General features: G+C 70.6%; 49 protein-coding genes and 12 pseudogenes (1 of these 61 only partly in view). 24 read left to right on the forward strand and 37 right to left on the reverse strand.

The features are described 5' to 3' along the window. Positions 1-82: 82 nt before the first annotated feature. From hypE to ACTWQR_RS40755, 16 genes and pseudogenes are all read right to left on the reverse strand, one after another. Positions 83-1,117, reverse strand: a complete 1,035-nt coding sequence (hypE, locus tag ACTWQR_RS40680; protein WP_443232353.1) for a hydrogenase expression/formation protein HypE — start codon at positions 1,115-1,117, stop codon at positions 83-85. A 5-nt stretch (positions 1,118-1,122) separates the two neighbouring features. Next, a complete protein-coding gene (hypD, locus tag ACTWQR_RS40685) occupies positions 1,123-2,226 on the reverse strand; it encodes a hydrogenase formation protein HypD (RefSeq protein ID WP_443232294.1) in 1,104 nt (367 codons plus the stop codon). Further along, positions 2,223-2,740, reverse strand: a pseudogene (locus ACTWQR_RS40690) (CBS domain-containing protein). Before ACTWQR_RS40690 ends, hypD begins: the two are co-directional and overlap by 4 nt. A gap of 18 nt (positions 2,741-2,758) precedes the next feature. Then, positions 2,759-4,091 (reverse strand): annotated as a pseudogene (locus ACTWQR_RS40695) (Ni/Fe hydrogenase subunit alpha). Next, a pseudogene (locus tag ACTWQR_RS40700) lies at positions 4,088-4,820 on the reverse strand (oxidoreductase). Before ACTWQR_RS40700 ends, ACTWQR_RS40695 begins: the two co-directional pseudogenes overlap by 4 nt. Before the next feature lies 1 nt (position 4,821). Then, positions 4,822-5,640: an FAD/NAD(P)-binding protein gene (locus ACTWQR_RS40705; protein ID WP_443232295.1), complete on the reverse strand. Its 819-nt coding sequence runs from the start codon at positions 5,638-5,640 to the stop codon at positions 4,822-4,824. Beyond that, on the reverse strand, positions 5,637-6,095 hold the full coding sequence (locus ACTWQR_RS40710) for a Crp/Fnr family transcriptional regulator (RefSeq protein WP_443232296.1): 459 nt from the start codon (positions 6,093-6,095) through the stop codon (positions 5,637-5,639). The genes ACTWQR_RS40705 and ACTWQR_RS40710 overlap by 4 nt, the downstream gene beginning before the upstream one ends. Next, on the reverse strand, positions 6,092-7,273 hold the full coding sequence (locus ACTWQR_RS40715; protein WP_443232297.1) for a 4Fe-4S dicluster domain-containing protein: 1,182 nt from the start codon (positions 7,271-7,273) through the stop codon (positions 6,092-6,094). The genes ACTWQR_RS40710 and ACTWQR_RS40715 overlap by 4 nt, the downstream gene beginning before the upstream one ends. Positions 7,274-7,736: 463 nt before the next feature. Next, positions 7,737-8,348, reverse strand: coding sequence for a V-type ATP synthase subunit D (locus ACTWQR_RS40720; RefSeq protein WP_443232298.1), 612 nt, complete (start codon positions 8,346-8,348; stop codon positions 7,737-7,739). Beyond that, positions 8,345-9,766, reverse strand: a complete 1,422-nt coding sequence (locus ACTWQR_RS40725) for a V-type ATP synthase subunit B (RefSeq protein WP_443232299.1) — start codon at positions 9,764-9,766, stop codon at positions 8,345-8,347. Before ACTWQR_RS40725 ends, ACTWQR_RS40720 begins: the two co-directional genes overlap by 4 nt. Further along, a complete protein-coding gene (locus tag ACTWQR_RS40730; protein WP_443232300.1) occupies positions 9,763-11,526 on the reverse strand; it encodes a V-type ATP synthase subunit A in 1,764 nt (587 codons plus the stop codon). Before ACTWQR_RS40730 ends, ACTWQR_RS40725 begins: the two co-directional genes overlap by 4 nt. Further along, positions 11,523-12,050, reverse strand: a complete 528-nt coding sequence (locus ACTWQR_RS40735) for a hypothetical protein (RefSeq protein WP_443232301.1) — start codon at positions 12,048-12,050, stop codon at positions 11,523-11,525. Before ACTWQR_RS40735 ends, ACTWQR_RS40730 begins: the two co-directional genes overlap by 4 nt. After that, positions 12,047-12,274, reverse strand: a complete 228-nt coding sequence (locus ACTWQR_RS40740; protein WP_443232302.1) for a hypothetical protein — start codon at positions 12,272-12,274, stop codon at positions 12,047-12,049. The genes ACTWQR_RS40735 and ACTWQR_RS40740 overlap by 4 nt, the downstream gene beginning before the upstream one ends. 3 nt (positions 12,275-12,277) lie before the next feature. After that, entirely contained in the window at positions 12,278-12,694 is a 417-nt protein-coding gene (locus ACTWQR_RS40745) for an ATP synthase subunit C (protein WP_124443558.1), read from the reverse strand. 2 nt (positions 12,695-12,696) lie between these two features. Next, positions 12,697-14,190, reverse strand: coding sequence for a V-type ATPase 116kDa subunit family protein (locus ACTWQR_RS40750; RefSeq protein WP_443232303.1), 1,494 nt, complete (start codon positions 14,188-14,190; stop codon positions 12,697-12,699). After that, a complete protein-coding gene (locus tag ACTWQR_RS40755) occupies positions 14,177-15,160 on the reverse strand; it encodes a V-type ATPase subunit (protein WP_443232304.1) in 984 nt (327 codons plus the stop codon). The genes ACTWQR_RS40750 and ACTWQR_RS40755 overlap by 14 nt, the downstream gene beginning before the upstream one ends. On the opposite strand from ACTWQR_RS40755, the gene ACTWQR_RS40760 reads away from it, so the two are divergent. Continuing rightward, on the forward strand, positions 15,087-15,962 hold the full coding sequence (locus ACTWQR_RS40760; RefSeq protein ID WP_443232305.1) for a CBS domain-containing protein: 876 nt from the start codon (positions 15,087-15,089) through the stop codon (positions 15,960-15,962). The genes ACTWQR_RS40755 and ACTWQR_RS40760 overlap by 74 nt on opposite strands. A gap of 360 nt (positions 15,963-16,322) precedes the next feature. Here the strand turns inward: ACTWQR_RS40760 and ACTWQR_RS40765 are convergent, their stop codons facing one another. From ACTWQR_RS40765 to ACTWQR_RS40810, 10 genes and pseudogenes are all read right to left on the reverse strand, one after another. Continuing rightward, a complete protein-coding gene (locus tag ACTWQR_RS40765; RefSeq protein ID WP_443232306.1) occupies positions 16,323-16,568 on the reverse strand; it encodes an acyl carrier protein in 246 nt (81 codons plus the stop codon). 2 nt (positions 16,569-16,570) lie between these two features. Then, positions 16,571-18,055 carry a 2-oxo acid dehydrogenase subunit E2 gene (locus ACTWQR_RS40770; protein ID WP_443232307.1) on the reverse strand — a complete coding sequence of 495 codons (1,485 nt, stop codon included), beginning with the start codon at positions 18,053-18,055 and terminating at the stop codon, positions 16,571-16,573. A gap of 2 nt (positions 18,056-18,057) precedes the next feature. Next, positions 18,058-18,596 (reverse strand): annotated as a pseudogene (locus ACTWQR_RS40775) (transketolase C-terminal domain-containing protein). 2 nt (positions 18,597-18,598) lie between these two features. Next, positions 18,599-19,684 carry a pyruvate dehydrogenase (acetyl-transferring) E1 component subunit alpha gene (pdhA, locus tag ACTWQR_RS40780; protein ID WP_443232308.1) on the reverse strand — a complete coding sequence of 362 codons (1,086 nt, stop codon included), beginning with the start codon at positions 19,682-19,684 and terminating at the stop codon, positions 18,599-18,601. Beyond that, on the reverse strand, positions 19,681-21,471 hold the full coding sequence (acsA, locus tag ACTWQR_RS40785; protein ID WP_443232309.1) for an acetate--CoA ligase: 1,791 nt from the start codon (positions 21,469-21,471) through the stop codon (positions 19,681-19,683). The genes pdhA and acsA overlap by 4 nt, the downstream gene beginning before the upstream one ends. A 304-nt stretch (positions 21,472-21,775) precedes the next feature. Next, positions 21,776-22,804 carry an alcohol dehydrogenase catalytic domain-containing protein gene (locus ACTWQR_RS40790; protein WP_443232310.1) on the reverse strand — a complete coding sequence of 343 codons (1,029 nt, stop codon included), beginning with the start codon at positions 22,802-22,804 and terminating at the stop codon, positions 21,776-21,778. Positions 22,805-22,948: 144 nt separating this feature from the next. Further along, the gene (locus ACTWQR_RS40795; protein WP_443232311.1) at positions 22,949-24,559 is read right to left on the reverse strand and encodes an FAD-dependent monooxygenase; all 1,611 of its coding nucleotides are present in this window, start codon (positions 24,557-24,559) and stop codon (positions 22,949-22,951) included. Next, positions 24,532-25,098, reverse strand: coding sequence for a hypothetical protein (locus ACTWQR_RS40800; RefSeq protein ID WP_443232312.1), 567 nt, complete (start codon positions 25,096-25,098; stop codon positions 24,532-24,534). The genes ACTWQR_RS40795 and ACTWQR_RS40800 overlap by 28 nt, the downstream gene beginning before the upstream one ends. A 180-nt stretch (positions 25,099-25,278) precedes the next feature. Then, the gene (locus ACTWQR_RS40805; protein WP_443232354.1) at positions 25,279-26,811 is read right to left on the reverse strand and encodes a bifunctional aminoglycoside phosphotransferase/ATP-binding protein; all 1,533 of its coding nucleotides are present in this window, start codon (positions 26,809-26,811) and stop codon (positions 25,279-25,281) included. A 19-nt stretch (positions 26,812-26,830) separates the two neighbouring features. Continuing rightward, the gene (locus ACTWQR_RS40810; RefSeq protein WP_443232313.1) at positions 26,831-27,706 is read right to left on the reverse strand and encodes a universal stress protein; all 876 of its coding nucleotides are present in this window, start codon (positions 27,704-27,706) and stop codon (positions 26,831-26,833) included. A 255-nt stretch (positions 27,707-27,961) separates the two neighbouring features. Here ACTWQR_RS40810 and ACTWQR_RS40815 point away from each other — a divergent pair, with 255 nt between their 5' ends. From ACTWQR_RS40815 to ACTWQR_RS40835, 5 genes and pseudogenes are all read left to right on the forward strand, one after another. Then, positions 27,962-28,780 carry a universal stress protein gene (locus ACTWQR_RS40815; protein WP_443232314.1) on the forward strand — a complete coding sequence of 273 codons (819 nt, stop codon included), beginning with the start codon at positions 27,962-27,964 and terminating at the stop codon, positions 28,778-28,780. Between the two features lie 138 nt (positions 28,781-28,918). Then, positions 28,919-29,536, forward strand: a complete 618-nt coding sequence (locus tag ACTWQR_RS40820; RefSeq protein WP_443232315.1) for an Rv1733c family protein — start codon at positions 28,919-28,921, stop codon at positions 29,534-29,536. A gap of 39 nt (positions 29,537-29,575) precedes the next feature. Beyond that, positions 29,576-30,967 (forward strand): nicotinate phosphoribosyltransferase, encoded by a 1,392-nt coding sequence (locus ACTWQR_RS40825; protein ID WP_443232316.1) that lies wholly within the window; start codon positions 29,576-29,578, stop codon positions 30,965-30,967. Positions 30,968-30,978: 11 nt separating this feature from the next. Further along, a pseudogene (locus ACTWQR_RS40830) lies at positions 30,979-31,286 on the forward strand (DUF1876 domain-containing protein). A 3-nt stretch (positions 31,287-31,289) separates the two neighbouring features. Then, the gene (locus ACTWQR_RS40835) at positions 31,290-31,754 is read left to right on the forward strand and encodes an Hsp20/alpha crystallin family protein (RefSeq protein WP_443232317.1); all 465 of its coding nucleotides are present in this window, start codon (positions 31,290-31,292) and stop codon (positions 31,752-31,754) included. Positions 31,755-31,805: 51 nt separating this feature from the next. On the opposite strand, the gene ACTWQR_RS40840 is transcribed toward ACTWQR_RS40835, so the two are convergent. Then, positions 31,806-32,480, reverse strand: a complete 675-nt coding sequence (locus ACTWQR_RS40840) for a CBS domain-containing protein (RefSeq protein ID WP_443232318.1) — start codon at positions 32,478-32,480, stop codon at positions 31,806-31,808. Positions 32,481-32,643: 163 nt separating this feature from the next. On the opposite strand from ACTWQR_RS40840, the gene ACTWQR_RS40845 reads away from it, so the two are divergent. Then, positions 32,644-33,573, forward strand: coding sequence for a pyridoxamine 5'-phosphate oxidase family protein (locus ACTWQR_RS40845; protein WP_443232355.1), 930 nt, complete (start codon positions 32,644-32,646; stop codon positions 33,571-33,573). Positions 33,574-33,629: 56 nt separating this feature from the next. Here the strand turns inward: ACTWQR_RS40845 and ACTWQR_RS40850 are convergent, their stop codons facing one another. Next, complete coding sequence (locus ACTWQR_RS40850; RefSeq protein WP_443232319.1) at positions 33,630-34,307, reverse strand: CBS domain-containing protein; 678 nt, start codon at positions 34,305-34,307, stop codon at positions 33,630-33,632. A 24-nt stretch (positions 34,308-34,331) separates the two neighbouring features. After that, complete coding sequence (locus tag ACTWQR_RS40855) at positions 34,332-34,733, reverse strand: cyclic nucleotide-binding domain-containing protein (protein WP_443232320.1); 402 nt, start codon at positions 34,731-34,733, stop codon at positions 34,332-34,334. Between the two features lie 400 nt (positions 34,734-35,133). Between ACTWQR_RS40855 and ACTWQR_RS40860 the strand changes: the two genes are divergently transcribed. From ACTWQR_RS40860 to ACTWQR_RS40870, 3 genes and pseudogenes are all read left to right on the forward strand, one after another. After that, positions 35,134-36,009 (forward strand): universal stress protein, encoded by an 876-nt coding sequence (locus ACTWQR_RS40860; protein WP_443232321.1) that lies wholly within the window; start codon positions 35,134-35,136, stop codon positions 36,007-36,009. Positions 36,010-36,069: 60 nt separating this feature from the next. Beyond that, positions 36,070-38,472, forward strand: coding sequence for a glycoside hydrolase family 65 protein (locus ACTWQR_RS40865; protein WP_443232322.1), 2,403 nt, complete (start codon positions 36,070-36,072; stop codon positions 38,470-38,472). 186 nt (positions 38,473-38,658) lie between these two features. Continuing rightward, positions 38,659-39,332: pseudogene (locus tag ACTWQR_RS40870) on the forward strand (IS982 family transposase); the annotation flags it as partial. A 212-nt stretch (positions 39,333-39,544) separates the two neighbouring features. Here ACTWQR_RS40870 and ACTWQR_RS40875 read toward each other — a convergent pair. Next, positions 39,545-39,685, reverse strand: a pseudogene (locus ACTWQR_RS40875) (IS982 family transposase); the annotation flags it as partial. Between the two features lie 118 nt (positions 39,686-39,803). Between ACTWQR_RS40875 and ACTWQR_RS40880 the strand changes: the two are divergent. The 6 genes and pseudogenes from ACTWQR_RS40880 to ACTWQR_RS40905 all read left to right on the forward strand — a co-directional run bounded on the left by ACTWQR_RS40880 (position 39,804) and on the right by ACTWQR_RS40905 (position 43,882). After that, positions 39,804-40,676, forward strand: coding sequence for a potassium channel family protein (locus ACTWQR_RS40880; RefSeq protein WP_443232323.1), 873 nt, complete (start codon positions 39,804-39,806; stop codon positions 40,674-40,676). Positions 40,677-40,722: 46 nt separating this feature from the next. Next, a pseudogene (locus ACTWQR_RS40885) lies at positions 40,723-41,220 on the forward strand (cation transporting ATPase C-terminal domain-containing protein); the annotation flags it as partial. A 233-nt stretch (positions 41,221-41,453) separates the two neighbouring features. After that, on the forward strand, positions 41,454-41,618 hold the full coding sequence (locus ACTWQR_RS40890) for a CBS domain-containing protein (protein WP_443232324.1): 165 nt from the start codon (positions 41,454-41,456) through the stop codon (positions 41,616-41,618). Positions 41,619-41,741: 123 nt separating this feature from the next. Continuing rightward, on the forward strand, positions 41,742-42,491 hold the full coding sequence (locus ACTWQR_RS40895) for a glucose 1-dehydrogenase (protein WP_443232356.1): 750 nt from the start codon (positions 41,742-41,744) through the stop codon (positions 42,489-42,491). Between the two features lie 28 nt (positions 42,492-42,519). After that, positions 42,520-43,185, forward strand: a complete 666-nt coding sequence (locus ACTWQR_RS40900) for a hypothetical protein (protein WP_443232325.1) — start codon at positions 42,520-42,522, stop codon at positions 43,183-43,185. A 22-nt stretch (positions 43,186-43,207) separates the two neighbouring features. Continuing rightward, on the forward strand, positions 43,208-43,882 hold the full coding sequence (locus tag ACTWQR_RS40905; protein ID WP_443232326.1) for a hypothetical protein: 675 nt from the start codon (positions 43,208-43,210) through the stop codon (positions 43,880-43,882). A gap of 95 nt (positions 43,883-43,977) precedes the next feature. On the opposite strand, the gene ACTWQR_RS40910 is transcribed toward ACTWQR_RS40905, so the two are convergent. The 3 genes from ACTWQR_RS40910 to ACTWQR_RS40920 form a co-directional block, all read right to left on the reverse strand. Continuing rightward, positions 43,978-45,405: a wax ester/triacylglycerol synthase family O-acyltransferase gene (locus ACTWQR_RS40910; protein ID WP_443232327.1), complete on the reverse strand. Its 1,428-nt coding sequence runs from the start codon at positions 45,403-45,405 to the stop codon at positions 43,978-43,980. A 597-nt stretch (positions 45,406-46,002) separates the two neighbouring features. Continuing rightward, entirely contained in the window at positions 46,003-46,308 is a 306-nt protein-coding gene (locus ACTWQR_RS40915; protein WP_443232328.1) for a hypothetical protein, read from the reverse strand. Between the two features lie 96 nt (positions 46,309-46,404). Then, complete coding sequence (locus ACTWQR_RS40920; protein ID WP_443232329.1) at positions 46,405-46,956, reverse strand: hypothetical protein; 552 nt, start codon at positions 46,954-46,956, stop codon at positions 46,405-46,407. A 254-nt stretch (positions 46,957-47,210) separates the two neighbouring features. Between ACTWQR_RS40920 and ACTWQR_RS40925 the strand changes: the two genes are divergently transcribed. The 7 genes and pseudogenes from ACTWQR_RS40925 (at position 47,211) to ACTWQR_RS40955 (ending at position 51,492) form a co-directional block, all read left to right on the forward strand. After that, a complete protein-coding gene (locus ACTWQR_RS40925) occupies positions 47,211-48,200 on the forward strand; it encodes an Acg family FMN-binding oxidoreductase (protein WP_443232330.1) in 990 nt (329 codons plus the stop codon). A 251-nt stretch (positions 48,201-48,451) separates the two neighbouring features. After that, positions 48,452-49,229 (forward strand): annotated as a pseudogene (locus tag ACTWQR_RS40930) (PspA/IM30 family protein). Further along, on the forward strand, positions 49,226-49,504 hold the full coding sequence (gene pspAA / locus ACTWQR_RS40935) for a PspA-associated protein PspAA (RefSeq protein WP_443232331.1): 279 nt from the start codon (positions 49,226-49,228) through the stop codon (positions 49,502-49,504). The pseudogene ACTWQR_RS40930 and the gene pspAA overlap by 4 nt, the downstream one beginning before the upstream one ends. Before the next feature lie 5 nt (positions 49,505-49,509). Next, positions 49,510-50,411, forward strand: a pseudogene (htpX, locus tag ACTWQR_RS40940) (zinc metalloprotease HtpX). Positions 50,412-50,491: 80 nt separating this feature from the next. Next, positions 50,492-50,761 (forward strand): annotated as a pseudogene (gene pspAB, locus ACTWQR_RS40945) (PspA-associated protein PspAB); the annotation flags it as partial. A 202-nt stretch (positions 50,762-50,963) separates the two neighbouring features. Then, positions 50,964-51,233, forward strand: coding sequence for an SHOCT domain-containing protein (locus ACTWQR_RS40950; RefSeq protein WP_443232332.1), 270 nt, complete (start codon positions 50,964-50,966; stop codon positions 51,231-51,233). Between the two features lie 46 nt (positions 51,234-51,279). Beyond that, positions 51,280-51,492 (forward strand): DUF2933 domain-containing protein, encoded by a 213-nt coding sequence (locus tag ACTWQR_RS40955; protein ID WP_443232333.1) that lies wholly within the window; start codon positions 51,280-51,282, stop codon positions 51,490-51,492. Between the two features lie 218 nt (positions 51,493-51,710). Here ACTWQR_RS40955 and ACTWQR_RS40960 read toward each other — a convergent pair whose 3' ends face one another. Further along, positions 51,711-52,367 carry a potassium channel family protein gene (locus ACTWQR_RS40960; protein ID WP_443232334.1) on the reverse strand — a complete coding sequence of 219 codons (657 nt, stop codon included), beginning with the start codon at positions 52,365-52,367 and terminating at the stop codon, positions 51,711-51,713. After that, positions 52,364-52,627 (reverse strand): annotated as a pseudogene (locus ACTWQR_RS40965) (TrkA family potassium uptake protein); the annotation flags it as partial. The pseudogene ACTWQR_RS40965 and the gene ACTWQR_RS40960, both read right to left, overlap by 4 nt. Positions 52,628-52,665: 38 nt before the next feature. Between ACTWQR_RS40965 and ACTWQR_RS40970 the strand changes: the two are divergent. Continuing rightward, positions 52,666-52,974 (forward strand): hypothetical protein, encoded by a 309-nt coding sequence (locus tag ACTWQR_RS40970; protein ID WP_443232335.1) that lies wholly within the window; start codon positions 52,666-52,668, stop codon positions 52,972-52,974. Between the two features lie 236 nt (positions 52,975-53,210). On the opposite strand, the gene ACTWQR_RS40975 is transcribed toward ACTWQR_RS40970, so the two are convergent. Together ACTWQR_RS40975 and ACTWQR_RS40980 are read right to left on the reverse strand one after the other, a co-directional pair. Continuing rightward, complete coding sequence (locus ACTWQR_RS40975; RefSeq protein WP_443232336.1) at positions 53,211-54,095, reverse strand: cytochrome c biogenesis CcdA family protein; 885 nt, start codon at positions 54,093-54,095, stop codon at positions 53,211-53,213. A 6-nt stretch (positions 54,096-54,101) separates the two neighbouring features. Further along, positions 54,102-54,297, reverse strand: the end of a protein-coding gene (locus ACTWQR_RS40980; RefSeq protein ID WP_443232337.1) for a redoxin domain-containing protein. 377 nt of this gene lie beyond the right edge of the window; 196 of the gene's 573 nt are visible here — the last part of the coding sequence; the start codon falls outside the window, past its right edge; its stop codon occupies positions 54,102-54,104.

Below are 54,297 nucleotides of genomic sequence, written 5' to 3' on the forward strand. Positions count from 1 at the left end.
ACCGGTACGTTCTTCCGGTCGCGCACGCCTCTCGCTTCTTGCGCTCGGCTCCCTCGTTGTGCCCGACGGGCGGGGTCAACACTCAGCAGATGCGCGGGAGTTGCTCGCCCAGTGGCATCTCCACCACCCGCCGGGCGCCGACCAGCGTACGCAGGGTCACCTGGCCGCTCACCCCATGGCGCAGAACCTCACCGATGCGTACGGCGCCCGTGCCCTCGGGGAGCGAGCGCATGACCGCGAGTGCCTCGTCCGTTGCGGAGGGGGCGAGGAAGGCGACCAGGCAGCCCTCGTTGGCGACGATGAGGGGGTCGAGGCCGAGCAGGTCGCACGCGGAGGCCACGGCTTCCGGCACCGGGACGGCGCTTTCGTCGATCTCGACGTGGACGGAGGAGTCACGGGCGATCTCGTTGAGCGCCGCGGCGAGTCCGCCGCGGGTCGGGTCGCGCAGGGTGTGGACGTGGCAGTCGAGCGGTGCCAGGGCGCGTACCAGGCGGTGCAGGGGCTGACTGTCCGAGGCGATGTCGCTTTCGAAACCGAGTCCTTCGCGAGTGGAGAGCACGGTCGTGCCGTGCAGCCCGATCGGGCCGGAGAGCAGGACCGAGTCGCCCGGACGGGCGTGCGCGGCGGACGGGCGCAGCGCCCGGTGCCGCTGCCCGATGCCGGTGGTGTTGATGAAGATCTTGTCCACCGCGCCGCGGCCCACGACCTTGGTGTCGCCGGTGATGACGGGGACGTCGGCCGCGCGAGCGGCCTTGCCCAACGACTGGAGCACAGAGCGGAGTTCGGACAGCGGCAGACCCTCCTCGACGATGAGAGCGACTGACAGGGCGAGCGGCCAGGCGCCGCGCATCGCGAGGTCGTTGACCGTGCCGTGCACGGCGAGAGAACCGATGTCGCCGCCGGGGAAGAACAGCGGGCTGACGACGAAGCTGTCGGTGCTGACCACCAGGTCGGGGTGGCCGGGCAGCAGCGCGGCGTCCTCCAGCGGTCCGCTCTGGCCGTCGAGGGCCGGTAGCACGAGGGTGTCCAGGAGCTCGCCGGTCAGACGCCCTCCGGCGCCGTGACCGAGCAGCACGAGCTCGTCCTCGTGACGGGGAGCGGGACACTCGATGTTCATGGGGTTCATGGCCTCGACACTTCCTTCGTGCGGCCGGCGGCGTGGAAGGCGGCGCAGGTGCCCTCGGTGGAGACCATGGGCGCGCCGAGCGGGTGACGTGGGGTGCAGCGGGTGCCGTAGGCCGTGCAGTCGGTGGGCAGCCGGGCGCCGGTGAGGATGGCGCCGGCGATGCACTCGGGATCCTCGGCCGGTCGCAGGCCGCCGACATCGAAGCGGTCGGCGGCGTCGAACCGCTGATACGCGTCGGCCAGTTCGAGGCCGCTGTCGGGCAGGGTGCCGATGCCGCGCCAGGCCCGGTCGGTGACGCGGAAGACCCGGGCGATCGCGTCCTGCGCCTCGGTGTTGCCGGAGCGGCGCACCGCCCGCAGGTACTGGTTCTCGACCTCGCAGCGTCCATGCTCCAGCTGGGCCGTCGCCATGAGGATGCCCTCCAGGAGGTCGAGCGGTTCGAAGCCCGTGACCACGATCGGCACCCGGTGGTCGGCGGCGATTGGTTCGTACTCGCGCCAGCCCATCACCGCGCAGACATGCCCGGCCGCCAGGAAGGCCTGTACCTCGCAGTCGGGGTCGTTGAGCAGGGCGGTCATCGCGGGCGGTACGAGGACGTGGCTGACGAGCAGCGAGAAGTTCGGCAGGCCCAGGCGGGCGGCGTGCAGCACGGCCATGGCGTTGGCGGGCGCGGTGGTCTCGAACCCGACGGCGAGGAAAACCACCTCACGGTCCGGCCGGTCCCGGGCGATGCGGACCGCGTCCATCGGCGTGTAGATGACCCGTACGTCCGCGCCGTGCGCCCGAAGTGACAGCAGGTCGGTGTCGGAGCCGGGCACTCGCAGCATGTCGCCGAAGCTGGTGAAGATGACGCCGGGGCGCGCGGCGATGGCCATCGCCCGGTCCAGGGTCTCCAGCGGGGTGACACACACCGGGCAGCCGGGTCCGTGGATCATGCGGATGCCTGCGGGCAGCAGTTCGTCGATGCCCTGCCGGACCAGCGTGTGGGTCTGGCCGCCGCAGACCTCCATGATCCGCCAGGGCTCGGTCGCGGTGCGGCGCAGCTCGGCGAGGAGCTGCCGGGCCAGCGCCGGATCGCGGTACTCGTCGAGGTACTTCATTGTGGATGCCCCTGTGGTTGTCCCTCGGGCTTCCCCCGAAGCGGGGAGTCGGGGGAAGCCGGGCTGCCGGAGAGGTGGCACTGCACGTCGACGACACCCTCGACGGCACGCACCGAGCGGGCGGCCACCGGCACCAGCGCGATGTCGCCGATCCTGCCGGCGAGAGTGGCGTCACCGTGGATGGTGACGGTCGGCGAGGTCATCAGCTCCACGGTGGTCACCGCCCCCGCCTTCGCCAGGTCGGAGAGCTTGCGCAGCTGGGTGATGGGGGTCCCCCGGGCGAGCGGAGCCGGGACTGGGGGAGGTCGGGGTCGCTGTCGCGGAACTCCTCCTTCGGCAGCAGATCGGCCTCGGAGACGATGCCGATCACCCGGCCCTCGCCCACCAGCACCGGAACGGTGCAGACCTTCCACTTATCCATGGTCCTGACGATCTCCTTGAACGCGGCGTCGCGACTGACGGCCACGACGGTGCGCGTCATCACATCGCTCATGCTGTGCGGGCTGCCGTGCATGGTCTCCTCCTCGGGTGGTCATGTGCGGTCGACGGTGAGGTCGAGGAAGTGGGTGGCGCAGGAAATGCACGGGTCGTGGTTGCGGATGGCCCGCTCGCACAGGTGTGTCAACTCCTCGTCGGTCGCGTCGTGTTCGCTGATCGCCGCCCGGGCGATGCGGAGCAGGTCGTCCTCGATCGCGCCCTGGTTCTGTGCGGTGGGCGGTACGAGGCGGGCGTCCGTGACGGTGCCTTCGGCATCCAGCCGATAGCGGTGGTAGAGCAGGCCGCGCGGTGCCTCGGTCGCGCCGTGGCCCGTGCCCGCGGCGGGCGGTACCTCGATGTACGGACGAGACGGGGGCTCGTACGCGTCGATGATCCGCAGCGCCTCGTCCACCGCGTACACCGTCTCCACGGCCCGGACGAGGATCGAGCGGTAAGGGTTGCGGCAGACGGCCCCGTTACGGGGGTCGCCGAGCCCTGCCTCGCGGGCCGCCGCCAGCGCAGTGACCGAGAGCCGCCTCCCGCTGATCGCGAACCGGGCCAGGGAGCCGGTGAGATGACGGCGTCCGTCGAGGCGGGAGTGCAGGGCGGTGGAGTGGGGCAGATGTTCCTCGCGGACGTGGGCCAGGAACTCACCGAGGGGGAAGGCAGCGGTGGTGCCGTCGGTGCGCAGCACCGTCGGGGTCCCGGTCTCGATGGCGTACGTGCCCGGGGCAGCCAGTGCGAAGAGGTCTGCGTCGACCTCCGCGTCGGGGAAGTCGAAAGCCCGCGACCCAGTGCACGGTCTGCCAGGCGTCGTCGGCGGCACGGCGCAACTGTTCGGCCAGCGGGCGCAGTTCGGCGGGCGTGGGTGCCCGGTGGAAGCCGCCGACGCGGACGTTGACGGGGTGGATCGCGCGACCGCCGAGGAGTTCGAGGATCGCGTTGCCCGCCTGCTTGAGTCGCAGGCCCCGCTCCACATGGGAGCGGTGGGTGCGGGCGAGGTCGATCGCGCTGTCGCAGCCGAGGAAGTCGGGGGCGTGCAGGAGGTAGATGTGCAGCGCCTGGCTCTCGATCCACTCGCCGCAGTACAGCAGCCTGCGCAGGTCGCGGATGCCCTGGCCGACGGAGACACCGCAGGCGTCCTCGATCGCCGCGCACGCGCTCAGCTGGTAGGCCACCGGGCAGATCCCGCAGACGCGGGCGGTGATGTCGGGCGGTTCGGTGTGCGCCCGGCCGCGCAGGAACGCCTCGAAGAACCGTGGCGGTTCGTAGATCCGCAGCCGGGCCTCCTCGACTCTGCCGCCGTCGACGCGCAGATGCAGGGCGCCCTCGCCCTCGACACGGGCGAGTGAGCCGACGTGCAGGACGCGGGAGCCTCGGTGGGTCACGTCTCCTCCTCGGTCTGTGCGAAGGCCGCGACGTTGAAGGTGCGCAGGAAGCGTTCCGTGTCGCGGTCGTCCATGCCGTCGCGGTGCAGCAGCGGGATGAGTGCGGGCAGGTTGACCGAGCCGGACGGCCCGAAGCAGCCGTAGCAGCCGCGTCCGTACGCCGGGCAGAGCGCCCCGCACCCGGCGTGCGTCACCGGGCCGAGGCAGGGCGTGCCGTGTGCGACGGTGACGCAGACCGTGCCGCGGCGTTTGCACTCGAAGCAGACGCTGTGGTTCGGGACGTCGGGTTTGCGGGCAGCCGCGCAGTTCGAAGTCCACGTCGATGTGGGCCGCGACAGGGGTTGAGGTGGCGAGGGTGTCGATGTAGTCGGGGCGGGCGTAGACGGTGCGGCGGAACTCCTCCACGTCTGCGAAGTTCCGCAGGGCCTGGATGCCCCCGGCGGTGGCGCACGCGCCGATGGTCACCAGGAAGCGGGACTGCGCGCGGATCTCCCGTATCCGCTGCGCGTCGGCGGACGTGGTGATCGACCCTTCGACGAGTGTGAGGTCGTACGGGCCCGGCCGCACGTCACTCGACGCCTCCAGGAAGTGGGCGATGTCGATGCGCCCGGCGAGGGCGAGGAGTTCGTCCTCGCAGTCGAGGAGGGTGAGCTGGCAGCCGTCGCAGGACGCCAGCTTGAACACCGCGAGCGTGTGCGCGTGTGCGGGTGTGTGCACGGGTCCGGTCATGTCACAACTCCCGTACCAAGAGCAGGGATTCCGCCCGGTCCCAGCCGATCACCGGGCCGTCCCGGCACAGCAGGACACCGCCCAGCTGGCAGTGGCCGCAGTGCCCGGTGGCGCAGCGCATGTTGCGCTCCAGTGAGACCCGGATCCGGTGGGCAGGCAGGCCGCGGTGGAGCAGGTCGCGGGCTGTCGCGCGGATCATCGCCTCGGGGCCGCAGATGAAGGCCGTGGTGTTGTGCGGGTCGAACCGGGCGTCGTTCAGCAGGGAGGTGACGACGCCGACGCGGCCGCGCCAGGCGGGGGCCGGTCGGTCGACGGTGATCGCGCAGTGCAGCGGGCTGTGGGCCGTCGTCCAGGCGTGCACCTGGCGGGCATAGAGGACATCGTCCGGAGTGCGGGCGCCGGCCAGGAGATTCAGCCGCCCGTACGCGTGCGGGGCGGCCAGTGCGTCGAGCACGAGCGGGCGCAGCGGGGCCAGACCGATGCCGCCCGCGACGACCAGGACGTCCTGCCCGTGCGCCCGTTCCAGCTCCCAGCCGGTGCCGAACGGTCCGCGCAACCCGACCTGGGCGCCTGGCCGGAGCGCGCACAGCGCGGCCGACACCGCCCCGACGGAGCGGACCGTGTGGACGAGTCCGTAGCGGTCGATGCGGGACACCGAGACGGGGATCTCGCCGACCCCGAAGGCGTACACCATGGCGAACTGCCCAGGGCCGAAGAGCGCGAGCGTCGCCGGGCCCGCCGGTGCGAGAGTGAGGGTCACCGTGTCGGCCGTCTCGCCGTGCACCTGGGTCACCTGGTACGGCACGGGGATGTCGGTCATGGCCGGCCGCCGCTGCCGTAGGGGGCGTACAGGTCGAGCAGCCGGGTGCGGGCCGCGTGCAGCCGGTGGGCGAGCACCTGGCCGACCCAGAACGCGATCGTGCGGCCGAACTCGGGGTCGCCCGCGCACATCGCCCGTACCGTTGCCGCGTCGAACTCCCAGGCTCGTACCGGATGCGTGGCCTCGGCGCCCAGTTGCCATACGTAGGGCGGGAAGTGCCAGGACCAGCCGACCAGTTCGCCGTGTCCGAGTGTCTCGATGACGGCCGCCCGGCGACCGGGTACGTGCAGGTCGAGGGCGACGACGCCGGTCCGGACGACCCAGAACCGGTCGGCCCGCCGGCCCTCGTCGAACAGGCGGGTGCCCGCCTCGAAGGAGACCTCGCGGGCAATTCCCATCAGCCGCTCGCGGTGCTCGGCCGGGAGGACCGTGGTCATCATGGTGAGAGACGTCATCGCTCCTTCTCCCCTTGCTCCTGTGTCTTCTCGTGCTCCTGCCGTCGCAGCCGGGTTTCGAGCTCGTCGTGCAGCGCAGAGGCTTCCTCGGTGATGTCGATGCCGACGGGGCACCACGCGATGCAGCGCCCGCAGCCCACGCAGCCGGTGCTGTCGAACTGCTCGTGCCAGGTGGAGAGCTTGTGGGTGAGCCACTGCCGGTAGCGACCGCGCGGCGAGGAGCGCACCGGGCCGCCGTGGAGGTAGGAGAAGTCCAGGTCGAAGCACGAGTCCCAGCGCTGCCAGCGCTCGGCGTGGTCGCCGGTGAGGTCGGTGACCTCCTCGGTGGTGGTGCAGAAGCAGGTGGGGCAGACCATGGTGCAGTTACCGCAGGTCAGACAGCGGTCGGCGACGTCGTCCCACCGCTCGGCCTCCAGGCTCTCGCCCATCAGGGCGCGCAGGCTCACGGGCGGCATGGCTCGGCCCATCCGGTCCCGGGCGGCGTCCACCGCGTTGCGGGCCGCCGTTTCCGTCTCGGGGTCGGCCGGGTGGTGGGGGATGCGGGCGAGTACGTCGCTCCCGGCCTCGCTGCCGACACGTATCAGGAAGCGGTGCCCGGCCTCGTCCACGATCTCGGTCAGCGCGAGATCGAAGCCTGTGTCGGCTGCCGGGCCGCTGCCCATGGAGACGCAGAAGCAGGTGGCTCCCGGTTCGGTGCACTCGGCGGCGATCAGGAACGCTCCCTCTCGTCGCTCCCGGTAGCCGCTGTCCTGGTAGCGGCCTCCGGTCAGAACCCGGTCCTGGATCGCGATCGCGCGCAGGTCACAGGGGCGCACGCCCAGGAAGGCGTACGACGGCTGCTCCGGCCGCTCCGCCGTGACGGAGAGGTGTCCGTCGGCCGTACGGTCGGCGCTCCACAGCTTCTCCCGCTGCGGGTGCAGGAACGTCTTCCAGGACTGCGGGCCCGTGGTGTGCGCGAATGCGGCGCCGTCCTCACGGGGGACGAGACGGTAGTGACCCGCCTCGACTCGGGTGCCCCAGCCGAAGGGCAACTGGTCGGCCGAGTCGAGCTCGGCCAGCACCACAGCGCCGTCCCGCACGGTCGGACCGACGACCGTGCGTCCCTGAGTCGTCAGGGTCTTGATGAGGGCGTCGAGGCCGTTCCTGTCCAGGACCGCGGTGGCCGGGCTGACTGTCATCGTTCCCCTCCGGAAGCCGTGGGGCTGTCATTCCCAGCGTGGGCGCGGGCCACGGGAGGCGCTACGGGCCGCCCGGACCCGGGCGGGGGTCGTTCGGCCCCAACGTGCGGTGCGCTCTCCTGCACCGCCGGGCCGAGGGCACCGCACGTCCTCGCCGCCGGGCCGAACAACACACCGCAGTCGTGTGCGGGCCACCGGCGGTGCGCGACTGCATCGACCGAACCCTCCCGCGGGACCGCTGTGGCACCCTCCTCCGGAGAGCACGTACTCGTCAGGTGAGGTGGCTGGAGGCCGAGGACTGTCCTCCGTAAGGACAGTCCTCAGTAAGGAAGGAGACGCCCAGACGGCGTCCGACGGTCGGGGGGCTCCGGCTGCCGCGGAGTTCGGGAGCACCTGACCACCTGTATCCGCTTCATGATGGTCACCTCCCGATGCGTCGTCCACGGTCTGGAGATCCCGTCGGCTACTGCCGAGCAGCCCAGCGCCGCCGGACGCTGTCCTCGTGCTCGGCCTGCTCCAAGGCCAGGTCACTCCGGTCCAGGGCCTCCCGCAGGCGGGGGATCCAGTGGCGCCGCAGGGCACGGACCCGGTGCCGGGTGCTGCTGACCTCCGCGCCTACCAGCTCGGCGGTGGCGTGGGCCGCCGCGTACTCGGCTGCGGCGCGCACGGCACGGCCGTAGGCCGCCTCGGCGTGCACGAGGGCCGTGTTGGTGGGAGCGGCGGCGGTGGGCGGACGGGAGGGTACGGATGTGGAGACCGCCGCCGGATGGCGTACTCCCATGGAGGTGGTCCAGTTCACCGTGACCTCGGCGGGGCCGATGCCTGCTGCGGCCGAGTCGAGGGCCTGTTCCCCGCCCAGGAGCAGTCCGCGCAGCAGCCAGCTCTCGGCCTCGGACAGGAGGTCCCGCCAGGCCCGCCCGGCTGCCTCCTCGGCGCGTAGCAGCCGCTGGTGCTCGGAGCGGAGGATACGCAGCTTCTGTTCCAGCAGGTCGGCTCCGCGCTCGGCGACGTCGAGGCTGTGCCGTAGGCGCAGGCGTCCCGCACGACCGGGCGGCGCAGAGCGGGCGCCGGTCATCGGGACGCCTCCGCGCCCGGGGCGTCCTTCGCCCCGTGGGCGTCGAGGAGGGAGACGGGGAGCATGGAGAGCTGGCTGCGGGGCAGGGTGAGCAGGGCCCGCCAGCCGCGTTCCAGCGAGGCGTCGAGGCCGCGAGGTTCGTCGCTGCGCTGGTCGGCGAAGTCCCTCAGGAACGCCTCCTCGAAGTCCAGGTAGCGGCGGTCGGTGGGGCTCAGCGTCGCCTGGCCGACCAGGTCCGCGAGATCGCGAATCTGCCGGGCCCGGGCCAAGGAGGCCAGCAGCTGCGCCGCGACGTCGAGGTGGTCGTCGCGGGTACGTCCGGGGCCGGCGCCCTTGCGCATCAGCCGGGAGAGGGAGGACAGGGCGTCCAGCGGCGGATACACGCCCCTGGCATGTACTGAGGGCGAGAGCACGATCTGGCCCTCGGTGATGTACCCGGTCAGATCCGGCACGGGGTGGGTGATGTCGCCCGCGGGCATGGTGAGGACCGGCAGCACGGTGACCGAGCCGGGCCGTCCTCGGATGCGTCCGCAGCGTTCGTACAGGGAGGCCAGGTCGCTGTAGAGGTAGCCGGGGTAGGCGCGGCGGGCTGGGATCTCCCCGCGGGCGGCGGAGACCTCGCGCAGGGCTTCGGCGTACGCGGTCATGTCGGTCATCACCACGAGGACGTGCCGTCCTTCGGCGAAGGCGAGGTGCTCGGCGACGGTGAGCGCGATCCGCGGGGTGAGGATCCGCTCGATCACCGGGTCGTCGGCGGTGTTCAGCAGCACGACCAGTTCCCCGGCCGCCGACCGTTCCTCCAGGGCGGCGCCGACGAAGGAGGCGTCGGCGTGGGTCAGTCCCATGCCCGCGAAGACGACGCTGAACGCCTCACCTGCGGCAGTGGCCTGGGCGGCGATCTGGGCGGCCAGTTCCAGGTGCGGCAGCCCGGCGACGGAGAACACCGGTAGCTTCTGCCCCCGTACCAGCGTGGTCAGGGCGTCGATGGCCCCGACACCGGTGAGCACCGGCTCGGACGGGGGCTCGCGCCGCACCGGGTTGATGGGAGCGCCCCCCACCTCGGCGGCGTGGGAGCCGAATACGGGCGGGCCGCCGTCGAGGGGCTCGCCCCGGCCGTTGCAGACGCGGCCGAGCCAGTCCGTGCCGACCGGGACGCGCAGCGGGCTGCCCGAGAACGCCGCGCGGACGCCCTCCGGGTCCATGCCCGCGGTGCCCTCCAGCACCTGGACGACCGCCAGGTCGCGGTCGGCGTCCAGGACCACGCCGTGGCGCCGTTCGCCCGAGGCGAGGGTGATGCGTACGTACTCGTCCCAGCCGATCCCCGAGACGCCTGCGACGATCGCGAGTGGTCCCCGGAGTTCACGCACCGCCGTGTACTCGATCGCACCGGACAGGCTCAAGGATCCCGACGGGTTCATGGGCGCACCGCCCCCAGCCTGGCCAGCATGGTGTCCCGCCGCGCCGCCACCCCGGCAGCGTCGTGCGGACCGGTGTCCTCGCGGGCGCGCAGCAGCGGACCGAAGTCGACCTCCTCGACCGAGGCCGCCGGGACACCGGAGTCCACCAGCTCGCGGCAGCGATCGGCGACCGCCAGGACGGCGTCGGCCAGCGCGGCCGTCTTCTCCGCGCCGCAATACGCGTCCCGCTCCGACAGCGCGCTCTGCTGCAGCACGCCCTCCCGGATCAGCCTCCCCGCGAGCACACTGATCCGCTCCCGCGCGGGCAGGGCGGCGATCCCGATCAGATCCACGAGATCGGCCAGCCGGTCGGCCTCCGCCAGCACGGCTCCCACGCGGTCGCGGCGCCGGTTCCACGCCGGATCTCCGGCCGCCCGGTGCCCGGCGGCCAGGACCGGGACGTCCCGGGAGAAGGACCCGGCCCAGGAGACCGCCGGGTAGTGGCGGGCGTAGGCGAGGTCGCGGTCGAGGGTCCATAGGCAGCGGACGAAGCGTTCGGTGTGCGCGGTCACCGGTTCGGTCATGTCCCCGCCCGGCGGGGACACCGCGCCGATCACGGTCACCGAGCCCTGGTCGCCGCCGAGAGTGGTCACGGCGGCGGCCCGCTCGTAGAAGGCCGCGATGGCGGAGGCCAGCCCGGCCGGGTAACCCTCCTCGGCGGGCAGCGCGCCGGTACGGGAGGCGAACTCGCGCAGCGCCTCGGCCCACCGGGAGGTCGAGTCGGCGATGACGACCACACCCAGGCCCATGTCCCGGAAGTACTCGGCGACCGTCATCCCTGTGTACACGCTCGCCTCGCGGGCCATCATCGGCATGTTGGAGGTGTTGGCGATCGTTACGGTGCGGTCCGCGAGGCGCCCGCCCGTGCGCGGGTCCTGGAGCTCCGACAACTCGGTGATGACGTCGGCCATCTCGTTGCCGCGCTCCCCGCAGCCGACGTAGACGATGACGTCCGCGTCGCACCACTTGGCGATCTGCTGCAGCAGCACCGTCTTGCCGGTGCCGAAGCCACCGGGCACCGCCACCGTGCTGCCCCGGGCCACTGGGAAGAGCAGGTCGATCACCCGCTGGCCGGTGTTCAGTGCCTCGTGGCTGTCGACGCGCTCCCGCACCGGGCGAGGGCGCCGCACCGGCCACAGGGCGCCGACGGTCACGTCGGTGCCGCCCACCGCAGCCACCATGGCGTCCCGCGGGTGGTCCCCAGCCTCGGCGATCTCCTCGACTGTGCCCCCGCCGCCCGGTGGCGCGAGGACCTTCACCCGCAGGGGTCCCGCGTTGCGGATCTCTCCGAGCGCCTGCCCCTCGGTCACCTGCTCGCCCTGCGCCACCAAGGGGGAGAAGGACCAGCGGCGTTCCTCGGCTGCGGCCCGCTGCGCGCCGGTCAGCAGCCAGTCGCCGGCCCCGGACAGGGGGCGCAGCAGGCCGTCGAAGATCCCGCCGAGCAGCTCCGGACCGAGCCGCACCGACAGCGGACGGCCCTGGGGCAGCGCCGTCTGCCCCGGAGTGAGGCCGCCGGTGTACTCGTACGCCTGGACGGTGACCACGTCACCGCTGATGGCCACGACCTCGCCGGGCAGCCCGGCGGGGCCTATCGAGACCAGGTCGTACATCGCGATGCCGCTCGTGTACTCCATCTCGACCAGCGGTCCGGTGACGCGCAGGATCCGGGAGGCCGACTGCCGGTCGGTCGGCCGTCGACGCGTCTCAGCGGCTTCCGTCACGGCTCCCACAGGCTCCGCACCTCCGCTCCCATACGGTCCAGCGCGCGGTCGGCCAGCGCGGTCAGCGAGAGGTCGACCCGCCTCCCCGGCATCCGGGCCACCACACCCCCGTCGGCGTGCTCGCTCACCTCGGCGCCGGCACCGAGGAGGACACGGGCCCGGTGCTCCAGCCGCTCCCGCAGGGACGCGAAGCCATCGGTCCCGCGCAACTCCCGTACGCGTTCGGCGGCCTTGCGGCGCAGCTCGTCGTACGACTCCCGGCGGGCGGCGAGGGTGCGGGACCTGGCCTCCCGCCGAGCCCTGACGAGGAGGTCACGGGCGGCATCCGCGCCGTCGGACTCGCCCTGCCCGCGGGCCTCGTCGAGGATCGCTCGGGCCTCGGCGCGGGCCTGGTCGAGCAGGGCTGCGGCCTCCCGCTCGGTGCGGGCGAGGAGCGCTTCCGCATCGGCGTGAGCGGCCCGCAGCAGCTCTTCCCGGACGGGCCGCAGTGCGTCCGTCGTCTGGTCGGGGGCCGGGGTCGTCATGGCGGCATCACGGCGGTCAGCGGGCGGCGGCCTCCGACCGCCGCGGAATCCGACTCCAGGGCCTCGGCCGCAGTGGGGGTGAGGATCACCAGGTCGATGCCGTCCGGCAGGCTGTGCCAGATCCGGCGTACGTCGTCGGGGCCGTCGGCGATGAGGACGGCCGCTCCGGCCAGGGCCAGACCGGCCACACGGGCGCGTTCTCCGATGGCGGCGACGGTGCCCATGGGTCACGCCTTCCCGATGAGGATGACCGCGACGACCAGCCCGTAGATGGCGATGCCCTCGGCCAGGCCGACGATGACCATCGCCCGGCCGAAGAGTTCTGGCCGCTCGCTGAGCGCCGCGAGGGCTGCCGCACCGGTGTAGGCGACGGCGATGCCCGCCCCGATCGTCGCCCCGGCCACCGCGATCGCGGCGCCGATCAGGGCGGCGGATCCGGAGCCGGACTCCTGTGCCGTCGTGGTCGCGGCCTGCGCGGATCCGCCGCTGAGCGCCAGGGCCAGCACCACGGTGGCGGCCACCAGGAGCACGGCGTCGGCGGCGACCATCCACCACAGGGCCGTGCGGCCCGAGCGCCGCAGCACAAGGCGTACGGCGACGAATCCCGCGACGATGACGGGCAGGGCCAGGAACCAGGCGATCACGATTACTCCTCCCTCGCCGGGCCTTGTCGGACAGGCTCCGCTGTTACGGGCGGCGCGGCGGCAGTGGCTGAAACCGCGATGTGCTCCACGGGCAGGTGCCAGGGCCTGAAGGGGCGGCCCTCGCCCTCGAAGAGCCGGGAGAACAGTTCGTAGAACTCCAGCCGCAGCGCCTGGACACCCGCCACCAGCGCCTCCAGTGAGAAGGCCAGGGCATTGCCGAGCAGGAAGACGAGCACCGCCGCGACGACGGCCACCGGGCCCCGGCCCGCCAGCGCCGTTGTGCCGTCCCAGACGATCGCGCCGAGCGCCGCATGAGTGAGGCCGAAGGCCGCGAGCCGTGCGAAGGAGACGACGTTGGAGCCGATCCGCACCACCGCGTCGAAGAGCTGGATGCCGGTCTGTACGGCGCCGCCCGGACCGCCCGCCGTGGTCGCGTACAGCCCCACCCCGGCCAGAGCCAGGCCGACGACGGTGATCGCGGCCCCCACGACGCCGTACGCCGCCTGGCCGAGCCACACATACCCGGCGATGACGGCGAGACCGAGGTAGAGCGCCGCCCCGGCGATGCCGGTCGTCGCGTACAGGGCCGCCGCCGGTCCGCCCTCCCGCCACCGGTTCACGATCCCCGCGGCGTAGGCGACGGCGAGCAGCACGGCGCCGAGCCCGACGGCGGCGACCAGCAGTCGCATGGGCTCCTCCAACGGTTCCAGCCACAGCACCGGCAGCACCCCGGTCGGGCCGAAGAACTCGCCGTACGCCACACCGGCCACGGTGGCGGCCAGCCCGGCCCCGGCGACGAAGGGCCACAGCGGACGCAGCGCTGCGAGCCGGCGAGGCCGTCCCGCCCGGAGCAGGAGTGCGATGGCGACCAGCAGCAGCCCGTGCCCGGCGTCGCCGAACATCAGGCCGAACATCACCACGTAGACGATCCCGGCCGCCATCGTGGGGTCGAGGTCGGCGTAGGGCACGGTTCCGTACGTCGTGACCAGGGGTGTGAACGAACGCCGCACGGTCGTCGCCGCATACCCCGGGGGAACCGTGCCCGTTCCGGTCAGCAAGGTCGGTGGATCGACACCGCGCGGGGTCCGCAGCGGCACCAGCGCGCCCCCGGCACGGGCGATGCGCGCCGCCGTGGCGCCCACCGCCGTCTCGGGGCACCAGCCGGCCAGTGCCGCGATCGCACCGTGCCGGACCGCGCTGCCGAGCCGTTCCTCCAACTGCGCCTCACCCGCCAGCAGGTCCGTCCGGCCCTCGCGCTCCAAGGCGTCCAGATCGGGCGCAGCCTCGCTGAGAACGGGTTGTGCCGGCTCGGCGCGCAGCCGCTGCAGGTGGGTCGCCGCCGGCCCGCGGACATCCGGCCCGCCGTCCCCGGCCAGGTCGATCTCGACGCAGCCCGCCCCGGCGATTCGCACCAGGCTCTCCCTCAGCGCCTGCTCGGGGGCCACGATGGCCACCCTGCGCATCCGGACCGGGACCGCCGCCTCAGCCCGGAGCATCGAGCACCTCCGCGGACCAGTCCCCGGGTCCGCCGCCCCGGGCGGCCAGTTCCAGCGCGCCGCGGGTCTGCCACGCATCCGCGGACAGCAGCGCCACGGCCCCCACCACCGGCTGCGGCCCGAAGTGGGACCGGCGCAGCAGTTCCCGGCCGTCCCGCTCGACCGCCTCCCACCACCGTCCCTCCGCCCGCCACACGTCCGCCGCCTCGTCGATGTCCTTCAGCAGCCACTGCGCCGTGGCCGGCAGCGCCTGCCGGAAGTCGGCGTACGACCCCGCCCTCACCGCTCGCGGGCCGAGCAGGCGGGCCGCCCGACGGGCGGAGACGTCCGGCATCCGGCGGCCGACGACGAACACCTCACGGCCGAACAGCAGGGCGAGCCGGGCCGCCGCCCATCGAGCCGCGTCGGGAACGGCGGTCGCGAGCCGTAGGGCGGCGGAGACCCGCATGCCGGTGGCGACCGCGGCCGGGGAGTCGCCCCCGGGGTCGCCCCAGACGGAGGCCGCCAGCGCGGAACGCAGCTCCGACGGCGTACGGGTGCGGGCGAGTCGCGTCCAGGCGATCGCCAGCGCGCCCAGGCGGTAGGGCGGGGGGTGGAGGCGTTCCATACCCGCATGCCGCGGTTCGACCGGGGCGGGGCTGGGGGTTTCGGCCGAGAGGGAGCGCAGGTGGTGTTCGGTGTTGGAGATCTCGAATCCGGCGGCCAGTGCCCGGATGGCATCGGTGCCGGTGGCCGGTTGCCAGCCGGCGAGGACCCGCAGATGCCACAGCAGAGTCGCCGAGACCGCACGCTGGGCCTCGGCCGGGGTGGCGCCGGGGGTGACGTCGTGCCGGTACGCGGTGGCCGCCAAGTAGCGCAAGGCGTCATCCAGCGTCGGGGACCCGGCCACGTTCCGGATGCCGTCCGCGCCCAGGCACCTGGTCCGCAGAGCCCGTGCCCGGGTCACACCGGCCACCCATCCGGCTCCCATCACGGACCACCCTCCTGGCGCCTTCCGCGTCCCGGAGCCGTGTGAGGTGCCGGTGCGGGTGGCGATTCCTTCTCCGCCACGAGGTCCTCCAGCACTAGTGCGAGCACACGATCGGCGAGTGGGGACGTCCGGGTCCGGTTACGTTCGCGTACGGCGGTTGCCTCGCGCTCGGCCGCAGCGCGCAAAGCCGCCGCCTCGCCCTCGGCGGCACGCAGCACATGCTCGGCCGTGCGCGCCCGTACCGGACGGGCCTCCTCACGGGCCTCTGCAGGTTCCGGCGGTCTCCGTCCCCGGCGACATGCCGTTCCTGGACGTGGCCCACACCCTCGCCCGCGAGCAGTTGAGCGCCGTGCCGGTGGTCGACGCCGACGACCACGTGATCGGTGTCGTCTCGGAGTCGGATCTCCTGGCCAAGGCCGCCGTCATGGCGGAACCGCACCGGCACGGACCTGTCGGCAGGCTGCGGCAGCACCGCCTGTACGAGAAGAGCCACGGGGACACGGCGTCCACCTTGATGACCTTCCCTCCGGTCACCGTCCACCCGGCGGAGCAAGTGGCGGATGCCGCGTGGACCGCCGCTCACGCGCGGCTGAAGCGGCTGCCTGTGACCGAACATCGCGGTCGGCTGGTCGGTGTGGTGAGTCGGCGAGATCTGCTGCGGGCGCTGATCCGGGACGATGCCGAGATCCGGGCCGAGGTCGAGTCCGTGGTGGGTCAGTATGTGCTGGATCCGCGCGCTGTCGAGGTCGCCGTGGAGAACGGGGTGGTGACGATGGCGCGGCGCCGGCGAGTGCGACGATGAGGGCTTCGTCGTGGACGTCGAAGGGCTGCCCGTCGCGCCGCTCGGCGACGTAGAGGTCCCCCCAGCGACGGCCACGACGACATGGCCATCCTTGCCCTTTGCACCCCGCGCGCCTGACAAAGCACCTCAAGCAGGCACCCGGGGAATCGGGCCCACCAAGCGACGCCGGTCACGGACGCGGCCCGGAGGCCCCGAGACAATCACCACTGACGCCAAGGCGCGACTGTACGCCGCTCCGGACTTCCCACTTCCTCCATCCGCGTCGGTCGTTCACTGTGCACAGCAGCCGCGGTGGGGGCGGCGCCCACCGCGGGCGGCTGTTCCGTTGTTCCCTGCGGCCGTGGCATCCACGGGCGCACGTCACCGGGTGTGGGCGACGAGGAAGTCGGCGCTGCCGGACAGCGTGGTGAGCCGGGGCGTGTCCTCGTCCTCGATGCGCACGCCGGACCGTTCGCTGAGGACCTCGACAAAACTCAGGAAGTCCAGAGAATCCATCTCCAGCACGTCACGGAACGCGTCGTCGGGTTCCAGCGCGGCGACATCGGCGTTGGGGATGACGGAGGAGATCGATTCCCTGACCATGTCCAGTGCATCGGTTCGGTCCATGTTCACAACTGCTCCGGGTTCTGCAGGAGGCGGGCGACCGCCGTGAGGTAGCGAGCACCGACGGCACCGTCTGTCGCCCGGTGGTCGGCCGAGAGGGTCGCCGTGACCACGGGTCGCACGCCCAGCAGGCCGTCGACGGCGCACGGCCGGTCGGCCACCCGCCCGAAGCCGACCAGGGCCACCTGCGGCGGGTAGATCACACCGAAGACGGTTTCCACGCCCTGGTCGCCGAGGTTGGTGACCGTGATCGTGGCGTCGGACACCTCGGAACCACGCAGCCTGCCTGTGCGGGCCCGGGTGACCAGATCCTTCAGGGCGCTCATCAGTTGGGTGAGTGTCAGTGTGTCGGCGTGATGCAGCGCGGGGGCGACGAGCCCTCCGCCGCGCAGGGACACGGCCACGCCGAGGTGGACGCCTTCGCCTGCCATGAAGTGGTCATCGGTCCAGAAGCCGTTGAACTCCGGGACCTCACTGGCCGCCAGGGCCGCCGCCTTGAGCAACAGGGCCGCGGGGAGCAGCCGTTCACCGACCGGGCTGCGCCGGTTGTGCTCGTGCAGCCAGGCCATCGCGGCGGCCATGTCCGCGGTCGTGGAGAGGTAGTAGTGGGGGATGTCCCGGTTGGCGCGGGTCACCAGGCCGGCGATCGCCTGGCGCATGGCCGCCGCCCGGTGGTCGGAAGGACGGGCGGCAGAAGGCCGTACCGCGGAAGGACGTACCGCGGGGGCGCCCGCGTACGCGGGCCCGGCGGCCCCCGCCGGGCCCGGGGCTGCCTGGCGTACGTCCGCGGCACGGACGACCGACTCCCTGCCCGTCCCCGTCACTGTGGCCAGATCGACGCCCAGTTCGGCGGCGAGCCGCCGGGCGAGCGGGGTGGCCCGCACGCGTGGCGGCCGAGCAGTGGCTCGGGCGGCCGCCGCTTCCTCGACATCGGTGCGGGTGACGCGGCCTCCTGGTCCGGAGCCGTGCAGCGTCTCCAGGTCGACGCCGCTCTGCTCCGCGAGGTGCCGGACCAAGGGGCCCGCCTCGATGTGGCCGCGCTCCCGAGCGGCGGACGGCGCCGACACCAGGACCGGGGCGGGTTCGGGTGGCGGGGATGGGGCCTCGGAGGGCTCGCCTTTCTTCGGTACGTGGCGGACAAGTCGTCGCTCCGCCGCCTTCTCGGCTTCCGTGGGGCCTTCGGGCTTCCTGACCTTCCCAGGTTTCCGGGCTTCTTGCGGCTTTCCCGCTCCTTCCGGTTCCCCTGGCTTCTCCGCCGTCGGCCCAATGAGCGCGAGCGGCGTGCCCACCGGCACCGTCGTGCCGGGCTCGACGATTAGCTCCGTCATGGTCCCGGTTTCGAAGCACTCCACCTCGATCGTCGACTTCGCGGTTTCGACGACCGCGACCGGATCGCCCTTGTGCACGAGGTCACCGGGCCCCACCAGCCATTCCAGGAGCGTGCCCTCGTCCATGTCCGCGCCGAGGGACGGCATGGTGAACTCGGCCATGATCAGTGCACCGCCCGTTGGACGGCCGCGACGATGTCGGCGGTCTGCGGCAGGGCGGCCTCCTCCAACTGCCGGGCGTACGGCATGGGCACCTCGGCGCTGCACACCCGCTCGACGGGTGCGTCAAGGTCGTAGAACGACCCTTCGGCGATGCGGGCGGACACCTCGGCGGAGAGGCTTCCCGTACGCCATGCCTCGTCGATGACCACCGCACGGTGAGTACGGGCCACGGAAGCGGTGATGGCCGCGTCGTCGAGGGGACGGAGCGTGCGCAGGTCGATCACCCGATGGGCCGCAGCCCGGCCAGGGCGGCGCCGATGCCGGCGCCCACGAACGCGGACTCCGACAGCGGGGTGTCACGGACGCGTTCGGGTCCGAACTCCTCCAGCAGGCCGAGGCTGACGCCGAAGCATCCGCCGTAACGGCCCACGTCCTCGCCCATGAGGAAGACACGGTCGTCGGAGCGCAGGGCCTCCCGGAGCGCCTCGCGCATCGCCTCGCGGTATGTCGTCTTGGCCTCTTGCGTTCCGCCGGCGCCCATGGTCAACTCACCGCCTTCGCCGAGGAACTGGTGACGTGGCGGAGCAGGTGCTCGACCGGCTCCTCGGGTGCCTGTTCGGCCGCTTCGACGGCGTGGTCGATCTCGTCGGTGATCCGCTGCTCGATCCGGGCGAGTTGCTTGTCACCCAGCTCACCGTTCTCGCGCATGCGGTCCATGAGAAGGCTGATCGGGTCCCGGGACTTCCACTGCTCGATCTCCCCCTTCTCGCGATACCGGTCCGGGTCGTACATGGAGTGAGCACGGAAGCGGTAGGTGCGCAGTTCCAGGAAGTGCGGTCCAGTGCCGGCCCGGATGCCCTCGACGGCCCGCCTGGCGGCATGTTCGACGGCTTCGACGTCCATGCCGTCCACGGCCCAGGCGACCATGCCGTAGGAGGCGGCGCGCATGGCCAGGTCGGTCTGTGCCTCGTGCCGCTCCAGGGCCGTGCCCATGGCGTAGAGGTTGTTCTCGCAGACGAGCAACAGGGGCAGCTTCCACAGGGCCGCCAGGTTCGCGGTCTCGTGGAACTCGCCCTCGGCGAAGGCTCCGTCGCCGAAGAAGCAGCAGGTGACATTGGCCTGTCCGCTCATGTGGTCGGCGAGGGCGAGACCGGCGGCCAAGGGGAGCCCGCCGGCGACGATCGCGTTGCCGCCGTAGAAGCGGCGGCTCGCGTCGAACAGGTGCATGGATCCGCCCCGGCCGCCGCTGCACCCGGTGGTCCTGCCGTACATCTCGGCCATGACGGCCTCGGCCGTGATCCCGCGAGCCAGGGCGTGGCCGTGTTCGCGGTACGTGGAGACGACCGCGTCCTCGGGTGTCAGTACCTGGTTGACGCCGACGGCGACGGCCTCCTCGCCGATGTAGAGGTGGACGAAGCCGCGGATCTTCGCGGCGCTGTACAGCTCGACGCATCGCTCCTCGAAGCGCCGGATGCGCAGCATCGCCTCCAGCTGGCCCGTCCGGTGTCCGGCGGCCCCTCGCCCGGCGGGAGATGCGGTGCTCGCGTTCCGATTGGCCGTCGCGGTTCTCTTGGCGGACCTCGGTGCCGCCGAGTCCTTCCGTGTGCGGGTGGGGCGGGCCGCGCTCATGCCGATCCCTCCAAGGTCGACAGGTCGCCCGTCGGCAGGCCGAGTTCACGCGCACGCAGCAAGCGGCGCATCACCTTCCCGCTGCGGGTCTTGGGCAGGTCCTGGTCGAACGCGATCTCCCTCGGCGCGACGGCGGGGCCCAGCTTGCGGCGGCCGAAGGCCAGCAGCTCCCGCTCCAGATCCGAAGTCGGCTCGACACCGGGGCGCAGCGATACGAACGCCTTGACGACGTTCCCGGCGACCGGGTCCGGCCGTCCGATCACCCCGGCCTCGGCCACCGACGGGTGCTCCATCAGCGCGCTTTCCACCTCGAACGGGCCGATCAGATGCCCCGCCGACTTGATGACGTCGTCGGCCCGCCCCACGAACCAGTACCAGCCGTCCGTGTCCCGGCGGACCAGGTCTCCGGTCAGGTACCAGCCGTCCGCGAACGCGGCGTCGTAGCGCTCCTTGTCGTGCAGATAGCCGCGGAACATCGACGGCCATCCCGGTCGCAGCGCCAACTCGCCCTCGACGCCAGGGCTTTGCACCTGAGTGACCCTGCCGTCGGTGACCAGTGCACGGCCGTCCTCGCCCTGCTTCAGCACGGTCGCGTCGACGCCGGGCAGCGGACGTCCCATCGAGCCGGGCCGGATCTCGCAGGCCGCGAAGTTCGCGATCATGATGCAGCCGGTCTCCGTCTGCCACCAGTTGTCGTGCACCGGCAGGCCCAGCACGTCCCGGCCCCAGACGACGGCCTCCGGGTTGAGGGGCTCGCCGACGGAGGCGATGAAGCGCAGGGCCGACAGGTCGTAGGAGCGCGGCAGGTCGTACGGGCCATGTCGCGGGGTGGCACGCATGAGCATGCGCAGGGCCGTGGGGGCGGTGTACCAGACGCTGACTCGCTGTTCCCCGAGGGTTCGGTACCAGCGCCGGGCGTCGTAGTCGCCCTGGTCGACGACCAACGTCACGCCGTGGATGAGCGGGGCGATGATTCCGTACGACATGCCGGTGACCCAGCCGGGGTCGGCGGTGCACCAGTACACGTCCTCGGGGTGCAGGTCGAGCGCGTACGCGGCCGTGGCGTGGTGGGCGACGACGGCCTCATGGACGTGGACCGCGCCCTTCGGGGTGCCGGTGGTTCCGCTGGTGAAGTGCAGCAGGGCCATGTCGTCGGGCGAGGTCGGCGGGACGGTGAAGGTGTCCGGGGCGGCGGACATCAGCTCGTCGAAGGACGCGGTGCCGGGCAGGTCATCCGCGCCGGGTCCGACGATCAGGATGTGCTTCAGCCCGGGAACCGACGCTCGGCGCTCGGCGACCTTGCGCCGGTAGAGGGCCGCGGTGGTGACCAGGACCTGTGCGTCGCCGAGCCTGAGCCGCTGCTCCACCGGGTCCGGGCCGAAGGCGGAGAAGAGCGGGCAGAGCACGCTGGTGTTCTTCAACGTGCCCAGCACCGCGGTGTATAGCTCAGGACAGCGGCCGAGCAAGGTGAACACGTGGTCCCCGTGCCCGACGCCGAGGGAGCGCAGGACGTTCGCGAAGCGGGCCGTACGGCGGGCCAGTTCCGCATAGGTGACGGTCGAGACGGAGTCGTCACGGGCGACGCACCGCAGCGCGACCTTGTCCGCGTGGTCCGAGGCCGCGTGCCGGTCGACCGCCTCGTGGGCCATGTTGACCCCACCGTCGGGCAGCCCGGCCAGCGCGCTGCGCGCCTGCGACCAGGTGAAGGCGGAGCAAGCCCGGTCGTAGTCGGTGAGACAGGGCGGCACGACCGGTGCGGTGTCCTTGCGGATGGTTTCCCAGTGCATGGGTGCTCCTCCCGGCACTGCCCTGATCTCCAGAGTCGCCGAGCACGGCGTCGGCCGCACTTCGACCGGAGGAGGCGGCCCGATGGGACGGGCGGCGGCTCTCTGCCGGCGTTCATGGAGCCGGGGGCCGCCCACTTCTTGCGGGCCCGAATTGCACGGTGCGCGGTTTCACTCCGCTTCGCCGTGTCTCCTTGTGGCCCTCGGCTCAATTCCATAGAACCGCCGCTCATCGGCAGGTTGTAGGGCCGAACGGCCCGGAACAAGGGGCCGACCGACCCGTTCGGACCTCTGTCGGCCGGTCGGTTCACTCGCGGTGCAGCACGACTTTGAGAGCGCCCGTGGTGGTGCCGTGCGAGAACACCTCGTAGGCGTCCTCCATCCGATCGAGTCCGAAGGTGTGGGTGACCAGCTGTGAGACGTGCAGGTGTCCGAACCTCACCAGCTCCAGCAGCCACGGTATGGAGTATGTGTCCACCTGGCCGGTACTGATCGTCACGTTCTTGCGCCACAGGGATTCGAGATGCAGTGTGACCGGTTTGCCGTGTGTGCCGATGTTGGCGATGTGCCCCCCTGCGCGGACGGCGCGGGTGCACAGGACGAAGCCGTCCGGTTCCCCCGATGCCTCGATGACCACGTCGGCCCCCGGTCCCTCGGACAGTTCGGCGATCACCTTCCCCGGTAGTTCGGCGGCATCGGGCCCTATACGGGCGGCGGCTTCCAGCCGGGCGGAGGACAGGTCCACCACGATGATCCGGCGGGGCGAGTAGAGCCGCGCGGCGACGACGCAGGCGAGCCCGACGGGACCCGCGCCCACTACGACGAGGGTGTCTCCCGGGCCCACGTGTCCGTTTCGCACGCCGACTTCGTAGGCCGTGGGGAGGACCTCGGCGAGCAGGACGGCGTCATCGAGCGGGAGGGAGGAGGGCCGTCGGTGGGTGGAAAAGTCGGCGAAGGGGACCCGCACGAACTCCGCCTGGGTTCCGTTGATCAGATTCCCCAGAATCCATCCACCGCCCTCGCGGCACTGTCCGCGCGTGGTGTCACGGCACGCCGGACAGTGGCCGCAGGCCGAGACGGACGACACGATCACCTGGTCCCCGGGACGCAGGTGGTGGACGTCGCCGCCGACCTCCATGACCTCGCCGACGGCCTCGTGGCCGAGGACCGTCCCCGGCTTCACCTCGGGCAGGTCTCCACGCAGGATGTGCAGATCGGTGCCGCAGACGGTGGTGGCGTCGACGCGCACGACGGCGTCGGCAGGGTCCTCGATGGCCGGATCCGTGACCGTGTCCCAGGAGATCTGCCCGGGGCCGTGGTAGACGAGTGCTCGCATGGTCACCCACTCCCTGGCTGACTCGGCCGGTTCTCTCCACCGTCGCTCTGGGAGTACGGCAGGGCAACCGGGGACATCAGCTCGTTGGGCTCCTCAGGACCGTCGGACTCCCGGGCCGGGGTGTGGGGCCCCGACGCCCGGTGTTCATGGCCGGACGGGCGGAGATGCCGCTGCGCCGATCAATGAGAGCCAGCCGGTCAGCCCGGCCGGGTCGGCGGTCCCGCAACGGAAGCCGACATGCCCGTCCGGACGGACGGCCACCAGCCCGCGACCGGGGCTGTTCGTCAGCCGGAGGACGGTAACCAGGGGACCGGGCACGGCGTCCGGCGGCGGGTCGGCCTCGCACTGCAGCAGCAGGTGCACACCCGGGCGGGCCAGCAGTTCGTGCAGCCGCCTGGGAGGTCCTTCGACGCTGACGGTCGCGTCCGGCAGGCGGTCTCCTGAGTGGGGAGCGCCACGCAGGGGCGGTGTTCCCTCCACAGACAGGGGGCTGCGCCGGTAGTTCACCCGCAGCTGGGAGATGAGACGGATGGCCTCGGCGACCAGCCGTCGCCGGTGCAGGAGGGCGGGTATGGCCGGGGCCGTGAGCGGAGCGGCCACCGCGCGCAACCATGAAGGGATCCGGCCGGTCGACGCCTCCGCCCAGAACGCCGTGTGTGTGAGGATCAGCCGTCGGTGGGCAGCCGCTCTGCGCTCCCTGTCGTAGGAGTCGAGCAGCACTTCGGTACCGCGCCCGTCCGCGGACTCACCCCTGGAGCCGCTCGCCGCGAAGCCGAGCTTCCAGCCGAGGTTCACCGCGTCCTGGATACCGGCGTTCATGCCCTGGCCGGTGGCCGGTGAGTAGTTGTGCGCCGCGTCCCCCGCGAGGAAGAGCCGCCCCCGGCGGAACCGCCCGGCGAGGCCGCATTGCAGCGGCACCCGCGCGGACCACGCGAGACGCTCGATCCGGGCCCGAAGCCCCGCGTCGTTGAGGAGGTGCTGGAGCTCGGCCAGCGGGACGGCGGATCCAGGTTGGCCGAAGTTCTGGCCGGCCCCGTCGGTGGACGCCCGCGTGGCCAGCAGCCGCCAGGTGGCCTGCTCGCCGAGCGGGAAGAGGAACAACAGCCCTTGGCGCCCCGCGAACACCTCGGCACCGGAGCGCTCGGAGATGCCGCCGAGGTCGAGGTCGGCGAGGACCACCTCTTCGGCGTAGGGCTTGCCGTGCCATCCGATGCCGGCACAGGCCCGCACGGTACTGGCCGGGCCGTCGCAGCCGACAACGAAGGGGCAGCGGATCTCCTCGATGCCGTGCCGCGATCGCAGCACAGCCCGCACGCTGTGCCCGTAGTCGCGGGCAGTGGTCAGTTCTGTGCCCCGTTCCACCGTCACCCCGCGGCCGGCGAGTGCCCGCGTCAGCACTCGTTCGACGTCCATCTGCCGCATGAGCGACAGATGGGGGAACGCCGTGTCGGGCAGCGCGAGGTCCGCGAGTCTGGTCTCGACGACGCGGGAGCCGAGATGGAGGTCGATTGCTGGGGCGGGGTCCGCCAGCTCCAGCAGGGCGTCGGTGACGCCGAGTGGGCGCAGGACTTCCAGAGTGCGGGGGTGCAGGATCAGCGCACGGGAGGGCCGGAACGGCTCGGGACGCCGCTCGATGATCCGGATCCGTGCCCCGTGGTCATGGGCCTCCAAGGCGAAAGTGAGGCCGGTTGTACCGGCCCCGACGACCAGGATGTCCACCACTGTCGTCACGTCCCGGCCTGGATGCGCCACCATGCTGAGCTGTCGTGCGGCGCAATGTTTTCGATCAGCCCAGGATCCGCGATCACGTCGTCGCGGCGCAGCCTGGGCACAACGGCATAGCTGATCGAACCAGGCACGCTGACCAGTGCCAGGACCCGCCACAGGGAACGCGCGTAGTGCTCGGCGCGCTCCGTGCCGTCCCACTCGTACATGCCGCGGTAGCGATCATGCTCGTCGTGGGCCAGCCACAGTTTCGAGGTGAACCCGGGGAAGCCGACGAACAGCGGGGTGTTCAGCAGGCTCTCCGCGCGGAACACGGCGTGTGCGGGCCCACGGACCAAGCGCAGCCGGAAGGTGACCACCAGCGTGCACGGGTCCTTCGCCAAGCCGCTGCCGAGTCGGGTCTCCCGGTACACCCGGGCCGAGGTGCCGTCGGCGAAGCGCAGCCGCATCTCCTGCCGTTCCTTCGGCAGACGGACCCGGTGCCGCGCAAGCAGCGCGAAGGTGGAGAGGAAACATGTGGCCACGGCCCTCCACGCCTCGCCAGGGACGAGGGGTTTCTGTTCACCCATGGTGGCCGCCTCACGAAGTGCCGTAACGGGCGTGCGGGCCCCGGCCCTGCCACGCCTCCTGCCGGACCGCAGGGCCCCCGTACAACCACCATGAGCGAATGCGCCGTGCCGCGCGAAACCTGGTGGCGCGGGCCGGCAATTGGTCGTCATCCCCGGCCATGTGCGGGCGTCCCAACTCGTCTAGTCCGGCTCCATGTAGGGGCGACGGAAGACCGGTGCCTGGCTGTCGGCGTGCGGGCGGATCGCTGCCAGTGCCTGGACCACCGCGGCCTCCAGGGAACCGCTCGTGTCGACGCTGACGGCCTCAGTCCAGGGCGGTTCCGTGGCAGCCATGGCGGTGGCCACGTCGACGCCGGCGTCGGACGCCCCGGGCGCGCGGGTGGCGAGGCGGGATGTGGTCACCTCGGCCGGAACATGGCAGTGCAGGGCGACGAGGTCGGCGTAGGTGTGTTCGGCCATGCTGAGGGCGGCCTCGCGCTGTGCGGCGTCGTGCCAGGTGGCGTCCAGGACGACGGACTCACCCTGGGACAGCAGGGTCGATGCGCGGTCGAGGAGAGCGGCGTACGTCTTGTTGGTCCATTCGGGGGAGTACAGGCCCTCGCCGTAGGCGGCGGCAGCCCGCTGCTCCGCCGAGATGCCCGCCAGTTCCTTGCGGAGGCGGTCGCTGCTGAGCAGTGTCACGCCCAGCCGATCGGCCAGCGCGCCGGAGAGCGTGGACTTGCCGCTGCCCGGGAGCCCGCCGACGAGGGTCAGGCCGACGACGGAGGCGCGCAGGTGGCGCAGGGCGGTCGTGATCAGTCGGTGTGCTGCCGCCTCCCCGCCGGGCGTGCCCTGGCGGGCCTGGATCAGGGAGACCTTGGCCCGGACGAACGCGCGGTACGCGACGTAGTGGTGACGCAAAGACGGCGGTGCCGGGTCACCGGAGTATTCGCCGTACTCGTCGAGGAAGAACGCCGCGGCCTCCGGCGCCCCGAGCTGTTCCAGGTCCATGGCCAGGAAGGCGGCGTCGTCGAGGCCGTCGACGTAACGAAGGGTGTCGTCGAACTCCAGGCAGTCCAGAACGCGTGGGCCGTCGTCGAGGCAGAAGATGTCCTCGGCGAGCAGGTCTCCGTGGCCGTCGACCACCCGCCCCTGCTCGATGCGCCTGTCGAACAAGGGCTCGCGGCCGGCGAGGTAGCGGCGCACCAAGCGCTCGATCTCCTCCACCCCATCGGGCGCGGTGCCGTCGTCGGACAGGGCGCGGACCTGGGCGAAGCTCGCTTCCCAGCGCGAGGACAGTGCGTCGCGCGTCCCCTGCTCGGTCACCTCCCGGCTGCGAGGTGCGCTCGCGTGGTGGGCGGCGAGCAGCCGGGCGACGGCCCGAAGGGCGTCGTCGACGGCCGCTCCTTCCCGTACGAGCCGGGAGAGGCGGCGCTCGGTGGCCATGCGGCGCATCACCACGACGGGTTCGGGTACGTCGGTGTCCGGGCTGCGGAATTCGCCGACGCCGAGGTAGATGTCGGGGGCGAAACGGCGGTTGAGGACGACCTCTCTCTCGCACGCGGCCTTCCGGGCGGCCACCGTGGTGTAGTCCAGGAATGTCAGGTCGACTGGTTTCTTCACCTTGTAGGCGCGGTCCCGGATGAAGAGGACCACGGCGGTGTGTGTCTCGCGCACCTCGGCGCGCGAGAGCGACGAGGCTCTGGGGGCGTCGTCCCGCCGCGCCGACGCCATCGGCTGGCCGGGGTTCGGCTCAGTCATGGGGGACGACGGCGACGGGGCAGCGCGCGTGGTGGGCGGCGGCTTGGGCCACGGGGCCCAGGCGTGGTGCCAGGGGAGGGTGGTGCTTGCGTCGGCCGACGACCAGCAACTCGGCGCCTGCGGCGGCTGCTATGACGGCCCTGGCGGGGCTGTCGAGGTGGATGGCCTCAGCTACGACCACGCCCGGGAACTTCTCGCGCCAGGGACGGAGGGCCTGGCTCAGGCCCTTCTGAGCCTCCTGCCTGACCTCGTGGGTCACGGTGTGATCCACGCCCCAGGGGGCGTACGCGTGGATCGGCACGCTGCGGCCATGGACGGTGCGGAGCGGCACGCCCCGCACCGCGGCGGCGGTGAAGGCGAATTCGAGCAGGTCGTCGGACGGTCCGTGCAGTTTCAGTGCCACCACCACGCCGCCTGCCGAACCTGATTCGGGCGCGCGACCTTCTTCCCTCCGCTCGGCGCGCACCAGGACCACGGGCCGCTCGGCGCGTGCCACCACGGACATGCTGATGTCGCCGAGGAAGTAGCTTTCCACGGGAGTCAGGCCCCTCGAACCGAGCACGAGCATCTCGGACTCCGACGATGCCTGGAGCAGTGCGTTCTGCGCGTCGTCGGCGACCAGGTTGCCGACGACGGTGAGGCCCGGGTGGTGCGCCTGGAGTTCCGCCTGGGCGTTGTGCATGAGCCGCTTCGCCCAGTAGTTCTGGTCGACTTCCGCGGGGATGAGGGTCGGTTCCGGGGCCAGCAGGGGCCACGCGTGCAGCAGGCGCAGGGTGAGATTGCGTCGCTCGGCTTCGTCGGCGGCCCAGCGGGCGGCGGCGAGGCTCTCGGGTGAGCCGTCGAGGCCGACGGTGAGGGCTTGTTCCATGGCGACTGCCTCCGTCTCGTACGAAGCTGGAAGGACGGTGCGTGCGGTCACCGCCCGAACGGCTGCCGCCCCTCGTGTGTCGGTGGCCGTGCAGGCCGGCCGTGGCGCGTGCGCGACGCACGAGCGCTGGCGCCGACCGACAGAGCACGGTGCTTCTACATCGAGGACTACCTCAGATCTCCTCGCGGCGCATGTGGTCCCCGGCGAGGCGGCGCTCGCACGGGCGTGAAGTCCGGAACAAGGGAGGTGGGAGCGGTGGTGGTTCCCCTGGTGGTCGGCATTGACGGGTCCGAGGCGAGCCTTGAGGCGGTGGAGTGGGCCGCGGACGAGGCGGTCCGGCACGAGGTACCGCTCCATCTCGTGCACGCGGCCGCAACAGACCACGAGACGCCCAGCCTGGTCGCTGTCGCCTCGGAGCGAGCCGGCAAGAGCGCGCCGACGGTACGGCTGTCCAGTGAGGTAGTGCACGAGGACGCGGCGTCCGCCCTGGTCGGCAAAGGGCGCAACGCCTTCGCTCTGGTACTCGGATCCCGAGGGCTCGGAGATCTCGCCGGGCTGCTCCTGGGCTCGGTCAGCTTGGCCGTGGCCGCTCATGCCGACTGCCCGGTCGTCGTCGTGCGCGGTGGGCTGGAGCACCGGAACGGCCGGTTCGGGAGTGTCGTCGTCGGTGTCGAGGACGGGCAGGGCAGCGGTACGGCTGTGGACTTCGCGTTCCGGGAGTCCCATGTGCGGCGCTGTCGGCTGGTGGCGGTGCACGCCTGGAACGTCCCGGTCGGGAACCCTGGGCCGCCGGGCTTTTCTGGATACGCCCTCCAGGCCATGGGGCGCCCGCCGGCACAGGTGCTCGCTGACGCACTGCGCAGCCCTGCGGAGCGGTATCAGGACGTGTCGGTGAGTAGCGAGGTGGTCGAGGGCCCGGCCCGGCGGGCGCTCTTGGAGGCTGCGTCCGGTGCTGATCTGCTCGTCGTCGGGGCCCGCAGGCGACATGGGCACGTGGGTCTGCAGTTGGGCCTGGTCAACCACGCGGTGCTGCATCACGCGCCGTGTCCGATTGCGGTCGTACCGCAGGTGTGACCGGTGACGAGCAAGGTGGGTCGAGTGGCCGTTCAGCAGGGACCTTCGGCCCAGTGATCGGACTCTGCCGCCGTTGGAGGGTAGTGGGGGAAGCAGACGTGGCGGGGGGATGCACCAGCAACAGCTGGAGGCCAGACCATGAGCGCACAGGATCCGCCGCACGCATCCGGTCCCCGCCGACCGCACAACGAGCAGCCCCCGCCGAGGGGCGCGAACCCGCTGAGGCGTACGTCCGATCGGGCCGAAGCCTGGTGCTCCGGCTTCCTGCTGGCGGTGCTTGTCCCCGGACTGCCCGTGGCTTCGGTGAGCGCGGGGCTGGCGGTCCACGAGTCGACGATGCGCACCGTTCAAGCCCAGTCCGCGGAGCGGTTCCAGGTCACTGCTCGGGTGACCTCGGCCCCGGAGGCAGCATCGGGCGGTGCTGCGGACGAGAAGCAGAAGGTTCAGGTCAGGTGGACCGATAAGGACGGCCGGCAGCAGACGGGAAGCGCCCCTGCACCGCTGGACAAGACCGCAGGCTCCACCGTGCGGATCTGGGTGGACCGGGGAGGAACCGTCAAGAACCCGCCGATGTCCGCGAGCAACGCGAAGGCCGGCGGCTGGCTTATGGGCGGCATGACGGCGGTCGGCGTGTACGCCGGCTTCGTTGCTGCGCGCAAAGGCATGCGCCTGGCGTTGGACCGCAGAAGGTACGCACAGTGGGACGCCGAATGGGACCGAGTGGAACCCCTTTGGTCCGCGCGGTTCCACAGGTGACAGGCCGGGGCCCTGAGTGTGGTCCAGGAGGTGACGCAGATGTCCGATGTGACGACCACTGACCTCTACGAGGTCACGATGGCGATGTCGTACCTGCGGGAGGGTATGACCGGCCCGGCAACGTTCAGCCTGTTCGTCCGCGACATGCCGCCCGGCCGGGGCTTCCTGGCGGCCGCCGGCCTGGAGTCGTCGCTGGACTTCCTGTCCGGGTTCCGGGTCGACGCCGAGGATGTCGATGCCTTCGCCTCAGCACTGCACCGGCCGCCGCGTGATCTGGCCCCGCTGCTGGGCATGGAGTTCACCGGCCAGGTGCGGGCGGTGCCGGAGGGGCGGATCGTCCTGGCGGGAGAGCCACTGTTGGAGGTGACCGCTCCGCTCCCGCAGGCCCAGCTGGTCGAGACGTACATCCTCAACCAGGTCAACCATCAGACGACGATCGCCTCGAAGGCCGCACGGTGCGTCCTGGCCGCTGCCGGCCATCCGGTCGTGGACTTCTCCCTGCGCCGCACGCACGGCCCTCAAGCCGGTCTCCAGGCCGCCCGGCTGAGCGCCATGGTGGGATTCGCCGGAACGAGCAACGTCGCCGCGGCCACCGCCGAAGGACTCTCGGCCGTCGGCACGATGGCCCACTCGTACATCGAGGCGTTCGGAACGGAGGAGGCGGCCTTCCGGGCCTTCGCCCGGTCCCACCCCGGTCCGGTGACACTCCTGGTGGATACCTACGACACCGAAGAGGGGGTACGCGTCGCGGCCCGCGTCCTGCGGGACCTGGACCGTGGGCCCGGCTCGGCCGTACGGCTGGACAGCGGAGACCTGGGAGCCCTGGCGCTGACGGCGCGCGCCATCCTCGACGCGGCGGGACTGCCGGACGTACGGATCATCGCCAGCGGCGGTCTCGACGAGTACGCCGTGGACGAACTGGTCCGCTCCGGGGCGCCGATCGACGTCTACGCCGTCGGCACCCGCGTGGGGGTCTCGGCCGACGCCCCGTTCCTGGACTCGGCCTACAAGATGGTCGAGTACGACGGCCGACCGGTGATGAAGCTCTCCTCGGACAAGGTGACCGCCCCTGGACAGAAGCAGGTGTACCGCCGTCCCGCATTTGCGGACGTGATCGGGCTCCAAGATGAGCAGCCGCCGGCGGCGGGCGTACCGCTGCTGGAGACGGTCATGCAGAACGGGAGTCGCACCGTCGAGCGCCCCACTCTGGACGAGAGCGGGGAGAGGTTCGCCGCCGACCTGGCCGAGCTCCCGCCCGCAGCACGCCGCATTCAGGCCCCCCTCGCGCCACGCGCGACCATCTCCGGACCGCTGACTGTCCTCGCCGCCCAGGTCCGGCACCGTATCGAAGACGAGGTCCTGGCCTCAGTCGCCAACCTGCGCAACCACGAGCGGAGGGCAACCGGATCACAGCGCTCCGTACCGAGATGAGGAGGACAGCGATGCCGCATACCGTGGAGTGGAAGGTTCTCTCTACCTCTTCGAGGAAGAGAGAACGACCAAGGCACGTGTGGTGCTGGACACCGGGACCACGGAGCTCACCGGGCACGGGGCCGCGCACAGGAACCCAGCGGACATGGACGTGCCGGAGATCGGTGACGAGCTGGCAGCGGGCAGGGCCCTGCACGACCTCGGCCGGCAGCTGGTGGACGTTGCCGAGCGTGACATCGAGGGCATGGGCGCGGCCGCCGCCGGGCGGAGGGACCCCCCGGAGACCGGCTGGCCGTTGCCCGATTTGCAAGGAGGATGACCGATGACGCTGCCCGGGCACCATCACCATGGGAGGGACGCTCTCCCCGCATGGGACCCCATCCGCGAACTTGAGGACCTGCACACTCGCATGGACCGTCTCATGCAGTCCGCCTTTCCCGGCGGAGCCGAACTCAGCACAGCCGGGGCATGGGCGCCGCTGGCGGACATCGAGGACACCGAGGACGCGTACCTGGTGGAGCTGGAGCTTCCCGGTGTGGACAAGGACGACATCACCGTGGAGGTCACCGACTCCGAGATCGATGTCCACGGCGAGATCAAGGAGAAGGAACGCACCGGCGTGGTCCGGCGGCGCGCCCGCCACGTCGGGGAGTTCGACTACCGCACGAGTCTGCCGCCGAACTCGGACACCGAACACATCAGCGCCGAGCTGACCAACGGGGTTCTCACCGTCCGCGTCCCGAAAGCCGAGAAAGCCAAGGCGCATCGCATCGAGATCGCCGGCTGAGCCAAGGGCGGGAGCAGCCCTCGTTGCTCCGAGCCAGTTCCTGCGCTGCCCTCAGCTGTCCTTTGCCGAATTCTGGGAGTCGTCCGGGCGGTGCGCGATGTGCTCGGCGACAGAGACCACGCCGTCGACGCTCCGGCACAGCCGCTCGATCACCGGGATCAGGCTCCTGACCTTGACGGATCCGCCGAGGCTCACGTGCCCTTCGCGAACCTCGACCGTCACGTCCGAGACGACAGGCCCCAGGGTCCCCCGCAGCAGGTCCCCCGTGATCTCGTCGCGGATGGCATCGTCACGGCGCAGGAAGATCCTCAGCAGGTCACCGCGGCTGACGATGCCCTGCAGCCGGTCCGTCTCGTCCACCACGGGCAGTCGCTTGACGTTCTGGACCGCCATGAGGCGAGCCGCCTCGACCACGGTCCACTCCGGACGCGCGCACACGGCGGGAGCCGACATCAGCTCCTCGGCCCTGGCGCCTTCGGCCTTGGCGCGCTCCCAGGCCTCCAGATGCGGAACCGGTGTCAGGCCGGACGGGTCGGTCTGGGCGGAGGACTTGCGCAGCAGATCGGCCTCGGACACCACGCCGACGGGTCGGTCCAGTTCGTCGACCACGGGTACGGCGGTGACGTCGTTGTCCGCGAGCAGTTTCACGATCTCTTTGAACGGCATGTCGCGCCGTGCTCGCACGACGTCTCGGGTCATGAGCTCTTCGACCGTACGGTGGTGCATGTCGCCTCTCCCTTCCGGGCGGAGACAGCCAGGCGCGAGGGGCTGGGATCGGCCCCGCATTGGCCGTCCGGCTACCCGGATCACAGGGTTCTCATCCCGTGCGGTGGCACGCCGCGCGTGGGACGTTGGGTTACAGCAGCATTCTGAGGAAACGGCGGCGATCATGCGAGCTCAACTCGGCGATCAACTCGTGGTCGAGAGCCCCGCCACCGGCGCCACCAGGCGCGACGGCGAGATTGTCGGACTCCACCATGAGGATGGAACGCCTCCCTACGATGTGCGCTGGTCGGACACGGATGAGGTGACCCTCATCTTTCCCGGCCCTGACGCACACATCCATCACATCGAGCACGGTCCCGAGAGCGCACACGAGCCTTCCCAGCCACGCACGGCACAGCCAGGCGGGCAGAGAAGTGCCAAGCCCCGCGGAACCCCGCCGGGCAGGCCGCCCAATCCCGGTGACATCGGCCGCCGCGTTGCCGCCGAACGCACACGCCAAGGACTGACCCGGGAAGAGATGGCCCGCCGCGCCAGAATGGCGCCGGAATACCTGGCATACCTCGAAGAACACCCGGCCGACCCGACCGATGCCACTCTTATCAGCGTGGCTGATGCGCTGGGCACCACCACCGCCGCTCTGCGCGGAGGCGGCATCGATCTGCCGCCTGGCCTGGGCCAGGCGCTCCTGCACCCTCGGCTGCTCGACCTCCACCCTGACGAATGCCGCACCCTGCTGTCCACACACGGCGTGGGGCGCGTCGCGGTGTCGACAGAGCACGGCCCGGCGGTGGTTCCGGTGAACTACGAGGTCGTCGACGACGCGATCGCGTTCCGGACCGCGCCGGACTCGGTCCCGGCGGCGGCCGTGGGATCGGAAGTCGCCTTCGAGGTCGACCATGTCGACGAAGCCATGAGCCAGGGCTGGAGCGTGCTCGTCGTCGGACCCGCGCGTGAGGTTACCGATCCTGACGCGGTGCGGAAGCTGGTCGATCGCGCCCACACCACGCCGTGGCCAGGCGGTGAACGCGAGATGTGGGTGTCGATTCAGCCCACGCGCATCACGGGGCGCCGTATTACTTCGGCCGAGCAATGAAGGAGGAGCGCCAGCCACTCCCCGCACCGTCCGGCACGTACGACTGGTTCGACCTTTTATTGCTCGCCCCTCGGTCCGCCCGGAGTGGTGGACTCACCGGTGAGGTGGGGCTCGACGTCCACGACGCCCTCCACTGCGCGCACGAGGCGCTCGGCAACCGAGATCAGCGAGGTGTCCTGTATGTGTCCGCGGAGGGTGACGATTCCCTCGTGCACGTTCACGTGGATGGCGTGGCTGAAGGCCGGGAAGAGGTAGGACACCACGGTGCGGCGGACCTCCTCCTCGATTTCCTCGTCCGACCGCAGGAAGACCTTCAGCAGGTCGGCGCGGCTGACGATGCCCTGGAGCATGTCCAGATCGTCGACCACGGGCAGTCGCTTGACGTGCCTGACGGCCATGATCCTTGCCGCTTGGGCCAAGGTGGCGTCGGGGTGGACCGTGATCGCGGGGGTGCTCATGAGCTCCCCGGCTGTCACGGCCCCCGCCTTGACGAGGTCGGACAGGCGCCGGCGTTGCTCGAAGAGGGACGGGTCGCTGTCGCGGAACTCCTCCTTGGGCAGCAGGTCGGCTTCGGAGACGACGCCGATGACGCGCCCTTCTCCCTCCAGCACCGGCATGGCACTGACCTTCCACTGCTCCATGGTCTGGACGATCTCCTTGAAGGGCGCGTCGCGTCCGACGGCCACGACCGTATGCGTCATCACATCGCTCACGATGTGCGGGGTCTCAGGCACTTAGGGCCTCCTTGTCTCGCCTCGTCAGGGCACTTCGCCGGCGCCGTAGGGGGCGTACAGGTCGAGCAGTCGCACCCGGGCGGACCTGAGCCGGCCTGCGATCACTCCGGCGACATAGATACACAGCTCGTGCTGCAGCTCCGGGTTCTTCCCGCACAGCTCACGGACCGCAGCCGCGTCGAACTCGTAGGCGCGCACCGGGCTGCTGGCCTGGGCCCCCAGGTGCCAGCGATGGGGAGGGACCAGCCAGGACCAGCCCAGCAGTTCCCCGGCCCCGAGGGTTTCAACGACCGCTGCGCGGCGGCCGGGCACGTGCAGGTCGAGAGCGACGGTGCCCGTGTGGATGATCCAGAAGCGGTCGGCCTTGCCGCCCTCGTTGAAGATGCGCTCGTCGATCTCGAACGACACCTCGCGAACGAGGGACATGAGCTGCTCCCGATGCTCCTTTGTCAGGGCGCCGAAGACGCCGGTCCTCGCAACCACAATGGTCTCCCCTTCTCCATGACCTCGAAGTGGAGGCGGGCTCGTATCCGGTCACGGACGTCTCACCACGCGGTGCCTGGTCTCGTCGGCGGGAGTCCCAAGCCGCGTCTGGTCGGCAGGACGACGGACCCAGGCCGATGCGGAGGCCGTGACGGCGATGCCGAGTGCACTCAGCGCTGTGTTCCCGGCTGCATGACTCCACGATCGTCGCAAATCGGCACGGTGCAACCTGGGCCGAGATCTCCCTGCCAGAGTCCGGCCACGTGTCGCGATGGATCCGGGGCGGTGCGACGGTATTCACAGGGGGGATCTCGCGGTGCCGGGCAGGAAGGCGGTAGGGACCATGGAGCTCCCGCTGGTCGTGGGTGTCGACGGATCGGATTCCAGCCTGCAGGCCGTGGACTGGGCGGTGGACGAGGCGGCGCGCCTCGGGCTGTCCGTGCGGCTCGTCTACGCCTCTCTGTGGGAGCGGTACGAGGGAAGCCGCCCGTCCTTCAGCACCGACCGTCCGGCCGAAGAGGTCATGGCCGAGCACATCGTCGCGTCCTGCGCGGAACGCGCCCTGCTGCGCAATCCAGAGGTGAAGGTGTCGAGCGACGTGCTGCCCGACGACGCCGTGTCCGTGCTGCTGCACGCGGCCCATGAATCCTCTGCCCTGGTCACGGGCTCCCGCGGCCGCGGCGAGGTCGCCGGGATGCTGCTGGGCTCGGTCAGCCTCACGGTGGCTGCCCGTGCCGTGTGCCCGGTCATCGTGGTCCGCGGCGGGGAGCGGAACCGGCAGGGCTCCTTCGACCGGGTGGTGGTCGGTGTCGGCGACTCCACCGAGGGCTCGGCTGCCCTGCGGTTCGCCTTCCGTGAGGCCGAGGCGCGTGGCTGCCCCCTGCATGCCGTACGGGCCTGGCGCCGCCCCGCCCATGAGCACGTGGACGGCCCTCTGATCGTGGACGATTCCCCCCTTGCCCACGAGGAACGGGCCTCCGCCCTCCTCACCGACGCGTTGCGTGACGCCGTGCGCAATCACCCAGAGGTCGATGTACTGCGCCAGGCGTTTGAAGGCCCCGCCCACAAGGTCCTCCTGGACGTGTCGGCCGACGCCGACCTGGTCGTCGTGGGTGCGGTGAGGCGGCACGGTCACTTCGGTCTGCAACTCGGCAGGGTCGCCCACGCCTTGCTGCATCACGCCGAGTGCCCGGTGGCCGTCGTCCCGCAGCGGGTCTGAACTCCGGCGTGCGTCGCACGTTCCTGCACATCTCGTGACGGGAGAAGGAGAGGGCGACGGATGTCGGAGTGGACCTGGGAATACGAGGGATACGACCCCGCTGCCGAGCGGCTGCGCGAATCGTTGTGCACGCTCGGCAACGGCTGCTTCGCCACCCGCGGTGCGGTGCCCGAGAGCAGGGCGGGCCTGGTGCACTACCCGGCCACGTACGCCGCCGGGGTCTACAACCGCCTGGAATCCCCTGTGGCGGGGCGACGGGTGGTGAACGAGGACCTGGTGAATCTCCCCAACTGGCTGCTCCTGCGGTTTCGTCTTCGTTCCGCCGACGGATCGGTGGGCCCGTGGTTCTCTCCCGACGCGCGGCAATTGTTCGACTACCGGCACACATTGGATCTCCGCCGTGCCACGTTGACGCGCATGTTCCGGTACTGGGACGACGAGGCGGCCGGTGTGCTGAGCGTGGATCAGCTCCGCCTGGTGCACATGGCGGATCCGCACCTGGCCGCGCTGCGAACCGTTTTCACGTCCGAGGAGTGGTCGGGCGAGGTTGAGGTCGAATCCGTCCTCGACGGCGACGTGACCAACAACAACGTCCACCGCTACCGGTCCCTCAACCGGAACCACTTGATCCGGGTACGGACGGGGGAGGCTGGGTCCGAGACGACGTGGCTGCGTTGCCGGACCAGCAGCTCCGACATCGCGATCAGCATGGCGGCGCGTACGGTCGTCATGGGACAGCGGCCCGCGTCGTCCGAACTTCGCCCGTCTCGTCACCGCGCCGTACACCGACTGGTAATCCCGATAGCCCCGGGCCGGCCCGCCGTGGTCGAGAAGACCGTGGCCCTGCACACCTCACATGACCTGGCGATCAGTGACCCGCTCGGCGCGGTGCTGGACCGGGTGACCGCTGCCGGGGATTTCTCGGAGCTCCTGGACTCCCACGTGGCGGCGTGGCAGCGGTTGTGGCGGCGGGCGGACGTCCAGGTCCCCGCCGAGGCGGGTCGTGTGCTGCGTCTGCATCTGTTCCATGTGCTGCAGACGCTGTCCCCGCACATCGCGGAGCTGGACGTGGGTGTGCCGGCCCGTGGGCTGCACGGTGAGGCGTACCGGGGGCACGTCTTCTGGGACGAGCTGTTCGTGCTGCCGTATCTGAACCTGCACTTCCCGGAGGTCTCACGGGCCCTGCTGAACTACCGTCACCGGCGCCTGCCGCAGGCATGCCGCGCGGCTCGCGCGGCGGGCCGGTCCGGGGCCATGTACCCATGGCAGTCCGGCAGCGACGGGCGCGAGGAGACACAGCAGCTGCACCTCAACCCCCGTTCGGGCCGCTGGCTGCCCGACAATTCCCGTCTCCAGCACCACGTCGGCTCTGCGATCGCCTACAACGTGTGGCAGTACTGCGAAGCGACCGGCGACACCGAGTACCTGCACACCAAGGGCGCGGAGATGCTGCTGCAGATCGCCCGCTTCTGGGCGAACCACGCGGAGTTCGCCCCCGACCTCGGCCGCTACCGCATCCGCGGCGTGGTCGGCCCCGACGAATACCACGACAGCTACCCGGACGCCGCCCGGCCAGGCATCGACGACAACGCGTACACCAACGTCACCGCCGCTTGGGTCCTCAGCCGCGCTCTCGACCTGATACAGCGCTTGCCCGCATGGCGCCGAGACGAACTGTTGGACCGTATCCAACTGGACAGCGGCGAACTCCCGGAATGGGAGGAGATCTCCCGGCGGTTGAGGGTGCCGTTCCACCAGGGTGTCATCAGCCAGTTCGACGGCTACGGCGATCTCCCCGAGCTGGACTGGGACGCTTACCGCGCCCGCTACGACAGCATCCGGCGGCTGGACCGGATCCTCGAGGCCGAGGGCGACACCGTCAACCGCTACCAAGCCTCCAAGCAAGCCGACGTGCTGATGCTCGGTTACCTCTTCTCGGCCGCCGAGCTGCGGGACCTGTTCCGCCGCCTCGGCTACGACGTGGACGACGAGATCTGGCGCAGGACCGTCGAGTACTACCTCAAGCGCACGAGTCACGGCTCCACTCTCAGCGGCCTCGTCCACGCCTGGGTTCTCGCGCGTGCCAGACAGGCCGAGGCGTGGACGTATTGCGAAGAAGCCCTGGAACAGGACGTCGCCGACCTTCAGGGCGGCACGACCGGTGAAGGCATCCACCTCGGTGCCATGGCCGGCACCCTGGACCTGGTGCAGCGCGGCCTGACCGGGCTGGAGACCCGCGAGGACGCCCTCCGGCTGGACCCCGTGCCGCTTCCGGCACTGTCGGAGTACGGATTCTCACTGCGCTACCGCGGCCACTGGGGCGTCCGCGTCCGGCTGCGCAGCGGACAGTTGGGAATCGGTGTGCCCGACTCGGAGGAATCCCCGATCCGTGTGGTCCTGCCCGACCGGGCTGTCACCGTCGCACCGGGAGAGACCTGCACGCTTGTGCTGCCGGTGAGCTGATCCGCGTGGCGGACCAGCTGCCGGTGAGCTGACCCGCGCGGCCCGGAAAAGACGTGACGGCTGGTCAGGAATTCCGGGAGCGCGGCGATTCGGAGCCTCGCGGCGACGCCGTCAGCCTAGACGAATGAGTCCAATGTCGGGGGCTGGTGCGCGAGCTTGGAGAGAGAGGGCGCTCAAGATCATGTTGTGACGCAAGACCTGAGCACGCTCTTGACCGCGCTGTACGTGAAGATCGACGACGAGATTGGAAGGACCGGGTGGATGGGACGCCGCCGCTGCTGACCGACTCCGAGCTCGTCTGCCTTGCCGTGGCGCAAGCCCTGCGCGGCCACCGCTCCGAGGCGCGCTGGCTGCGCTTCGCCCGCAAGCACCTCACCGGAATGTTCCCCTACCTACCTCAACAGTCGGGCTACAACAAGCGGCTGCGAGCGGCGCTGCCCCTGGTCAAGCGGATGATCCGGGAGCTGGCCATGGACAGCGACCTCTGGTTCGACAACCACTGGATCGTCGACTCCACGCCAATGCCGTGCGGGATGTCCCGCCCGACCGTCCAACGTTCGGACCTCGCCGGGTGGGCCGGGTACGGCTACTGCACCTCCCACTCGCGGTTCTTCTGGGGCCTGCGCCTCTATCCGGTCTGCGCCCCGACCGGCATGCCCATCGTGTGGGCGCTGGCCAACCCGAAGATCGGCGAACGCGAAGTCCTGGCCTCGATGCTGGAGGCCGACGCCGGCGTGGTCGCCGAACGCGAGGGCATTCTGCTCATCTCGGACAAGGGCTTCGCGGGCAAGGTGTTCGCGCAGGGCCTCGCCGGGCAGGGGATCGAGCTGCTGAGGCCGTCCCGCACGCGGGAGATGCGGTGCGGGCCATGACGAAGGTCGGCGCACGTGATCGAGCGCAACTCGTCTCGTTCGCCTTCCGGGCCGGCCTCTACCCCTGAGCCTGCCGAGCAGAACCCCGAAACAGATGGCCGCCCCGGCGATGCCGAGCAGTCCGGGCGGGACGGCGTGGGCACGTACCTGGAAGACCTCGCCGTCGCGCTGCGAGCGGCGTGCCTGGACCGGTACCTGCGGAGCATGGCTTGCGCCACGGCAAGGCAGACGAGCTCGGAGCCGGTCAGCAGCGGCGGCCGTCCCACCCACCGGCTCCCTCCGATCTCGTCGTCGATCTTCACGTACAGCGCGGTCAAGAGCGTGCTCAGGTCTTGCGTCACAACATGATCTTGAGCGCCCTCTCTCTTCAAGCTCGCGCGCCTGCCCCGACATCGGACTCATTCGTCTAAGGTCCGGAAGCAGGGTCCGCTGCAGGCGACATGCTCGTGGGAGACGTGGATGAAGTGGCTGGTCTCGCTGGTCGGCGCGGGGCTGGTCATGGTCACCCTGCGGGACCTGTTCCACACCCTCTGGCACCCCACCCGCCACGGCGGCCTGAGCCGCCTGGTCATGACGGCGCTGTGGCGACTGGCCCGGCGCTTCCGTGCGCGCAGGCGTGTGGTCGGGCTCGTCGGGCCGCTCGCCATAGTCACGGTGGTGGGCATGTGGGCCGGCACCGTCATCCTCGGCTGGGCCATCGTCTACTGGCCTCACATGCCCGGAGCGTTCACCTTCTCGCCGGGTTCCAAGGCGGCGCAGGAGCCGGCGCTGCTCGACTCCGTGTACCTGTCGCTCGTCACGGTGGCCACCTTGGGGCTGGGGGACATCGCACCCGGCGAGAGCTGGCTCCGCCTGGTCTCACCGTTGGAGGCCCTTGTCGGCTTCGCGCTGCTCACGGCCACGGTCTCCTGGGTACTGGAGATCTACCCGGCGCTGACCCGCCGGAGGGTCCTGGCCATCCGGCTGGCGCTGCTGCGCGACTCGGACCCGGCGACCCAGCAGATCGACTGCACTGCGGGGGCGTTGCTGCTGGACAGCCTGGCCACCGAGGTCGTACGTGTCCGTATCGACTTCACCCAGTACGCCGAGGCGTACTACTTCCACGACGGGGAGGACCACTCGTCGCTGGCGGCCACGGTCGGCTACGCCGACGCTCTTGCCCAGCGCGGACAGGCGGGGCGGCGACCGGAGGTGCGGCTGGCCGGTGACCTGCTCGCCGGTGCGCTGAAAGACCTCGCCGCCATCCTCGACCAGCGTTTCCTCCATACGGACGGAACGCCCACGGAAGTGTTCGCCGCGTACGCCGCCGACCACGGCCGTGCGCAGCCCTGAGCAAGGGGGCACTCTGAGAGGGCAGAGGACCGTCTCTCGGGGCGGTGGTCGGGTACACGGCCCGGCCGCGTCAGGCCGACATCGGCGTCGCCATGGGCCGGCGCGGCACGGAGGTCGCACGCCAGGCGGCCGATCTGGTGCCCGCCGACGACAACCCGGCCACCATCGTGTCCGCCGTCGAGGAGGGACGCCGGGTCTACGCGAACGTACGCCGGTTCCTGCTCTCGCGCTCGCGGGGGGCACCGCGGAGATTCTGGTCATGTTCCTCGGCCCTTTCCTGGGGATGCCGCTGCCGCTTCTGCCCGCGCAGATCCTGTGGATCAACCTGCTCACGCACGGCCTGCCAGGCGTCGCTCTCGGCGCGGAACCCGTTGACCCGCACACGATGCGCAACTCGCCCCAGCCTCCCGAGGAGAGCGTGCTGGGGGCCGGCCTGTGGCCGCGGATCCTGTTCATGGGGGCCTTCGTCGCCACCGTTACCCTCGTGGTCGGCGTCTTGGCCCGGGAGACCGGGCGCCCCTGGCAGTCCATGATCTCGGCCGCCGGTGTCTATCTGCCACCCCTGCGGGACCTGGGTACGGAGCCGCTTCGGCCGACCGATCTGGCGATCGCCGCTGTGCTGTCCGGCCTCGGGCATGTCGTCATGCGTCTCCAGGCGCGGCTGAGACCGGAACGCCTGCCGAAGAGCCCAGGGACGTTGAGTGACGTGCGCGCCTGTTCCCGGCATGCGCACGGGAGGCGAGGAACCCACACTGGTCTGGAGGAGCGCCGGGCTGGGTGGGCCAGGCCCCGGCGGCCCGCGTGGACGAGCACAAGATTCGCCGACTGCCGGTCATCGACAATCACCGCCTCGTCGGCATGATCAGCGAAGCGGACCTCGCCCGTCACCTGCCCGAGGACCAGGTGGGCCATTTCGTCGAGGTCGTCTGCGCGGCCCCCTGACCGACCCATCGGTCGTCGCCCTGCGGCCCTTGAGACCGGACGTGTCATGCCGTCATGCCGCGTCGGTCGCGGCCGATGCCGCTCCTACGGATCTTCGTCGAGGCACTGGTTCAGGAGGTCATGATGGGACGTCTCACCGAGCGGGTGGCGATCGTCACCGGTGGAGCCAAGGGGATCGGCGCCGCTGTGGCACGTCTGTTCGCGGCCGAGGGCGCGGCCGTGGTGGTCGCCGACATCCTCGATGCCGAGGGGGAGAAGCTGGCGGCGGAACTCGGTGGCCCGGCCCGCTACGCGCACCTGGACGTCAGCACCGAGGACGGCTGGCAGACGGTGGTGGCAGAGACGGAGCGGGAGCTGGGCCCTGTCTCGGTGCTGGTCAACAACGCCGGCATCCTTGCGTGGGGAACCATCGAGGAACAGACCCTCGAATCCTTCCGGCGGGTCATCGACGTCAACCTCCAAGGCGCCTGGCTGGGTACGCGTACGGCGGCACCGTCTCTTCGCCAGGCCGGCGGAGGCGTGATCGTGAACATCTCATCCATCGCCGGCATCACCGGCTATGCCGGCATCGGATCGTATGTGGCCAGCAAGTGGGGACTGCGCGGGCTGACCAAGGCCGCGGCCCTGGAATTGGCCCCGGACGGGATCCGCGTCTGTTCGGTCCACCCCGGTGCGGTGCGCACCGCGATGACGGCCGACTTCGACGACTCGTTCACAGCCGGACAGCCCCTCCCGCGGTTCGGTGAGCCCGAGGAGGTCGCCCGTATGGTGCTCTTCATCGCCGCCGACGCCACCTTCTCGACCGGTGTGGAGTTCGTCTTGGACGGTGGTGTCACCGCCGGCCCACCGACCGTCCTGACTCCGGCCCGATGACCGGGCACCTGGCGAGGTGTGCCTCCCCATGACCCCCGCGTCCAAGGCCCGGGCCGTCGCTTCCGCAGCGGTCACCTTGGTGCTGCACGGCCAGGTCATGCGGCCGATGATGCTGACCTGGGGCGCGACTCGCGAAGAGGCTGCGCGTTCCTGTCCCGGGGATGAGCTCATCCCTGATGCCGACAGTAGCTCGACCATGGCCACGACCCTGCCCGCGCCGCCTTCGGAAGTCTGGCCGTGGCTGGCGCAGATGGGCTGTGACCGCGGCGGCTGGTACAGCTGGGACCGGCTGGACAACGGTGGGCGGCCGAGCGCTGATCGCATCGTCCCTCAGTGGCAGGGCCTGGAGCCGGGACAGCGGCTTGCCTCGGTGCCCAGCGGCCGCGCCTGGTTCACCGTCGCGGTACTCGTACCGGAACGGACCCTGGTGCTGCGGGCCGACACGCGACTGCCGTCCGGCAGCCCGTTCGACGCGTTCCATGGCCCGCCGCCTGTCGCGTTCGTCAGTTCGGTCTGGGGCTTCCACCTCGAACCGGCCGGCGCGGACACCCGTCTTGTCGTCCGCACGCACGGTCGAAGCCGCCCGCGCGTGCTCACGAGGCCGATTGACTTGTTGTTCTGGGAACCCGCCCACTTCATTATGCAGACCCGTCAGTTCCACAACCTGCGCGCGCGGCTCGCCCGGGCGGTGTGACCACGTGCTTCGGGAGGCTCCGATGTGCGCCGACTCGACCGCCGATCCCACCGGTGAACCGCTGCTGCTGGACGGTGCGCTGCCCGAGTTCGAGTTCTCCCGCCTCGAATGTGTGGCGCTCGCCGCGACACCGCCCGTCGCTTACGAGGCCGCGCGCGGGCTGGACCTGCTCACTATCCACTCCCCGCTTCTCAACGCGGCCGTGTGGGCGCGCGGACTGCCTGAACGGCTCCGCGGCCGGTCCATGCCGACCCCGCCGTCCCTGCGGGTGGCCGACCTGTTCGACACCGCCGGTGAAGCATGGGGAGGTCAGCCCTGGGTGGCGCTGGGCGAGAATCCGGGCCGCGAGCTCGTCTTCGGTGCGGTCGGGAAGCCGTGGCGGGCCTCCATCGAGTGGCGGCGGGTCGAACCGCAGCACTTCACGTCGTACGACGAGGCCGGCTGGGCGAAGATGGCGGCCGCCTTCGTGGTCCATCCGTACGGCACCCAGCGGTCCCTGCTCACCTACGAGGCGCGCACCACCTGCACCGACCCGGCATCGACTGCCCGCTTCGGCCGCTACTGGACACTCGTCTCCCCTGGCATCGGCGTCGTTCTGCGCGGGGCGCTCCACGCGGTCAGGGCAACAGCGGAGCAAGCGTCCAGGCGGCCCGGCCAAGGCGCGTCGCGGGAACGGTACTCACCTTCTGGTCCCTGAGCAGCCGGGCGCGGCACATCGCGTGTGGGACCACCTCACCAACAGGCCGCTGCAGCCCGGTCACTGACACCATTAAGGGGTCTTTGCCCGTCAATTCACGCAAGGAGGTGTTGTGATGGGCTCAGCGCCTGCAGGGAATCCCGCACGCCCTGGGCGAAGACGTCGACGTCGGGACAGGCGTTCGCGTCGGCTACGACGGTGATGTTCAACTGCTCGGCATAGGAGAGCGCAGCGACCGCCAGGGTGAAGTTCCCGACAAGCGGCACCACCGGGAAGATCTCGGTGATCCGCGCCCCGGCGAGGTAGAGCGGCATCGGGGGGCCGAAGATGTTGGCGACGTACACGTTCGCCCAGCGCTGACGGGCGAGGCCGCGTGTCATGGCCCGCTGGAGGACCCGGTTGCGGCCGACGATTCCTTCGGGAGCGCCCACGACGTACTTCTTCTGTCGGGCGCTCGCCTCGGCGATCAGCCGCAGCCTCCGGATCGGATCGGGCTCACCGATCGGGAGCGGCACAAACATCAAACCGCCCTGGTTGCCGCGTGCCTTGCCGGGTTCCTCCTGGTGGAGCGAGACGGGCACGAAGGCCCGCAGGACCAGATCCTCGACGAGTTCCCCACGGCTGCGCAGCAGCTCTCGAAGGCCGCCTGCGGTGGCTGACATCAGGACGTCGTTCAGTTTCGCGTCGTGGCTGTGAGCGATCTGCTTGGCGGCGTCGAGGCTGCTGCGGATGACCGCCAGTCTGCGGTGCTGGCCGATCGGGATGTTGAAGCTGGTCCGCGGTGCTCGCCCCTTGAGATAGTTCTCGCGTACCGCGGGCCACCTCTCCCGGGCCTGATGCAGCGTGGTGGCGGGCCGACGGAGCTTCGACAGCGTGCCTTCGGCCGCCTGGACGCGCCGGCGAAGGTTGTCCTCGAACAGGCTGCGGCTGGACGGCATCGGCGCCGGGGTCCAAGGACGGGCGGGCGTTGTGGGCGCATCGGCGCTCGGATCGAGGAACGTGCCGAGCACGGTCACCCCCGCCGGGCCGTCGGCGATGGTGTGGTGCACCTTGATGAACATGGCCACCCGGTCGTCGGCCAGGCCGGGCAGGAACCACATCTCCCACAGTGGCCGTGACCGGCTCAGGGGGAGAGCGCGCACATCCTCAACCGTGCGAAGAAGGCGCTCCTCATCAGGGGGAGCAGCGAAGGGGCGGACGCGGACGTGTTCGGTGAGATCGAAGAATCGAGCATCGACCCACAGCGGCCGGCCGAGCCCCCACCGAGGCGTGTAGAGCAACTGACGGAATCGCGGGACCTGAGGCAGGCGGCTTCCGATCACTTCCCGAACCGCCTCCACCCGAAAACGACCACCCCGATCGAGGAGTCCGGTGCCATCGAGGATGGCGAGGGCGCCGATCACCTCGGGCCAGCCGAGATCATCCGGCCGCAGCATCATGAGATCCTGCGGGCCCAACCGTTCCAAGGCCGGGAGCCGGGGGCCCGGCTGGACAGATCTTGGCGCAATGCTTGACTTGTTCATGGTCCCACCGCCGCCCAGGACGAAGATCAGGAACCTTGCACACTTCTATAGTCTCGCTCACCCGACGCGCGGTGAAAGGCACCGAGCTCAGCGGACCTGATGGCGGGGACAGATGTCCGCTGCACCACGGCCTGCGACGAACTGGCCTCTGAGCGGGGACGCCACCCGCGCCACCGTACGTGACGATCCGCATGCGCGACGCCCTGGACCGCGGTGTGCGCGTCCGGGCCGCCGCGGGGTGGAACGCGGAGGTGAGCCCGCGGGCAGGGCGGGCTGGATGATCGGCCCCGGGGGGTAGGTGTCGCCGCCGCAGGCCACGCAGTCCGCCGACTCGGCCCAGGGCCCGCCGGTGCACCCGGCTTCCGGCACCCTGCGCCGGAAACAGCCACCCGATCGCCCCGCGGACCGTGGCGCGGCAGGCGTACACCAGCGGCGCGGCAGCCGTACACCGGCGGCGGGCTGCGGCGATGGCGCCGCCGGTCACAATGACATGGCACGCCAGAGCGCGGCCTGCCTCACGCGTTACCACGAGCTGGCCCTGCAACGGTCAGCCGCAGGGCCAGCTTGGCATCACGAGGGACGGCCGATACGCGCGCCTCAGCTGAAGAGCTGGAAGAATTCCGGGAAGGTGCCAAGTACCCCCAGGGCGATGAGCACCGAGCTGATGACGAGGGCACGCACGGTCTCGTACGGCTTGTTGCGCAGCGTCATGTGCAGTACCGCCCACGCCAGCAGCCAGACCACCACGGCCAGCGTGGTCTTGCCGGAGAGCGGACCGACCGAGGCGCTCCACTCCAGAGCGTCGTGCACACCCGTGCTGGCCTCGGTAAGCGTGGTCAGCAGACCGAGCGCGGTGGCGCCGATGCCCGCGGCGATGATCGCCGCCGAGATCGGTCCCTCCACCTTTTCACTGAGGGGGAATTCGTCCGGACCTCTCCCTGCGGAGGGGTTTGCCCCGTTCCTGGGTTCCATGTCCTCGGCTTCCCTTCGTACGTTGTGTTACTGGACCGGCGCGACCTTGGTGATGAAGGCGCCGAGTGCCCCGGCGATCGCGGCGAAGAGGAAGGCGAGGACGAACAGGCCGATGGTGGTGTGCCGGACCCGGTTGTGCCGGATCAGGCCCGGGCCGTAGTACCAGACGATGAAGGCGACAGCCGTGGCCAGGATCGGACTGAGCCAGGCGATGTGCTCCTTCCATTCCATGCCGAACTCGTGCCAGTCCGCTGTGTCGGGGTCGGCGAGCAGCTGTGACCTGGCGCTGGTCGGGATCTTCTCCCGGTACCAGGGGTAGACGACCCAGGTCCCGGTGATCACCGTCGCCCACGCCGTCACCGCCATGGCGGTGACGCCGATCCTGACCCGCCGCATCCGCTTCACCACGCCTTCGCGTGTCATCAACGCGGGTTTGAGGCTGTACAGCTCGGCAAGCCCGCCGGCGAAGGCGAGCAGGAACACGGCGCCGAGCCCCATGCCGTGGATGACGGTCCACCATTCGCGGTTGGTGAAGCTCAGGGCAATCGCCTGTTCTGTGACCGGGACCGGTGCTGCCATGAGGCTGCCCTCCGAGGACGATCGCGCTTCAATGAAGGGATGAATAAGGTATTAAAGGGGCAAAGCGACTCTATCGGCGGCGGCCCCCATACCCGTGCAGCTTCTGTTCTCCCGCGCGTCACGAGCGGGGCGGGGCGGGACGGACGACCGTCGGCGGGCTGAGCGGCGGCAGTTGTGTGCTCGGGCTATCGTGAGAGGCAGACCGCCGGCGCAGGAGGTGCAGGAGGTCGGTCGGGTCCACCAGGAGGGTGGCCGTGGCGGCAGAAGCGCTTGATGCGAACACCGTGACGGGGATCGTCAGGGACGCCACCGTCGCTCCGTCCATGCACAACGCGCAGCCGTGGAAGTTTCGCTTTGTCCGCGACAGTGGCACCGTCCAGGTGCGCTCCGACCTCGAGCGCGCCATGCCGCGTGCCGACCCCACCACCTGTGCACTCCACTTGGGCTGTGGTGCCGCCCTGTTCAATCTGCGCGTCGCCGCAGCTCATGCGGGCTGGGAGCCGGCCACCGAACTGCTACCCGACCTTGCGGACCCGCAGCTGCTCGCAACGGTACGGCTGACCACCCCTGTATCGCCCGAGAGCGACCTCGCCCCGCTGTACCCGGCGATCCACCGGCGCCGCACCAGTCGTCACCCGTTCACGGACGAGGAGATACCTCAAGCCATCAAGGACGCCCTGAGTGCCGCCGCCCTCCTGGAGGGGGCCCGGCTGATCTTCCCCGATGCATGGCATGTACAGACGCTGCTGGACCTGGTCTACGACGCGGAGGGGCGCGACGCCCTGGACCCCAGCGCCTCCGAGGAGCTCAGGCGCTGGACCCGTGTCGGCGCCGATGTCACGGAGACGGCGACCGAGGGGATCCCGGACTACGCCCTCGGCCCACGCAAGCGCGACGGCAAGGCCCCGGTGCGCGACTTCGCCGGCAGGCGTCCCGTGCCCGGCCGCGATGCTGTCACGTTTGAGAACGCGCCCCAGCTAGCCCTCCTCGGCACCGCCGATGACCGGCCGAGGGACTGGCTGCAGGCGGGCCAAGCACTGGAGCGTGTCCTCCTCCAGGCCACCCTGGACGGGCTGTCCACCTCACTTACCTCCCACGCCCTCGAATGGCCAGAACTGCGCTGGGCCGTCCGCGACCCGCAGTCGGCGATGGGATTCGTACAGATCGTGCTCAGGCTCGGTTACGGCCCCTCGGGTCCCGAGACGCCGCGCCGTCCCGTGCACGAGGTGCTCGACATCGAGTAAGGCGGAGCCAGGAGGTCGGATCACGCTTGCTGACTGCTTAGGCAGCTCTTCGTCGGTGGGCTGTGGGCCTTCAGGGTCGTCGTCGTTCACGAGCCCGCGTGCGGTCCCGCGCCGTCACCGGCTGCCCAGAAGGCATGGGGCGTCAAGAGCGAGGTTGCGGCCCGGACCACGCCGCCGGAGCCTGGAGATGTCCCGCAGACGAGGCGTGGCCTGGCTGATTCCTCACCCCTGTCGAGAGGAGGCAGGCCGCTATGACCAGCATCGCCCACCGCATAGCCACCTTGTTCCGGATGAAGGCGAACAAGGCCCTGGACCGGGCGGAAGACCCGCGCGAGGTCCTGGACTACTCCTTATACCCAGCAGCAGGAAATGCTGCAGAAGGTACGACGGGGTGTGGCGGACGTGGCCACCAGCCGCAAGCGCGTCGACCTGCAGATCAACCAGTTGCGCCAGTCCAGCGGCAAGCTGGAGGGACAGGCCCAGCAGGCGCTCGCCGCCGGACGCGAGGACCTCGCCCGCGAAGCCCTGAGCCGACGCACCGCCGTGGCCTCCCAGCTCACGGACCTCCAGACCCAGCAGGCATCGCTGCAGGCCGAGGAGGAGAAACTCACCCTCGCCTCACAGCGCCTGCAGACGAAGGTGGACACCTTCCGTACCAGCAAGGAAACCATCAAGGCCCGCTACACCGCGGCCGAGGCCCAGACCCGCATCACCGAGGCCGTCACCGGCATCGGCGAGGAAATGGGCGATGTCGGCCTGGCCATGCAGCGCGCCGAGGACAAGACCGAGCAGTTGCAGGCCCGTGCTGGTGCGTTGGACGAACTGCTCGCCTCCGGCGCCCTGGAGGACGCCACCCTCCCCGCCGGCCGCGACGACATCCAGGCCGAACTCGAGCGCGTCACCGCGGGCCAGGACGTGGACAAGGAACTGGCCCGGATGAAAGCGCAGCTTCCTGCGTCCGCCACTCCGCCGGCCGTCGAAGGCAGGAGCGCCGAGCAGGGCCAGCCGGACCAGGAGGCGACATCATGATCATGCGGATTCTGGGCGAGGGCCAGTACGAGATCACCGACGATCACCTCGACCGGCTCAACGAGCTGGACGCCTCGCTGCAGTCGGCAGCCGACGCCGAGGACGAGACGGCCTTCGCAACCGCCCTCTCAGCGCTGCTGGACGCGGTGCGCAGCCTCGGCACACCCCTGCCGGACGAGACGATCACACCGTCCGACCTGGTGCTGCCCGACGAGGACACCAGCCTCACACAGGTGCGGGCCCTGCTCTCCGACGAGGGCCTCATCCCGGGGTGATGGCGATGCGCAGCCGCTTCGAGCCCGACCGGCAGCTCACCGCCCGGATGCTGGTCACGATGTTCCTGCTCGGGCTGCTGTACGTGGCGTTCGTCGCCGCGCTGATCGTGCTGCTGAAGTCTGTCGTCCTGGTCGTCGTCATCGCCGCCGGGCTGCTGGCCGCGCAGTACTGGTACTCCGACCGGATCGCCCTGTACGCCATGCACGGCCGCCTCGTCACCCGGGAGGAAGCACCCCAGCTGCACGGCGTCATCGACCGGCTGTGCGCCGCCGCGGACATGCCGAAGCCACGGGTGGCCGTCTCCCGGATGGACCTGCCCAACGCGTTCGCCACCGGCCGCAACGCCGACCACGCCGTCGTCTGCGTGACCACCGGGCTGCAGCGCCGCCTGGAACCCGCCGAGCTCGAAGGCGTCCTCGCCCACGAGCTGTCCCATGTCGCGCACCGCGACGTCGCAGTGATCACCATCGCCTCGTTCCTGGGCGTGATCGCGGGCCTCATCGTCCGTTTCGCCTTCTACTCCCAGCTGTTCGGGGGACGCAGTCGCGATCAGAACACCGCAGCGGTGCTCGCACTGGTCATGGGGTCTCCGTCCTGGTCTACGCGATCAGCTTCCTGCTGATCCGGGCGCTGTCCCGCTATCGCAAACTGGCAGCCGACCGCGCCGGAGCCATGCTCACCGCGCGGCCCTCCGCGCTGGCCTCGGCATTGACCAAGGTCACCGGCGACATCGCCCGTATCCCGACCCGGGACCTGCGCACCACCCAGGCTTTCAACGCGTTCTTCTTCACGCCCGCCCTCGGGCCCGGCACCACGGTGGCCCGTCTGTTCTCCACCCACCCCAGTCTGGAGCGGCGTCTGGAGGCGCTCGCGGAGATCTCCGCAGAGCTGGGTGAGACGTCATGACCGCCACCACTGCCATACCGGCCACACCCGACCGGCATGCGGTCTCTGAACCGGGAACGTGAGAAAGGAGCTGAACCGCTGTGGGTTTCCTCGATGCCCTGTTGGGGCGGAGCAGGCCGGTCAAGCCCGACCTCGACCAGCTCTTCGGCCTGCCCTCTGCGGCGATCACTCTCCAGGCGGCCATCGGTTTCACCCCGACCGGAGCGGGCTCGGTCTGCTTCGCCAGCATCGAAGGGGGCGCATTCGCCCAAGTCCAGCAGGACGTACGGGCCCTGATGGGCGCCGACTCCGAACGGGGCGGTATGCCCGTGGAGTTCAGCCGCGACAACTACGGCTACTCATGGCTGCTGCGCGCCCCCTTCCAGCTCGCTCCTTCAAGGCTCCGCCCGGTTACTCCTACCTGGCAGGGGCTGAACGGCCCACCCGGTCGGGACCATCCGGCCTCAGAGCGCGCTCTCCGGAAGAGGCACGATGTGTATGAGGACACAGGCTCCTTCAGGGTGCCGGACCTCCGGTCCCGCACCCGGTGGCCGAACGATCCGAAGCAGGTGAATGGCGATGTTCTGGTACGGGCACGACGTCAGTGGATGGGGCTGGTTCGCGATGTCCGCCAGCATGATCCTTTTCTGGGCACTGATCATCACTGCGGCTGTCGTGCTGTTCCGCGCCGTCAACCGCCCCCATGAGCACACCCACGCCCCCGCCGTGCCGCATACACCCGAGCAGGTCCTCGGGGAGCGGTTCGCCCGCGGGGAGATCGACGAAGAGGAGTACCGGCGCCGACTGAACGTCCTGCATGCCGGCCCTCTCACCAAACCCTGAAAGCGGGCGGCACCGGCAGCCTCTGCTCACCTGGAGGAGGCTCGCGATGGACAAGCGCAACTACGGCATGTACGCGATCGTCGTCGTCGGAGCCCTGATGGTCGGTGGCTCGCTGGAGAGCCTTGTCCGGCTCGCGCTCGTGGTCGCCTGCCCGTTGATGATGTTCTTCATGATGCGCGGCATGCACGGTCAGGACATGCACGGCGGTCACAGTCGCGACGACCGGGACGACGACCCGCTGCAGAGGAGAACGCCATGAGCGTCGCCGTAGCCATCGGGATCGGCGTACTGAGGAGGCTTCGCATCTCTGCGACCAGGCAATCTGCCGGCCGATGCCCGCTGAACGACACGCTGAACCCGAAGATGCCGCGCGGCGCCCGCGCACGGACGCCGTGGGTTCCGGGAGTGGGCCCTTTCGTCCAGGCGGTCTGCACGTCTCCCTGACCACCTGGCCACACTCGGCTGAGAGGACGACCGTCACTGGAATGCGGTGTGGATCTCCTGTTCGGTGGCGGCGTGGGAGACGACGAGGAGTTCGTCACCGGCCTGCAGCCGCATCTCTGGGGCGGGGACAGTGGGTTGGCCGCCGCGGATGACGGTCGCGATGACGGTGCCTGCGGGAAGGGGGATCTCGGCGAGCGTGCACCCCGCGGCGCGGGACTGCGGCGTGATGGCGGTTTCGATGACGTCGACGCCCGCCTTGCTCAGGCGCAGCAGGGCGACGGTGTCGGTGGCGCCGGTGGCTTCCTCGATGAGGGAGATCAGGGGGGTGGCGGCGGGGACCGCGGTGTCGACTCCCCAGTTCTGGTCGAAGAGCCAGGCGTTTTCCGCTTCGTTGACGCGTGCCGCGACGCGGGCGACGGTGAACTGCCGCTTGGCGAGGAGGCTGATGACGAGGTTGTCCTCGTCGTTTCCGGTGGCGGCGATGACCAGGTCTGCGGTGAGTGCACCGGCGTGCTCGAGGAAGGTGGGTTCGCAGGCGTCGCCGGCCAGGAGGCGTACGGGGAGATGGCCTTCGAGTTCGGCGATGCGGTCCTCGTCGACATCGACGAGGGTCACGTCGTTGCGGGCGGCAGCGAGCACCCGGGCGATCTGGGTGCCCAGGCGTCCCGCGCCGGCGATGAGAGCCTTCATGTCCCCAGCTCCTTGTCCAGGAAGCCGCGCAGTCTGCCGAGCGCGGTGGCGGCGACGGCGAAGGTGACCAGGTCGCCGGGCTCGGCCGGGGTGCTGTGCGCGGGTACGAGCGAGCGGCCCGCGCGGGTGACCTCCACGACGCGGATCTCACCGTCGACGTCGAATTCGGTCAGGCGCCGCCCGGTGAGGTAGTCGGGCAGCAGCGAGCGGAGCAGCAGGGTCTCACCGTTGCCGAAGGTGAGTTCGGGTGTGAGGTGGCGGACTTGCATGGGCGATCGTGAGGAAGAGGGGGTGGCTTGTGGACGGCAAACCGCTGTATCACTGCATCGCTCTGGCGATCTCCAGTGTGTTCCTGCTGCCGCTGGCGATTGCGGTCCTGCGCGGATGGGTCCCGCCGTGGATGCGCAAGCACACGGGCGGCCTGCGACCGCGCGCCTACGGATTGCTGTGCCTGTATACGGGCACGCTGGCCAACGGAGTGCCTCGGCTGGCGAATGCCTCGTACGAGGCGGTCATGGTCGGCATGGCTTTCGGTATCGGGTGCTTCGCCTTTGCTGGCGGGTTGTTTGTCCTGGCCGGAGTCAAGGACACCCGAGCCCGGAGCTGAGCTGGCTTCGCTACTTCACTCTCGCTTGACGGACAGCGACAGAAGAGTAGATCAACGCCAGCGCATCGAACACCTGTTGCGCACCCATGACCAGCTGCCCGAGCCGGATGAGTAGCGTCAGGGGCGGGACGGTGACGACCCTGCCCTTGACATCCGTTCAGGTGGCGTTCTGGGGTGACCGCCGCAAGGCGGTGAAGGCCGGTACGCCCACGCGGCTCTTGTCGCGCCGTTCCGCCTTACGGAGCAGGTGCGTTGCCGGGGTCGGCGGGGGCTTGGCGGGGAGTGCCGGGACGCCGGCGGCGCAAGACTACGCCCCCGGTCAGCAGCGCGGCGAGGAGGGCGGCGATGACTCCGGGGCCGATGGTGTCCAGAGCGTCGGCGAGGGCGCGCTGGATCGTGCCGGCGGTGTCAATGACCGGGTCCTGGGTGGCCGGGTTGTTCTGGACGCGGATCTCGTACCAGCCGTAGTGGGCGACGTAGGCGCCGACGAGGAGGATCAAGGCGCCGCCGGTGCGGGAGGCGAGCGAGCCGAGGCGGCGCAGGCCGGTGACGCGGGCGGTGCGGGTGATGGCGACGGACAGGGCGGCGGCGCCGACGATCAGGCCCATGCCGGCCGCGTACGTGGTGAACAGGGTGATGCCGTCGAGGGTGGATCCGCTGCGGAATGCGGAGACGACGATGGCGAGGAAGGGGGCGATGGTGCAGCCGAGGGAGGCGATGGCGTAGGCGGCGCCGAACAGGACCATCGACGCGGCGGAGCGGGTGACGGTGGGAGCGCGGCGGAGTTTGGGCAGCAGGGCGGGCAGGTCGCGTCCGGTCAGCAGCCAGGCGCCGGCTCCGGCGAGCAGGAGGCCGAAGGCGATGGTAAACCAGGGCAGGTGTTGTTGGACCTGGCTCGCGGCGGGGGCGATGGCGAGTCCGAACAGGGCGAACACGGTGGCGAATCCGGCGGTCATGGCCACGGTGGCGGCGAGCGCGCGGCGGATGGCGGCCGTGCGGGTGGGGGAGTCGTCGCCCAGGACGAGCAAGGAGAGGTAGGCGGGCAGGAGGGCGAAGCCGCAGGGGTTGACGGCGGCGAGCATGCCCGCGGTCAGGGCGAGGGCCAGCGGCAGGTCGGACATGGCGGTTCAGCCGACGAGCGGGCTGACTTTGCCGGCGAGGCCCTTGCCGGCCGGGAGGCTGCCGGTGAAGACGGTCTTGCCGTCCTTGTCGAGGATCACGTAGACGCTCTGCTGGGTGATTTCGAACTTCTTCCAGATGTCTCCGGCCTCGTCGGAGAGGTTCAGGAAGGTGCCGACCCCGGTGTCGGTGACGAAGTCCTTC

The organism is Streptomyces sp. 2A115 (genome assembly GCF_052245575.1).
Taxonomy (GTDB): domain Bacteria; phylum Actinomycetota; class Actinomycetes; order Streptomycetales; family Streptomycetaceae; genus Streptomyces.

What these genes read in the sequence shown, in the direction of transcription:
- hypE (WP_443232353.1), bottom strand. Translation starts at nt 1,117, where the DNA reads ATGAACATCGAGTGTCCCGCTCCCCGTCACGAGGACGAGCTCGTGCTG.
- hypD (WP_443232294.1), bottom strand. Translation starts at nt 2,226, where the DNA reads ATGAAGTACCTCGACGAGTACCGCGATCCGGCGCTGGCCCGGCAGCTC.
- ACTWQR_RS40705 (WP_443232295.1), bottom strand. Translation starts at nt 5,640, where the DNA reads ATGACCGACATCCCCGTGCCGTACCAGGTGACCCAGGTGCACGGCGAG.
- ACTWQR_RS40710 (WP_443232296.1), bottom strand. Translation starts at nt 6,095, where the DNA reads ATGACGTCTCTCACCATGATGACCACGGTCCTCCCGGCCGAGCACCGC.
- ACTWQR_RS40715 (WP_443232297.1), bottom strand. Translation starts at nt 7,273, where the DNA reads ATGACAGTCAGCCCGGCCACCGCGGTCCTGGACAGGAACGGCCTCGAC.
- ACTWQR_RS40720 (WP_443232298.1), bottom strand. Translation starts at nt 8,348, where the DNA reads ATGACCGGCGCCCGCTCTGCGCCGCCCGGTCGTGCGGGACGCCTGCGC.
- ACTWQR_RS40725 (WP_443232299.1), bottom strand. Translation starts at nt 9,766, where the DNA reads ATGAACCCGTCGGGATCCTTGAGCCTGTCCGGTGCGATCGAGTACACG.
- ACTWQR_RS40735 (WP_443232301.1), bottom strand. Translation starts at nt 12,050, where the DNA reads ATGACGACCCCGGCCCCCGACCAGACGACGGACGCACTGCGGCCCGTC.
- ACTWQR_RS40740 (WP_443232302.1), bottom strand. Translation starts at nt 12,274, where the DNA reads ATGGGCACCGTCGCCGCCATCGGAGAACGCGCCCGTGTGGCCGGTCTG.
- ACTWQR_RS40750 (WP_443232303.1), bottom strand. Translation starts at nt 14,190, where the DNA reads ATGCTCCGGGCTGAGGCGGCGGTCCCGGTCCGGATGCGCAGGGTGGCC.
- ACTWQR_RS40760 (WP_443232305.1), top strand. Translation starts at nt 15,087, where the DNA reads ATGCCGTCCGCGCCCAGGCACCTGGTCCGCAGAGCCCGTGCCCGGGTC.
- ACTWQR_RS40755 (WP_443232304.1), bottom strand. Translation starts at nt 15,160, where the DNA reads ATGGGAGCCGGATGGGTGGCCGGTGTGACCCGGGCACGGGCTCTGCGG.
- ACTWQR_RS40765 (WP_443232306.1), bottom strand. Translation starts at nt 16,568, where the DNA reads ATGGACCGAACCGATGCACTGGACATGGTCAGGGAATCGATCTCCTCC.
- ACTWQR_RS40770 (WP_443232307.1), bottom strand. Translation starts at nt 18,055, where the DNA reads ATGGCCGAGTTCACCATGCCGTCCCTCGGCGCGGACATGGACGAGGGC.
- pdhA (WP_443232308.1), bottom strand. Translation starts at nt 19,684, where the DNA reads ATGAGCGCGGCCCGCCCCACCCGCACACGGAAGGACTCGGCGGCACCG.
- acsA (WP_443232309.1), bottom strand. Translation starts at nt 21,471, where the DNA reads ATGCACTGGGAAACCATCCGCAAGGACACCGCACCGGTCGTGCCGCCC.
- ACTWQR_RS40790 (WP_443232310.1), bottom strand. Translation starts at nt 22,804, where the DNA reads ATGCGAGCACTCGTCTACCACGGCCCCGGGCAGATCTCCTGGGACACG.
- ACTWQR_RS40795 (WP_443232311.1), bottom strand. Translation starts at nt 24,559, where the DNA reads ATGGTGGCGCATCCAGGCCGGGACGTGACGACAGTGGTGGACATCCTG.
- ACTWQR_RS40800 (WP_443232312.1), bottom strand. Translation starts at nt 25,098, where the DNA reads ATGGGTGAACAGAAACCCCTCGTCCCTGGCGAGGCGTGGAGGGCCGTG.
- ACTWQR_RS40805 (WP_443232354.1), bottom strand. Translation starts at nt 26,811, where the DNA reads ATGGCGTCGGCGCGGCGGGACGACGCCCCCAGAGCCTCGTCGCTCTCG.
- ACTWQR_RS40810 (WP_443232313.1), bottom strand. Translation starts at nt 27,706, where the DNA reads ATGGAACAAGCCCTCACCGTCGGCCTCGACGGCTCACCCGAGAGCCTC.
- ACTWQR_RS40820 (WP_443232315.1), top strand. Translation starts at nt 28,919, where the DNA reads ATGAGCGCACAGGATCCGCCGCACGCATCCGGTCCCCGCCGACCGCAC.
- ACTWQR_RS40825 (WP_443232316.1), top strand. Translation starts at nt 29,576, where the DNA reads ATGTCCGATGTGACGACCACTGACCTCTACGAGGTCACGATGGCGATG.
- ACTWQR_RS40835 (WP_443232317.1), top strand. Translation starts at nt 31,290, where the DNA reads ATGACGCTGCCCGGGCACCATCACCATGGGAGGGACGCTCTCCCCGCA.
- ACTWQR_RS40840 (WP_443232318.1), bottom strand. Translation starts at nt 32,480, where the DNA reads ATGCACCACCGTACGGTCGAAGAGCTCATGACCCGAGACGTCGTGCGA.
- ACTWQR_RS40845 (WP_443232355.1), top strand. Translation starts at nt 32,644, where the DNA reads ATGCGAGCTCAACTCGGCGATCAACTCGTGGTCGAGAGCCCCGCCACC.
- ACTWQR_RS40855 (WP_443232320.1), bottom strand. Translation starts at nt 34,733, where the DNA reads ATGTCCCTCGTTCGCGAGGTGTCGTTCGAGATCGACGAGCGCATCTTC.
- ACTWQR_RS40860 (WP_443232321.1), top strand. Translation starts at nt 35,134, where the DNA reads ATGGAGCTCCCGCTGGTCGTGGGTGTCGACGGATCGGATTCCAGCCTG.
- ACTWQR_RS40865 (WP_443232322.1), top strand. Translation starts at nt 36,070, where the DNA reads ATGTCGGAGTGGACCTGGGAATACGAGGGATACGACCCCGCTGCCGAG.
- ACTWQR_RS40880 (WP_443232323.1), top strand. Translation starts at nt 39,804, where the DNA reads ATGAAGTGGCTGGTCTCGCTGGTCGGCGCGGGGCTGGTCATGGTCACC.
- ACTWQR_RS40895 (WP_443232356.1), top strand. Translation starts at nt 41,742, where the DNA reads ATGGGACGTCTCACCGAGCGGGTGGCGATCGTCACCGGTGGAGCCAAG.
- ACTWQR_RS40900 (WP_443232325.1), top strand. Translation starts at nt 42,520, where the DNA reads ATGACCCCCGCGTCCAAGGCCCGGGCCGTCGCTTCCGCAGCGGTCACC.
- ACTWQR_RS40905 (WP_443232326.1), top strand. Translation starts at nt 43,208, where the DNA reads ATGTGCGCCGACTCGACCGCCGATCCCACCGGTGAACCGCTGCTGCTG.
- ACTWQR_RS40910 (WP_443232327.1), bottom strand. Translation starts at nt 45,405, where the DNA reads ATGAACAAGTCAAGCATTGCGCCAAGATCTGTCCAGCCGGGCCCCCGG.
- ACTWQR_RS40920 (WP_443232329.1), bottom strand. Translation starts at nt 46,956, where the DNA reads ATGGCAGCACCGGTCCCGGTCACAGAACAGGCGATTGCCCTGAGCTTC.
- pspAA (WP_443232331.1), top strand. Translation starts at nt 49,226, where the DNA reads ATGATCATGCGGATTCTGGGCGAGGGCCAGTACGAGATCACCGACGAT.
- ACTWQR_RS40950 (WP_443232332.1), top strand. Translation starts at nt 50,964, where the DNA reads ATGGCGATGTTCTGGTACGGGCACGACGTCAGTGGATGGGGCTGGTTC.
- ACTWQR_RS40955 (WP_443232333.1), top strand. Translation starts at nt 51,280, where the DNA reads ATGGACAAGCGCAACTACGGCATGTACGCGATCGTCGTCGTCGGAGCC.
- ACTWQR_RS40960 (WP_443232334.1), bottom strand. Translation starts at nt 52,367, where the DNA reads ATGAAGGCTCTCATCGCCGGCGCGGGACGCCTGGGCACCCAGATCGCC.
- ACTWQR_RS40975 (WP_443232336.1), bottom strand. Translation starts at nt 54,095, where the DNA reads ATGTCCGACCTGCCGCTGGCCCTCGCCCTGACCGCGGGCATGCTCGCC.